Below are 57671 nucleotides of genomic sequence, written 5' to 3'. Positions count from 1 at the left end.
TAGAGAAGGCAGCTCAAAGGCGGACAATATACTACTAAACACGCAGTACGTCATTCTTGAAATCGACCGGGAGAATAAGATATTCTATAAAACGTGTATAAGAGTACAGGAAATAACTTGTACTGGCTACATAAAGAAAATCATGTATACTTATAATACCGCTTATGGCACGGCAATACTTAAAGATTTGAGGAATTGAAGGTGAAACGCTTGGAACATATACTTGGAGAAGAATGGACCATCATACCAGCAGGCGGCTCAACTGGTGAGGCCTATTATGCACAAAATAATAATAAACGTCTATTCTTAAAGCGGAATTCTTCACCTTTCCTGGCTGTGTTGTCAGCAGAAGGGATCGTTCCTAAGCTGGTATGGACGAAACGGTTAGAAAATGGGGATGTGATCACTGCTCAAGAATGGCTGGAAGGCCGTGAACTGAAGCAGGAGGAGATGAAGCATCCGCGTGTGGCTAAGTTATTAAGTAAAATACATCATTCCTCCGAATTGTTAGATATGCTGATGCGAATCAGCAAGCACCCATTACTTCCTGAGGATATATTAGAAGACATTAAAGAAAATGAGCGGCTTTTTACAAATATTGATCCGTGGAAACAAATATATATTGCCATCAACTATTTGGAATCGAAACTTGATGAAGTGAGAGCGGCTAAGCATGTTGTATGTCACTGCGATATGAATCATAATAATTGGATGTTATCAAGAGATGATCAGCTTTATCTGATTGACTGGGATAATGCCATGGTAGCTGATCCTGCAATGGACCTGGGAATGCTTTTGCATTGGTATATTCCTAAAGAGGATTGGAAACCTTGGTTAGAAAGGTATGGCGTGGAAGATACAGAGAATCTTTATACACGGATGACCTGGTATGCAGTTGCTCAATCACTTACTTTTATCCAATGGCACCGGATGAGGGGAGATGTGGAAGAAGCCGCTCAGCGAACAGAATCGCTGATGCAGCTGATGGTCAATCATGGGATCTGGAATCCTTGATTTGTTCAATGGCACTTGCCCACTGTTGCAGGTTAGCTTGATTACTATAAATATGTTCGGTTAATTGATCATCTGAATAATTTTGCTGACTATATTCACTAATGCCGGATAAATGGTGCTGAAGATTTTCAACTGATGGGTCAGCCAATTTGGTCTGCAGCGATTGTACCAGACGGGCAATCTGCTGACATTCAGCCGTTGTGCCGCAGCCATCTTCGCTTTGTTCAGTCAGTAAGTCATATAATATATTTAATTGGTCGTTGGTCGTCAATGGCATATTATTCATCCTTTTTACTATTAGCCTGCAGCCAAAAAGATGTTTCTATACAAAAAACTTGGGAATCCTGAAAGGAAACCCAAGTTTTTTCTGTATTTTATCATGATGTCAGGTTTGGTTTATTAGGCTTGTGGTGCATACTTGATTTGTTTCTTCCGCACTTCTGGATTGACAAGTTGAGTCAGTTTTTCAAATGGATATATGAAAAGTGCATATCCAGTGAAAAGTACAGAAAATACAGCGATAACGCTCATCTCAATCATACTGGTCAGTAATTTCATTAGTAAATACTCACTCCATGTCTGTAGTTTGAATCATATGATATTTATCTTATATCAGTAAGCGCTTACAGCCCAACTGTATCATTTTATGGTTTAAGAGCATCTGAACGGATGAGTAGACACGAGAAGTATATATCTATGGTATAGGTAAATATAAGGGGCTAAATGATGATATCCTCCGTTTTTCTGTATATTTGTTAAAAACTTTTCTCCTGCAAGGTTTTCATGATAAAGTTTAAACGATAGAGGAGGAATAAAATCATGCGTTTACGTAATAAACCTTGGGCTGATGATTTTTTGCAAGAAAATGAAGCAATCGTTGTGCAGGAGCCCTTTGCACACAAGAACAGTTGGCAGAACCTGTTCCTTCAACACCAGCCACTGCACCTGGAAATCGGGACAGGAAAAGGGCAGTTTATTGCCGGTATGGGAAATCAGCATCCTGAAATCAATTTTGTTGGGATTGAGCGCGTCAAAAGTGTCATCGTCGGTGCCGTAAAGAAGGTGTTGGAGGCAGAGACAGAAAATGTCCGGTTAGTTAATGAAAACGCCAGAGACCTGCGTGATATGTTTGGAGAAAATGAAGTGGACCATCTTTATCTGAACTTTTCTGATCCTTGGCCCAAAACAAAACATGAAAAGCGCCGTTTAACGTATCATACTTTTTTAGAACAGTACCAGTCGATATTGAAACCTGATGGAGAAATTACTTTGAAAACAGATAACCAAAAGCTGTTTGAATATTCTCTGGTCAGTTTTTCCCACTTTGGTATGCAAATAGAAGAGGTACAACTTGACCTTCATGAATACAGTGACCCACTAAATGTTCCGACTGAATATGAAGAAAAGTTTTCTGGAAAAGGCCAGCCTATCTATCGTTGCCGTGTTTCCTTTAAAGGGTGATAGCGTTTCCAAACCTTCTTTCTGTTATGATACACTTGATAGTGTAAGCAAAAGGAGGGGAACAGATGGAAACATTACAAGTAGGACGAGCGAAGTTGACTTGGCTGAATGGAGGAGTGACTCATTTAGACGGGGGGGCGATGTTCGGTGTCGTACCGCGCCCTTTATGGACAAAAAAGTATCCGGTGAACGACAAAAATCAAATTGAACTCCGATCGGATCCGATTCTTTTGGAAGTGGACGGGCGCAGGTTCCTGATTGATTCCGGGATAGGTAAAGATAAATTTTCTGAGAAGCAAATCAGGAACTTTGGTGTCCTGGAAGAATCAAACCTTGATGCTTCCCTGCAAGAGCTTGGTTTATCAACGAAGGATATTGATACAGTTCTGATGACACATCTTCATTTTGATCATGCAAGTGGATTGTCACGGTGGAAAGATGGAGAGTTGGTTTCCACTTTTCCTGCAGCACAGATTATCACTTCTGAAATCGAGTGGAATGAAATGCGCCACCCTAATATGCGTTCAGCTAATACGTATTGGGAAGATAACTGGAAACCGGTGGAGTCCCAGGTACATACGTTCAAAAAAGAAAAAGAATTACTGCCAGGGTTAAAAATGATTCATACAGGTGGGCACAGTGATGGTCATTCCATCATTGTGTTTGAAGATGGAGAAGAACAATTCATCCACATGGCTGATATTATGCCGACCCATGGCCATCAAAATCCATTATGGGTGCTTGCCTATGATGATTACCCCGTTACGTCGGTTCATGAGAAAGAAAAGTGGATGACATACGGATATGAACGTAAAGCGTGGTACACCTTTTATCATGATGCCTACTACCGGGCAATTAGATTTAATGAAGATGGAAAGAAAATAGATGAGGTAGAACGACACCGTTATTCCTATAAAAAATAAACAAAAGCCGTGCCTGTATGAGATCCAGGCACGGCTTTTGTTCATCCAGCTCCGACGCACAGGACGTGGCGCTTTCATCGGCCAGCGCCTACCCCCTCGAGGTCTTAAGCCAATCCTCTCTGTGACCAAGAACGTCACGCCGAGGCTTGTCTTAAGCTTGGCGGAGGCCTGCAGGATGCAGGTCAGTTCGATGTTGGCACAGGACGTGCCGTTTTTAATCGAACGTCACTACTAGCAAGGCGCTTGCGCTTTTGTTCTTTAATTTGCTTCTGCAACATCAACGATGGTACCGGTTTGGGCATCGATGAAGAATTCGTATTGGGATGTTTCCCCATCTTGACTCTTCGATACGCCTCCACGATAAACTTCATATTCCATTCCGTTTTTTGTTAGTTCTTCCGGTTTCATGTAAATCCATGATCCGCTGATCGGACCTTGTTTTTTAAATGCTTCTTTTGCGATTTTTAATGCTTTTTCAGGTGTTACTCCTTGTTTATTGAAGACTTGTTCCTTTACTACATAGCCGGCTAATGCACCAGCGCCTGCAGCAATTGCGACTTTTTTCCAATCCATCACTATTCACCTCAATAAGTAATCTTTCCCATTAGTATACTAAATGTTGCGGACAATGAAAACTAAAAGCAGTTTGAAAAGTAGAAAGTAGTCGGAAGTTTCGGTAAAATAGTAATTATATTGGAAAGGGGTTAGGTACATAATGAATCAAGAGACGCAAGCGTTATTCAAGACTTTGACGGAACTTCCTGGAGCACCCGGGAATGAGCACATGGTACGTCAGTTTATGAAATCAGAACTTGAAAAATACTCCGATGAAATCATACAGGATGGGTTAGGTGGAGTTTTTGGTGTCAAAAATGGTGAAGGACCGAAAGTGATGGTAGCCGGCCACATGGATGAAGTAGGGTTCATGGTGACACAAATCACTAAAAATGGAATGATCCGCTTCCAGACGCTTGGCGGGTGGTGGAACCAGGTGATGCTGGCACAGCGCGTACAAGTGATCACGGAAAATGGACCAGTCATTGGGGTCATCGGTTCTATCCCTCCTCACAATCTTACACCTGAACAAAGAAAGAAGCCGATGGATGTCAAGAATATGCTGATTGATATCGGAGCCGATGATGAAGAGGATGTTAAACGCATCGGTGTTAAGCCAGGCCAACAGATTGTACCTATCTGTCCATTCACACCAATGGCTAACGAGAAGAAAGTACTTGCTAAAGCCTGGGACAACCGCTATGGTTGTGGTCTGTCCGTAGAATTGTTAAAAGAATTGGCTGGTGAAAGCGTACCGAATCAGCTGTATTCAGGGGCTACGGTACAGGAAGAAGTCGGGCTCCGCGGCGCACAGACTGCAGCCAATATGATAAAGCCAGACATTTTTTACGCCCTTGATGCGTCTCCTGCCAATGATATGAGTGGAGATGAGAAAGAGTTTGGCCAGCTTGGTAAAGGGGCATTACTGCGTATTTTTGACCGAAGTATGGTCACCCACCGTGGAATCCGCGATTTCATTCTGGACACAGCCGAAAGCAACGATATCCCATATCAATATTTCATCTCTCAAGGTGGAACGGATGCTGGAAGAGTCCATATATCGAATGATGGAGTCCCTTCAGCGGTTGTTGGAATTTGTTCCCGATATATCCATACGTCATCGTCTATTATTCATGTAGATGATTATGCCGCGGCTAAGGAATTATTGGTGAAATTAGTTAAATCCACCGACCAAAATGCAGTGGAACAAATCCGAAATAACGGATAAACTAAATAATGATTCAATTTTGAAACACGCAGGCCAATCGCCTGTGTGTTTTTAGTACTTTGAAAAAGTTTAACTCTCTTAAAGGATTGAAGTATAAGAAAAGTCTATGGCTTTCTCCATAAGTTGTTGGTGACAAGCTGAGTTTTTTAATGTAAGCTGTCTGGTGGTTATTTACCATAGACCTGAACGGTTGGTATGTTGTATAGTGAAAAGAAGTAATTGTTCGATAGAAAGGTGAATAGAATGGTTCGTATATATATCGGCTCTCAAAATCCTACCAAAATTAATTCTGTTAAGGAAGTCTTTACAGAATTTGAAGTTGATGGGGTGGACGTAGAATCAAAAGTTTCTGCACAACCTTTTTCCGATGAAGAGACACAAGAAGGAGCCATTAACAGGGCAAGAGAATGTGCTAACATGAGGAAAGGCGTCATGGGACTTGGCCTGGAAGGCGGAGTCATGGAGATTGAAGATGACCTCTATTTATGTAATTGGGGCGCTCTTGTAGATGAAAAGGAAAATCTTTATCTTGCAAGTGGGGCAAGGATTCCATTGCCCGAAGAAATCAAGTTGGAATTGGAAAAGGGCAGAGAACTTGGCGATGTAATGGATGATTATGCAGATAAACGAGAAGTAAGAAGAAATGAAGGAGCCATAGGGATTTTTACAAATTCCATGGTGGAACGGAAAGATATGTTTGTTCACATTACCCAACTATTGAAAGGTCAATATGAATTTGACAGGAAGTTTCGATAACACTGCTAATAAAGAGCCTAAGACTACCATTGAAAAATTATAGCACGTTAAAAAACCCGGACAATGTAGACAAATTGTCCGGGTTTTTCGCATGGATTAAACTCATTTCGATTTATTCATAAACATATTGCAATACTTCCATAGCCTGATCGATAGTTTCTACGGTAACATCCGCTTTATTTGTTAATTCTTTCAAAGGATGGATCAACGAGTCGGGACGTACGATGATTGTCGGTTTATTAAGATGGATGGCGGCGCTTGCATCCATAGCAGTGTTCCACTGCTTATATTTTTCACCGAACAACGCGATAACCACATCAGATTTCTGCATCAGTACTTGTGTTCGAAAGTTGTTGATAGAGGAAGCGGCATCATCTTTGTAGAAATTTCCTGGCTGCTTGCCCAGAATATCTTCCCCTATATCATCAGAGCGGTCATGGTTTTCCTGGGGGCCCACAAACGTAAGGGGCAAGTCTTTTTCTTTCGCTTTTTGCTTAACTTCATTTCTCCAATCATCATGGATTTGTCCAGCTAGATAGACAGTCAGTTCCATAACTAAATTCCTCCCATTCATTTCCTGAAGTTCCTACAATTCTATTATGGACAAATCATATGGTCCTGTCCATTGAGAGGGAATGCCATGAAATGGAACTTGTCATCACTCTGAAGAATAGTATCATGAAAGTAAAAGAGAAAGTATCAGGAGGAATAAATCCATGAAAAAGAGGGGTATAGGTTTTACGCTGGCTTTCTTTACTTTGATGCTGACTGGGTGCAGTATGCTTCTATCTGAAGAAGATGCCATCGCAGATACACGTGAAACCGCTGAAACTAGTTTCAATCAAAACGAGATGGAAACAAATCATGAGGCGGATTCATTTCCATTATATCTTCCCGAAAGCATGAAAGTATCCGAAGAGTCACAGAGCAATTTGATTCTGAAAGAGGGGGAGCAGACGTTCATCTTATTTTATAATCCAAAAGAAGAAAGGACCAGTAAGCTGAACTATGAAGCAGCTTCTGAAAAAGATGAGCACTTACTATTGGAATCATTTGAAAATGAGGAGCGGTTTGGTTATGTAAGAGTTCTTCCCGCAAATGAAGAAGAAGAGTACGAGCTTCAAGTTGGAGTTGGTGGTGTGAAGGTCACTACATTCAGTAAAAAGGATTCGATAAAAAAAGATACTGAAAAAATGATGAAGATAGCCAACTCAATCGCTTATTAATAGCAAGCCCTTGGCCGTAATAATCGGCCGGGGGATTTTTTTACTATGCTGGTGTCTTTACACTTGTAATATTATTTTGTAAAATAAAATGGCTGCTATGATGGGGAGGGTTTATGATGAAAAAGTTTTTTAAGCGAAAGGGAGTCACACTAAGTGCGAGGGATTATTTTGTAACGGCCCTTAGTTTTATGGCATTAGGGCTATTTTCATCATTGATTATTGGATTGATCATTAAAACATTGGGTGAACAACTCCATTTCTGGCCTATGTTGTCTGCTTCTTTCATTGAAATGGGCGAGTTTGCGATGGATGTGAAAATATGGGGCGGGGCGATCGGTATAGCCATTGCATACGGTTTGAAAGCTCCCCCGCTTGTGATGTTTGCTGCTTTATTCAGCGGCGCATTTGGTGCAGAACTTGGCGGACCTGCTGGCAGCTACGTGACAGCATTGATTGCCACTGAGATTGGGAAATTAATCAGTAAGGAAACGCGAATAGATATTATATTAACCCCATTCTTAACGATAGCTGCAGGGTTTTTGGTTGGCTCGTTCATAGGTCCGCCTATTGGTAATTTCATGTTCTGGTTCGGAGAGGTCATCAAATGGGCGACGAACCAACAACCATTTATTATGGGGATGATTGTTGCAGTATTGTTAGGAATAGCTCTGACTGCGCCGATTTCCAGTCTTGCGATTACCTTGATGTTATCGTTAGATGGTATTGCAGCAGGTGCTGCGACTGTAGGCGGTGCTGCTCAGATGATTGGTTTCGCCGCAATTAGTTACCGTGATAACGGATTTGGCGGCGTGCTGGCTCAAGGTGTAGGAACCTCGATGCTTCAAGTAGCCAATATTATTAAAAAGCCGATTATACTAATACCTCCTACAATTGCTGGTGCAGTTCTTGCTCCATTAGCCACTGTGTGGTTAAAAATGGAAAATAACCCAATGGGTGCAGGTATGGGTACCAGTGGCTTTGTTGGTCAAATCATGACTTTTGAATCGATGGGCTTCAGCTGGGATATATTTTGGATCATACTTTTTCTCCATGTTATTGCTCCTGCAATAATAAGTTTATTGATTGCCGAATGGTTCCGAAAAAAAGGCTGGATACAGCAAGGGGATATGAAAATCAATTATGAATAAGCAATGCAGAAATCGAGCTGATTGTTTGTGAGGGGAAAGAGGAATTAAATTCATTTATTTACAATGACCTGAGCAACCAATATCTAATTATAGGCAAAGCTGTGTTAGGATGAAACCGGAGGTGTAAACATGGAACAATTGAAGTCAGAAGAACAATTTCATGAGTATCGTAACCATGATAAAGTAATCATGTTATTTTCAGCGGACTGGTGTCCTGACTGCAGGTTTATCGAACCGTTTCTTCCTGAGCTCGAAGAAAAATATAAGGATTACACGTTTCTCTATGTAGATCGTGATGAATTCCTGGATATTTGCGTGGACTATGGCGTACTAGGTATCCCAAGTTTTGTTGCATTTGATAAAGGGGTGGAAATTGGCCGTTTTGTCAGTAAGCAAAGGAAAACAAAAGAGGAGATTGAAACATTCATTGACGGATTACAAAAATAATCGGAAACTGCGCAATTGTTGAAGCGCAGTTTTTTTATGCTAAAATAGACGAAGTAATTGATTTCTCTCCATACATAAAGGAGGAAATGGTATGAAAATGACGAGTATCAAAATGAAACGGAAACTTGAGGAACGATTGCATTCGGAAGAGTGGCGAACTTCTTTTAATCGTGATAAAGATACTTTCCGGATAGAATGGAAAGAATCAGGCCAAGGAATAACTGTTACCTTGCCTAATGTTATTTCCAAGTGGGAAAACCGAGGCGAAGATGCCTTGGATGAGCTGGAAGAGCATATAAAAGAAGCATTGCGGATTATGAATGAAAAACATCATCTCGAAGGGAAGGAACGGCATATCTTCCCTGTAATAAGAGCTGGATCTTTTCCAACGGAAACTTCCTCTGGAAAGAAACTTGTCTATATGGAGCATACGGCAGAAACAAGGATTTATTACGCTTTAGACCTAGGGAAATCATATCAGTTAATTGATGAAGAGATGCTGGAAAGAGAAGGATGGTCAACAGACCGGATAAAAGAAATTGCTGGCTTCAATGTGCGTTCATTGTCTGTAGAAATGTCCAAAGATAAAGTATACGGAAACACGTTCTATTTCTTGTCCACAAAAGATGGGTATGATGCCAGCCGAGTGTTAAATGAAGCTTTATTGGAAGAGATGAAAGCAAATGCAAAAGGGGAATTAGCACTGAGTATTCCGCATCAGGATGTACTCATATTCGCCGATATTGAAAATCCTGCCGGCTATGATATTTTGGCTCAAATGGCAATGAAGTTCTTTGCGGAAGGAAGAACGCCAGTCACTTCATTATCCTTTTTATATGAAGATAAAACACTGGAACCAATCTTCATTCTAGCTCAAAATAAACCTAAAGATGAAGGAAAGGACGAGTAGACATGTTTGTATTTTATAATCCTAAAGGAATTGGAGATGTATTGGTTTTCCCTCTTAAAGATGGGGATCGCAACTTTATTAAGGAAGAGCACCATGGTGATGTAGTGAAAATTGCTGATCAACGGGATGGCAGTCTGTTAGGTTACAATATTTTCAACCTGTCTAATTATATGAATTTAGCTGAACACGGGAAAATCAGACTGACAGAAGCTATGTTGGAAGATATTAAAGCGATTTTTGAAAAAAATGACCTAGGCGATAAGTTGGATTTAGATTTGTCTCCTAAATTTGTGGTCGGCTATGTAGAAGAAAAAGGGCCTCATGAAAATGCAGATAAATTAAGTGTCTGCCAGGTAGATGTGGGAGAGGAAAAACTTCAAATCGTCTGTGGCGCCCCCAATGTCGATAGCGGCCAGAAAGTAGTAGTGGCCAAGGTAGGCGCAGTCATGCCAAGCGGTATGAAAATAAAGCCTGCTAAATTAAGAGGGATAGATTCCAGTGGAATGATATGTTCTGCAAAAGAATTAGGTATACCTGATGCCCCGAAAGAAAAAGGGATTCTTGTATTGGAAGATAAGTATGAAATTGGCCAGGAGTTTGACCTGTAAACCACCTTTAGGATGACTGTAGCCCTATTTTTGGGCTGCAGTCTTATTTTTATCTAAAAAACAACCTGTATGAATGAAAAACCTGTTAAAATAGTAAGTAAAACCTTTGTTAAGAAGAGAGTGATAATATGTGGGATCAGATGAAGAAGAAACTTAAAGATATGTTCAACAGCGAGACATCTGAACAGCCGATGCAGGTTGACGACACGTATAAACATAAAGAAAATAATGACCCCTATGTAAAAACAAAAATGGCATATAAATACCCGAAACAAGGTGAATTTCGTTTTCCGGTAATTCCGGATCATCGAACTACGAACCAGGAGCAGAGAAATCGTCGTCCTGCAAAAACTTATGGTGAAGATTACATGGAGAAGAAAACCGTGGAAAGAAGTTCTGGAAATAGATCTGAAAAGGAAAGCTATCAGGCTCAAAAAAACTATCAGACACAGAACGACTATCAATCCCAAACCAAGTATCAATCCAATACCAACTACCTAGCAAAAAATGAGTACCCATCCCATCTACATAAGAGCCAATCGAGCCGCAGTGATAGAAGCTACACAAAAGAAGCAAGTAAGGAAGAATTTAATAAAATTCCTTTTCAACCTACAGAAGTTCCTTCGCCCATTTATGGATACCATCGTAGAGGAGAAAAAAAGCAAATCATCGAGGATTTAACTACTGCCGAAGAGGATCAGCGACCACAAGCGGAAAGTCTATCGGAATTATTGGCAAGATATCGCGAAGACGCCTCCTCTCATTCTTCACCGAAGGAGATTGTCTCTTCGCTTGAAACGATTCCTGTAGAAGTTAATACAGAGGAAAAAGAGCAAGAGGTTATGGAGGAGAAAGAGGATAACCTTGCAGACGATGCAGAAAATGTCCTCACAAAAGACGAGGCGTTAAACGAAGAAGTTGTAACCTCCCAACAGCCTGAACCTTCACCGGTTGAGGATGCGCAGTCTTATATAGCCGCAACTGTAGAAGCGAGTACAGAAGTAGAAAAAGTCGAGCTGGATGAGGGAAGGGTAGGTCAGGTACCAGAAATATTGGAAGAAACAGAAGTTGAGGAATCGGAGGTAGTGGAAACAAATCCGGAATTGGGACAATCGTATGACGAAGCTGAAACGGTAGAAGCGGTGGAAGACCATGCAGAAGATGTTGAGCAAGAGGGAGAAACAGATAAACAGCCTGAAAATCTGCAGAAAACTGATAAAGAACCCGCCGAACCGATAACTGCTCCAGAAGAAAATAAAACGGCTAAGCAGAAGAGCCAGTCTGAACCTGAGAATCCCGCTGCTAATACAGTTAATACAAAAAAACAGGCACCTGGTAAAAGTCAAGATAGTAAAAATGAATCAAAGAAGAGCGGTAATAGTGTGCCATTTAATGTTATTATGACGCCTCGTGACAAAAGAAACCGGACTGCAAATCATAAGTCCGAAAGCGCTGTTAAAAAAGTAGAAGAGGCGAAAGATACTAACCAGTCTATCACTTATCATAAGCCTCCCCTCCACTTATTAGATGACGCTGTAGAAAAATCCAGTCACAACGATGAGCGGATCAGGGAGCAGATGGAGTTATTGGAGACTACACTCAATCATTTTCATGTGCGGGCAAAGGTCGTCAATGCCATGCGTGGACCTTCTGTCACAAGATTTGAAGTTCAGCCAGAACCAGGTGTGAAGGTGAGTAAAATTACCAATCTCGCTGACGACATTAAATTGAGCATGGCAGCAAAAGCGATACGTATCGAGGCACCGATACCGGGAAAACAGGCGGTAGGAATTGAAATACCTAATGAAAAATCCGATATAGTAGGGTTGCAGGAGATTTTTGAATCTGCGAGTTTTAAGGAGAGCCCGTCACCTTTGACCGTAGCTTTAGGGTTAGATATCGGGGGGACTCCAATGGTGACTAACTTGCAAAAAATGCCGCATGGCCTTATTGCAGGAGCTACGGGATCCGGTAAAAGTGTCTGTATTAACACCATTTTGGTAAGCCTGCTTTACAAGGCCCACCATGAAGATGTCAAATTTCTATTGATAGATCCTAAGATGGTGGAATTGGCGCCGTACAATGAGCTCCCACATTTGGTTTCCCCCGTGATTACGGACGTCAAAGCAGCTACTAAGGCACTTAAATGGGCAGTCAAAGAAATGGATGATCGCTATGAAAAATTCGTCAAAGAGGGCGTAAGGGACGTCGAACGTTTCAACCAAAAAATGATGAAACAAAACCGTGCTAATGAAAAAATGCCATATCTTGTAGTAGTAATTGATGAGCTGGCTGATTTAATGATGGTGTCTCCGCAGGATGTAGAGGATGCCATTTGCCGTTTAGCTCAAAAGGCACGCGCTTGTGGCATTCATTTACTGGTTGCGACACAGCGGCCTTCCGTTGATGTAATTACCGGGCTTATTAAAGCGAATATCCCGACCCGGATCGCTTTCAGTGTATCGTCTCAAGTAGACTCTCGAACGATCATCGATACAGCAGGTGCAGAAAAATTGCTTGGTAAGGGCGATATGCTGTTTGTTGAAAATGGTTCTGGACAGTCAGTAAGGATTCAGGGAGCGTTCGTTTCGGATGATGAAATTGAACGTATTACGGGTTTTGTAAAGAAATCCGCTCCTCCTAATTATTTGTTTGAACAAGAGGAACTGATGATGCAGACTGCACAGGAAGCCGGGGAGCAGGATGAACTCTTTGAGGAAGCAGTATCTTTTGTGATCGAGCATAATGGAGCCAGTGCATCGATGCTGCAAAGAAGGTTTAAAGTAGGCTATAACAGAGCGGCACGGCTGATCGATCACATGGAAGAATACGGAATCATCTCTGAACAAAAAGGAAGTAAACCAAGAGATATATTATTGACAAGAGAGCAAGTGGAAGAACTATTTCACTCTCAAGAGTCATCAGAAGTATATTGACGAGCAGAGCCATTTCCTTTGCCATTTATTTGGCTGGGGATGGCTTTATTTTATGGTTTCAGAAATGGCTTGTGTTAGTCATGCAGATTTTATATGATTAGAGATGAATGATTTTATTCGGAAAAGGATTCTTTGTTATATAAGGAGCAAAATTATGAAGGAAATCACACGTAAGTTAAATGGCGAGATTGATCGGCTGACAAATAAGACATTCAAGTTTGATGAACGAGTGAAGGAAGGCTGGTTTTCTGCCGTCTATTTTTTGAAAACAAAAGAAATAGTGAAAGAAAATCTGGAAGACAATCATGTGACGATGCAGTTTTTCCAAAAGAATGATGCGGTTTTATGTGGTACGGACGAAGTGATTGCCCTGATCCACAAGTTCGCTGACAATCCGGAAGAGTTGGAAATCTACTCTCTTAAGGATGGCGATAAAATCAGCCCATTTGAGACAGTGATGACTATCTCGGGCCCTTATCAAAATTTTGGCTACCTTGAAGGGATTATTGATGGAATTTTTGCCCGGCGGACATCTGTAGCTACGAATGTATATAATGTGGTGAAAGCTGCCCGAACCAGTGGCAAGCAGAAACCGATCATCTTTATGGGAGATCGGGATGATCATTATACCCAGCAAGCTGGGGATGGATATGCATCCTTTATTGGGGGCTCGACCGCCCAGGCTACACATGCGATGAATGAGTGGTGGGGGAAAGAAGGCATGGGAACAATGCCGCATGCGCTCATTCAAATGTTCAAGGGTGATGTTGTAGCTGCAACGAAGGCCTATCATCAACAATTTCCTGAAGATGAACTGATGGCGCTTGTTGATTATAATAATGATGTCATTTCCGACTCCCTGAAAGTGGCACGGGAATTTGGGGACGATTTGAAAGCAGTACGTGTAGATACTTCTCGCAGTATGGTGGATAAATATTTCTTGCGGAATCAGCATTTAATGGGGACATTCGACCCTCGAGGAGTAAATCCGGAGCTGATTTTCGCTTTAAGAAGAACCTTGGATAAAGAAGGTTTCGACCATGTCAAAATTGTAGTGAGCGGTGGGTTTACAGAAGATAGAATCAAGATGTTCGAAGAATTGAAAGTCCCTGTAGATATGTATGGGGTCGGCGGCAGTCTTTTAAAAATCGATATCGGCTTCACGGGAGACAATGTATTGCTGAATGGAAAGCCTGAAGCTAAAGAAGGGCGTCGTTATCATCCGAATCCAAGATTAGAAAAAGTTCCATATCATCCCCAAACTATAGAGGATTACAACGAATAGTATATGGAGAAGGCTTACATATAGTGTAAGTCTTCTTTTCTATTTTACTTCTCTTCCTAATCTGATTTTATTTTTGGAGCCGGACTAATGTGTAACATTTTAGGGATAAATTGTACGGGGGGATAGGCTATTACCAAAAGTGCCTGGCGAAAAGCCTATTATTAAAATATACTTTGTTTTTACTTCCTGTTATTCCATGCTAAAATAGGGAAGTATAAAAATAGCCGGGCTCTTAATATGGCAAATGCTATTTGTTTTACAACAGCCTGGCAACCATTTCGAAAATCGCAACTTTTAGTATGATACATATACTAAGGAAAAGTGCACTAATTTTGGAGGTACTTGTTTATGACGACTTACCATTTCATTGGTATCAAAGGGACTGGAATGAGTGCCCTGGCGCAAATTTTGCATGACTCGGGCGAACATGTGCAAGGGTCCGATGTTGACAAACGTTTTTTCACACAAGAAGTATTGGAAGCTAAAAATATAAAGATATTGCCTTTTTCGAAAGATAATATCCATGATGGCTTAACGATTATTGCCGGTAATGCTTTTGCTGACGATCATGAGGAAATTATAGCTGCTAAGGAACAAGGTCTTCCTTATTTCCGTTACCACGACTTTCTAGGTGAATGGCTTCAAAAATATACAAGCATTGCGGTGACAGGAGCCCATGGGAAAACCTCGACTACTGGGTTGTTAGCCCATGTACTTTCAGAAAATTACCCAACTTCCTATTTGATTGGTGATGGCACTGGGAAAGGGCATAGAGACAGTCTTTATTTTGCCTTTGAAGCTTGTGAATATCGGCGTCACTTTCTTTCCTACCATCCGGATTATGCCATTATGACAAATATTGATTTTGACCATCCTGACTATTTCACAAGTATCGAGGATGTATTCCAGGCGTTTCAGGATATGGCCAAACAGGTGAAAAAAGGGATTATTGCCTGTGGAGACGATGAACATTTACAGCATATCCAGGCAAATGTTCCAGTCCTATATTATGGTATTGGAGAATCGAATGATTTTCAGGCACAGAATATTCAAGAGAGCCATGAGGGCACGTCTTTTGATGTATTTGTAAGAAATACCTACTATGACACCTTTTTAATACCAGGATATGGAAATCACCATGTGCTTAATGCTTTGAGTGTTATAGCTTTATGCCATTATGAAGGCATGACCGCGGAACAAATTAAAAAAATGAGTTCGTTTGCGGGGGTTAAACGTCGATTTACAGAAAAACAATTAGGTGATCAAGTGTTGGTAGATGATTATGCGCATCACCCAATCGAAATTTCAGCCACCATCGAATCGGCGCGTAAAAAGTATCCGGAAAGAGATGTAGTAGCGATTTTTCAGCCGCATACATTCACCAGAACGAAAACCTTCCTGAAAGAATTTGCCGAAAGTTTGAAAGAAGCCGATGCCATTTATCTTTGTGATATTTTTGGCTCTGCCAGGGAGGAAAACGGTAATTTGACTATTCAGGATTTGCAGGATCTGATTCCGGAATCAAATCTACTGATGGCAGAAAATACGGATGTCCTAAAAGAATATAATCACAGTGTATTGGTTTTCATGGGTGCCGGTGACATTCAAAAGTACCAGCAGGCATATGAATTACAGTTGAATAATTAAATTAGGAGAGGCTGCATTTTCAAGAGTTTGAACACCAGCAGATGCTGGAAGGCACTCTTGAAACAGCTTCTTTTGTTTTTATCGGTACTTAAGAAAAAATTTTTTACAGATTCAGACGAAAAAAAAGGATATTCCAAGATTTAAAACGAATAATACAGTAATAGAAGATGGTTCCCTATATCCACGTTTAGCAATAATCAAGCCAGGGTACTTACTAAAACATGATAAATACATAACAAAAGGAGTGAGCAGGGGGAATGGAAATTCTATTATACATTGCTGCACTCATTGCAGCTGTAGCTTTTGCAGTATTGGTGATCTACCTCAGTATCACCTTGAAATCAGTTTCCAGGACAATGAACAACGTAGCAGATACTCTAGAAGGTGTCGAGGAACAGATGGAAGGAATCACCCTTGAAACGACAGCGCTATTGAATAAAACCAATAAATTGGCGGAGGATGTAGGAGAAAAATCACAGAAACTCAATTCATTGGTAGACGGCGTTAAAGGAATCGGGGATTCTGTTCAGGAATTCAACCAGTCTATCCGATCCGTTTCAAGAAGTTTAACATCATCAAAGATCAATGATGATGATTCCGCAGCTCAGGCGATGAGGTGGGGACAGGTAGCCATCAATCTGTATAAAAAATATAAAAAAGAAGATGGAAGAAAAAACAAGGGAGGAATTTAACGATGAGTGAAAACAAGAACCAAAACCAAACAAACGGCAGAGATTTTCTGGTAGGATCTTTAATCGGCGGAGTTGTAGGTGCTGTAGTGGCACTGTTATTCGCTCCTAAAGCTGGACGCGAATTCCGTGATGATATTAATCAAGGATCGAATTACTTGAAGGATCGTGCCGGTGAGTGGAAGGACGTTGCATCTGAAAAAAGTGGGGAATGGAAAGAGCGCGCTGTTGAATCTTCTTCCCAGCTGTCCAAAAACTTCTCAGAAAAATCGCAGGAGTTTGGCACAAAATTTAAGGACTCAACAAAAGTGATCAGCGATAAAGTCCGCAATATCCGAGGCCAGGATGATGCAGAAGCAGAAGAAGCTGCTCAGGAAGTCGCTGAAGCCATTGAAGAAGCTGCAGAAGAGCTGGAAAAACAGCAGGAAGCAACCACTTCAAGCAACGCAAAATAAATAAAATGACGAGGCTGCTAATAGTCTCGTCATTTTCATGTCTATCATTGAGGAGGAATGAACATGAGTATACAAGTATTAAAAAACGAAGAGGAATTTAATCAGTTAGTACAAGAAAATAAAGATTTCTATTTACTAAAACACAGTTTGACTTGCCCAGTCAGCACGTTTGTAAAAACACAATTTGAAAAATTTAATAATAAAACAGAAATACCATGCTACATGCTTCATGTACAGGAAGCTCGTCCATTATCCAATAAGATTGCTGAGGGCTATGGTATCCGCCATGAGTCGCCTCAGGCATTGTTATTTCACGGTAAGGAAGTAGTCTGGCATGATTCCCACGGAGCCGTAACGGAAGAGGCCCTAGAGGAAAGCACACAAAAGCTCTCTTGATTTTTCATTTAATTGACTATATAGATTATCAAATAAAGCTCCCTTTTGCTGAAGACTCAGTTTCGAGATAAGTTGTTTCCGTTACGGTAGTAACCGTTTGGAGTCCGGGAAATCAGTTGCTTTCCATGGGCGTACGGTGAGCTTATGTGTATTAGTGACTTGAAACATCTACAAAGAAAAGCGTACTTGTGGAACAGAAAGTACCAATCAATTTAGCATTGTAATAGGATACTCTTCACAAAATAGGGCTGGAACGATTTCGATTATCTTATATGGCAAGGGGCGTGGGGGAACGGGGAGACTCCTACGGGAAAAGAGTTCCAGGTGAGACCCCGCAGAGCGTTAGCTCGAGGAGGCTCAACGAACTCCCGTGGAAAGCGACTCGTTCCCCCACGCCCCGTTCTTCCAGCCAATATATCAAAATCAAGTCTTCGACTTTTCGGCTTTTTAAGTGAATAGGCCTCTTTTTTATAATCAAATATAAGAAATCGGGATATTCGCAACTGAAAGCGATTACATAATTGTTTTGTTTGAACATTTAAAAATTCTTCTGGATTTTATCGCTTTAAAGGGGTGACAAGAAGAGTTAAGTCATATATAATGTTCCGTAATTATCATTTAAAATTATTGTTTTTTTTCAGCAAGTAAAACGGAATGGAGGCTTTTATTATGAGTAATGAGCAACTAGATCAATTACGTGATGAGCTGGATCGAGTGAATTTGGAGATTTTAGATCTTATAAATAAAAGGGGAGAACTCGTCCAGGAAATCGGGCAAGTTAAAACTACCCAGGGGGTCAATCGGTTTGACCCGGTCCGTGAGCGGAAAATGCTGGATCAAATCCAGGAACATAATAAAGGACCTTTTGAAACTTCCACGATTCAACAATTGTTCAAAGAAATCTTTAAGGCCAGTCTCGAACTGCAGGAAGATGACCATAGGAAAGCACTATTGGTTTCCAGAAAGAAAAAAGCTGAAGATACGATTATCGATATCAACGGTGAAAAAATCGGTGATGGCAATCCGCACTTTATCATGGGACCTTGTGCAGTAGAAAGCTATGAGCAAGTAGCTGCTGTTGCTGAAGCTGTTAAGAAACAAGGGTTGAAAATATTACGAGGTGGAGCCTTCAAACCTAGAACTTCTCCTTATGACTTCCAAGGTCTTGGATTAGAAGGCTTAAAGATTTTGAAGCGGGTAGCTGATGAATATGATTTAGCAGTGATTAGTGAGATAGTGAACCCTGCAGACGTATATAAGGCAGTCGATTACGTTGATATTATTCAAATCGGTGCCCGGAACATGCAGAACTTTGAACTCCTGAAAGCTGCAGGTTCAGTAGATAAGCCAGTATTACTGAAACGAGGCATGTCCGCCACTATTTCAGAATTCATTAATGCGGCAGAGTACATCATTTCCCGTAGTAATGCTAATATCATGCTTTGTGAACGTGGAATCCGTACCTACGAGAAAGCAACTAGGAATACATTAGATATATCTGCAGTACCAATCCTGAAGCAAGAAACGCATTTACCGGTAATGGTGGACGTTACCCACTCCACCGGCCGACGCGACTTATTGCTGCCGGCAGCTAAAGCTGCTTTGGCCATTGGGGCAGACGGTGTAATGGCAGAAGTGCACCCTGACCCTGCTGTGGCACTTTCTGACTCAGCCCAACAGATGGATATTGACATGTTCCATTCCTTCATGGAAGAACTGACTAAATAGCTAGTGATCAAGTAGGGAGAACCGGACTGAGGCTCAGTCCGGTTCCTTTTGTTTTTGTCCCTATTCATAATTTTGCCACCTTGTGGAAAACTGAGCGAAGAATCTTGTTGAATTGGTTACTTTGTAATTTTATAAAGTTCATTTTTAGGGTATGATTTGTATAGGGATTATTCTGTACGTCTTTATTGCGGTGAGTAATATAGTATAATATGATTGTTTTATTGATACGCAAACATAGAAGAAAGAATTTGAGGAGGGAACTTTGCATGAATGTAACTATATATGATGTAGCAAGAGAAGCAAATGTATCAATGGCGACTGTGTCGAGGGTTGTGAATGGCAATCCTAATGTCAAGCCCGCCACTAGAAAAAAAGTGTTGGACGCGATTGAAAGTCTGGGTTATCGGCCGAACGCAGTAGCTAGAGGGTTAGCCAGTAAAAAAACTACAACCGTCGGAGTAATCATTCCCGATATTTCCAGCATCTTTTTTGCCGAACTGGCAAGAGGGATTGAGGATATCGCGACGATGTATAACTACAATATTATCTTAAGCAACTCAGATCAAAATAAAGAAAAAGAAATTCATCTGATCAATACCATGCTCGGAAAACAGGTAGATGGCCTCGTATTCATGGGTGGCAAAATTACGGAAGACCACATCCGTGAATTTAAGAATGCTTCTGTGCCAGTAGCATTGGCTGCCACCATTGATGAAACCAAAAGTACTCCATCGGTGAATATCAACTATGAAGAAGCAGCCTTTGAAGCGACTGAATTATTGATATCCCATGGGAACGATCGGATTGCGTTTGTGTCAGGCCCTGAAAATACAGAAATTAATACACAGAAGCTTGATGGGTACAAACGTGCATTGAAAGAAGCAGGACGGGAAGTAACAGATAATCTAATTGTAACGGGTGACTATTCTTATGATTCCGGCATTGAAGCTTTTGAACAATTGACTTCTGAAGGCCAATCTCCTACGGCTGTTTTTGTAGCTTCTGATGAAATGGCCTTAGGCATCATTCATGGAGCACAAGACAAGGGGTTGAAGGTACCAGAGGATATCGAAGTATTTGGATTTGATAACACTCGTTTAGCTACAATGGTTCGTCCGACTCTTTCTACGGTGGTACAGCCAATGTATGATATTGGAGCGGTTGCGATGCGGTTATTGACAAAATATATGAATAAAGAAGAAGTGACCGAACAAAATGTAGTACTTCCGCATCGAATTATTGAAAGAAACTCAACAAAATAAATAGAATGTCGATATTAGGAGTAGAATATATACGCGTCAGTTAGGGAGAGAGAGTATGAAAAAGCGTGATATTTTAACTCCAATAGGCATCACTTTAGGGACAATCATGATCATGTTTGGAATTTTGTCGAGTGGTGGGGCTTCTGGTGTCCAATCATTCCTGCAAGTTTCTTCGGTTGTGATTGTCCTTGGTGGTTTAATGGCAGCACTTATCATCAACTTTAATATCAGTGACCTCAAATTAACTTTTCGAGTCTTCAAGGAATCTTTTAATCAGAATGACTTGAACCTTCGCGAATTAATTACAGTGTTCATTCGTTTATCAGATAGAGCGCGCAGAGAAGGCTTACTGGCATTAGAAACAGAATTGGAAGATGTAGATGATCCTTTTATTAAAAAAGGGATATTGCTGGCGGTAGATGGTATTGAACCTGAAGTTATTCAGGAAATTATGGAAGCAGAAATAACGGCCTTGGAAGAAAGGCATCAACGAGGGCGCTCTATTATTGAAAAAGCGGGAGAATACGCTCCGGCATGGGGGATGATTGGCACATTGATCGGGCTGGTCTTGATGTTGAATAGTCTGACCGATCCAACAACGCTGGGACCTAAGATGGCTGTTGCACTCTTGACCACTTTTTATGGTACAGTCATGGCCAATCTGGTTTTTATCCCGATGGCAGGCAAGCTGGAAAATAAAACAGAGCAGGAGATCTTCATCAAACAGATTATTATTGAAGGGGTCATAGGTGTCCAATCAGGTCAGAACCCGAAAATTTTAGAAGAAAAACTAAGTGCTTTCCTTTCAGATGAAGAGAAACAAGAAACGAAAGACCAGGAAGAAGCGTTCATGGGGGAAGCGGCTAATGAAGTCTAGGAGACCCCTGAAGAAACGCGAGGAGAAGGGCGCACCGCGATGGATGGTTACATATTCTGACCTCATGACCTTGATTCTGGTTTTTTTCATCCTATTATTTTCTATGTCACAGATTGACTTAGTTAAATTTGAGGCAATTTCCGAGTCGTTTCGGAATCGAATGATCTTTGATTTTTATCCTTCCCCTGTAGAGATGGAGAATCCCACAGAAAAGACGGACCCGCTTGAAAGTGGGGAAGCATCGAATGAATTTGAGAACCCGACTAATGAAGTGAATGCCACCGCCTATGATTCAGAGGCTGAAGAGGCAAGTGATGAAAATGATTTGGACCAATTAGTTGAAGAAGTAGAAGCTTTCTTAGATAAGAATAAGCTAAATGAAGTGATTTCTGCCAATCGTACAGATCGCGGTGTGGTGCTGGTCCTTCAGGAACAATTGTTATTTGATTCCGGTGAAGCGAAAGTATTAGAGTCAGGAAAGCCTTTTTTGAGCAAGGTGGGTACGTTATTGACTAATATACCTAATGATATAACGGTGGAAGGTCACACCGACAATCGGCCGATTTCAACATTCAGGTATCCTTCGAATTGGGAATTATCCGGTGCAAGAGCAAGCAGTGTCATACGGTACATCGTAAGTGAGACTAGTCTGGACAGCGAGCGCTTTTCAGCAATCGCGTATGCAGAGACACGTCCTGCTGTTCCGAATGATACTCCTGATAATTGGAGTAAGAATCGCCGTGTGGAAATCGTAATTTTAGAGGATGCTTATAACAATAAACAGACTTCTTCATAATTCATTATTTAAGAAATACCACCTGGATCCAGGTGGTATTTTCAGTTAGGGAGATAAATGGTTATATTTTTTCTGGTTGTGGATGAATTGCAAAGCATTTGCTAAGACCTTTTTATTCTTTTCTGTGATCTCTGCTTTTCTTGGAATGGGTTTGTAAAAGCCCTCGGGGTCATGCCATGTGCTTGGAAGGTCTACAGGTGACTTTTTTTGCCATTTTTCTATCCATTTAGCAGGGAGGTTACCTGAAAATGGCTTGCCAGTAGTCATAGTTTTCCAAATTTGCGCCCATGCCCTCGGGACGACTCTCCAAATGTCATAACCTCCTCCGCCCAACGCTATCCACCGTCCTTCACAATGCTTGTGAGCTAATTCGTGTGCCAGCTTAGGTATCCGTTCATAGATTTGCATTGTTGAACATAAATGAGTCAAAGGATCAAAATAATGGGCGTCCGCTCCGTTTTGAGTCACAATGACGTCAGGATTGAAATATTCCACAATTTCTTTGAATGCGGATTCATAAAGTTCCAGAAATGACTCATCTTCTGTGAAGGCATCAATAGGCAGATTGAAGGAATATCCGTATCCTTCTTTTAATCCTCGTTCGGTAACATTCCCTGTGCCAGGAAACAGGTAGCGGCCTGTTTCGTGAATCGAAAGAGTGCACACGTTAGGATCATCATAAAATAACCATTGAACCCCATCCCCATGGTGTGCATCTGTATCTACATAGAGGACTTTGTAGCCATACTTCTTTCGAATGTATTCAATGCCGACAGCTCCATCATTATAGATACAAAATCCCGAAGCCTTTCGTTCAAAGCCATGGTGGAGACCGCCTCCAAGGTTGAGCGAGTGTTCACAATCCCCTTCAAGTACTGCATCAATAGCAGTCAAGGTACTACCGACTAAAAGAGAAGAAGCTTCATGCATGCCTTTGAACATAGGTGTATCCTCTGTTCCGATTCCAAATTCCATACCTTCTTCTTCTTTAAGGTTTCCTGCGCTTGCTTTTTTTACTGCATCGATGTAAGTAGAACTATGTACCAGCGCTAACTCTTCCTCTGTAGCCGAGCGCGGAGAGAGAAGGTGTTCTGGTTGTAAAGAATTCTCTAACTCCAACAACTCTTTTGTCATTTGCACCCGTAACTGGTTGAAGGGGTGGTCGTCACGAAATTTATATTGTGTAAAAGCATCGGAGTATACAAAAGCAGACTGGCACTTCATGATGACATCCCTGGCATGTTCGGCCATAACACTTCATATCCTGCTTCTTTTAAGTCTTCGATTGTCGGCATCGGATTCATCGTCTGGATACGGAATACCAGTATTTTGTATCTGGAATCCGGCTTATATGGGTAAATTAAAACGGAACTGATATTCACTTTTCTTTTCCCAAAAACCTGGGTAACCTTCGGAAGGATGCCGGGAATATTTCTTACTTTTATTTCTATTTGTGAGCTTTGTACGTTTGTGCCGGTCAGCTGAATCAACGTATAAAGCATATCCTTTTCGGTAATGATTCCTATCAGTCTTTCTTCCTTTGTTACTGGTACACAGGCAATTTCATGTTCATAAAAAATGCTTGCTACTTCTTCTACAAAGTCAAGCGGGTGAACTGTAATGACGGGGTGGGACATAATCGTCTGGATTTCATTTTCAAATTCTTCAGGCTCTGAATCATCAAAAATGGAGGGACTCGCATCGCGTACATCGCGATCTGAAACAATCCCGATGACATAATTATTTTCATCCACAATGGGTAAATGACGGATATGATGATCATTCAAAAGCTGTAATGCTTTACCAATCGTTTCGGTAGGCTTCATAGTAATGACGTCTGTCTTCATGATTTCTTCCACTAGCATGGTGTTTACCTCCCTTGTGTACGTTGTTTGTGCCGATTTAAAAATCTTAGACGATCAAATTTTTCAACAGATGATTGCGGAACATTCTCGCCAATGCGCACCATTAAACAGTTCGCCGGATGGGAAACGATTTCGGGATCGTCTGTGGGAGCAGGTTTCAGCCCACCTGCAGCCATCATTTTCTCCATCACTTTCCGATAGTTCCAAATGCTTAAACCAGTTCCTTTGAGGTCCCAATGCCAATAATACTCAGTAGAGATGATGATATAGTTTTCCATAAATTCATCCATCATCGCTACTCTCAGCAAATGAGATCCTACTCTTGCCCCTCGGAAATCAGGAATAACTTCAATGGCTCCCAGTTCAATTAAATCTTCCATTTGAAACTCTGACCATCTTTCTAATGGATCAGGGTGTAAATAAGTTACATAGCCTGCGATGGTATTTTCATGTCTTGCAATGATAAGACGCCCCTCTTCAAAATCCGCGATGCTTTTGATTGCTTCAAATTGCTTAGGGCCTGGCCGGAAAGCATTTAAGTCTGGATGAAATTCATAGTTGGAGAGTTCTTCTGAGGTTAGGGGACCTTCGATGGTTAATGGTCCTTTTTCCGTATCTAATACCTTGGAATGATACGTCTTTACATGCTTCATTGATACACCACCTGCTATAAAGGTTATTATCACTGTTGGTTTTCATTATACATGAAATCTATGTAAATTGAATCTATCAGCTGGAACTAACAAGTGAATTCTTTACAAAAAAATCCCCCTCTCGAAAAGAGAGGAGGATTAATAAAACCCGTTTATTATCGGTTAAAGGTTTGGGGCTTGATAGGAAAGGGCGGATTATTCTTCTTCATCTTCGGATGGTTCCTCTGATTCTTCATTTGCCTCTTCCTCAGCCGACTCATCCGTATTGTCTTCTGATTGCTGTTCATCTGTTTCTGATTCGGATGTATCTTCCGTGGATTCTTCGTCAGGTGCATTGTTGTCTTCTTCGTCAGGTTCATCGGCTGGTTCTTCTTCCGGCTCATCTGCAGGGGCATCGGCCGGTTCCTCCGGTTCACTAGGCTGGCCAGGTGAACCTACTTTTACAGCGGAAGACATGGACGATTCCATACCAAAGTAATCGACTGCCCTTACAGCATAAAAGCCATCAGAACCAGAAAAACCGTATTTGGTGTCTGTGGTGCTGCCAATGAGGCTGTAGGACCCATTTTCCGAGGAAGCGCGATACACACGATATCCCACAACATCATGGCTGGAAGAAGCTGACCAGCTAACTGCAGAACTGTTCGCTGTCACTCCTCCAGGCGCCGCAGGATTTTTACCGTCATTTTTGATTCCTTCTGATGCGTCAATGGAACTACCGTCTGGTAAAGCTACCTTGCTCCACTTATCCGAAGAAGGGATCAAATGAGGTAAAATATCCGGTTTATCCAGGCCTCTTTCTTTTAAGAAGTCTGGATTCAGTGTTACGCCTCCGCTGCTCTTATTAACGAATTCACTTGGTGTACTTGGACCTGCGACAACCAGCTTATCTTTGACTTTGACAAAGTCGCCGCCGCCACTGGTTAAGCTGTCATCTTTCTTAGTAGGTGCATAATCAGCATTGTAAATATCTCTCTCTACAAGACCGGCTTTTGAACATAAATCGGAAGGCAACAGACCTGAAGTGGCACAATAAGTGCGCTCTACGATCCCATCCGGCCGCTCGAAGCTTTTACTTGGAGCCGTCAGTTCAGGATTAACTTCCGATATAGCATTTACGACTCGCGCCCAAAGAGCCGTGTTCCGGCTGCTATAGCCATTACGATCGAGTTTGAGCTTATAGTCGTAGCCCATCCACATACTCACGGTGATATTCGGATTCGTGGCAACGAACCAGGTATCTGTATAATCGTTGGATGTACCGGTTTTACCGGCCCAATCGACGCCTGGATTAGACAACTGTCCTTTAATGCCGGAAGCTGTTCCGTAATCTAGTACATCTCTCATCATATCAACTGTCAAATAAGCTGTCTGCGGGCTGAATACCTTTTCTGCTTTATTTTCATGTTCATATACCGGTTCGCCATTTTTATCGACAATTTTTTCAATCATGTAGCCATCAGCGAATTGGCCATTATTACCCAATGCTGCGAAAGCATTGGTATTTTCTTCAATGGTTACATCCTGGGCACCAATCGAGGTAGCCTGATAGGAGAAGGCCTCATCGGCAATGGTGGTGAAGCCCAACGCTTTTCCGTACTTGGCCATGTCCACACTCTTGTTAGCTTCATTGAAAGCTTTTACCGCAGGTATGTTGTAAGATTTAGCCAAAGCATACCTGATGGAAGTGAAGCCGTGATAACCACCAGAATAGTTGTTCAATTCCTTATTGGTTCCTTCGTACTGGAACGGTACATCAGCAAAAACAGATCCAGGGTGTAATACGCCTTCCTCTATTCCAGGTGCATATGCCAGAAGCGGTTTCATGGTACTACCAGCTGAACGTCTGGCCTGTGTTGCGTGATTTAATTCTCCATGCTCAAAGAAGTCACGGCCACCAATAAAGGCGAGTATCTTACCAGTCTTGTTTTCCATGATTACACTGCCGACTTGAACAGGTAGTGTTACATCAACCATATTGCCGTCAGCATCTTCCAATTGGGTGGTTTTATTGCGGCCATAGTTGTTGTACTCATTTTTAACTTTCTGCACGACGTCATACATTTCTTTATCAATTGTTGTATGAACTTTATATCCACCAGAACGTAGTTCACGTCTGGCATTCGTTTCATATTCTTCCCGCAGTTCTTCATCAGATTGTAAATCTTCCATTGTATGTCCGTCTTGTTTTGCTAGACTCCTAGCGAGAATTTCCTGGGCACGTTCTTCTACTTCAAATGTAAGCCATGGATAATCATTAATAGAAGAAGGTTCTGGTTCAGCGAGGTTTGATTTAATATCATACTCAAGCGCTTCTTCATATTCTTCCTCGGTTATATAGCCGCCCTCCAACATTCTGGAGAGCACTTCACGCATCCGGCTGAGTCCTGGTTCGATATTTTCTTTTTGCTGTCCTCCATTAGTGAAGGGAGAATAGTAAGTAGGACTTTGTGGAAGGCCGGCGATAAAAGCAGCTTGTGGAAGTGTGAGATCTTTAGCATCGACATTAAAAATCCCTTGTGCAGCTGTCTGGATACCTGCAATATTTCTACCATTCGCATCACGTCCAAACGGGACAATGTTTAAGTATGCTTCTAAAATTTCATCTTTTTCGAAAAAGCGTTCTAAACGTAGAGCAAGCAGGATTTCTTTAGCTTTACGTTCAAAAGACACCTCATTCGTCAGAATCTGATTCTTGATGATTTGCTGTGTCAAAGTACTTCCTCCGGTTTTAATGGAGGCATTGGTTACTTCCTGTGCCACAGCTCGCATAATTGCTTTGGGTACTACTCCCTCATGTTCATTGAAGTTTGCATCTTCTGTCGCAATGATGGCATTCTTCAAATAAGGGGCAACTTCATCGAGGGTCACTTCTTCTCTATGTAAGTCTGACCGGATTTTACCTAAATATTTATTATCTGCAAAATATAATTCCGAGGTAGAAGAGTAATTATACACGTCCTGGCTCATTTCTTCTTTGCTCATCACTTTTTCGTCTTTTACGAGTGAGGCAAAATAACCAGCTCCAGCCCCTCCAGCAAAAAACAAACCAATAATACCGAGCACAATGAAAAATAAGATGATGTTCCAGGTAACATCATAAGTAATACGGCTAGACTTTTGGAGTTTTCCACTCCGCCAAAATTCCAGCAGTTTTTCTTTATTTATACCTTTTTTTGGGTGATTAGACATAATAAGACCTCCTAAAAAATCCATTCTATATTATAACACATCCTGCCAATGTCAGGAATGCACGAATGGAATTTAGGATTGCTTTTTTGGCAGGTCTATGTTAAAAATATTATTAAGTTAAATAGCAAAAGCAATGAATGATTGCAGTAACAAGAGAATCACTGTTTTCAGAGAGCCGGCGGCTGCTGCGAGCCGGTACATATTCATCTTGTGAAATACGATCTGGAGCTTTCTTCTGATTAAACAGAAGACGGTTTTAACCGAGCCGTTATCGATACAAGTGGCACTTGAATGTGCAACAAGGGTGGTACCGCGACAAATCTCGTCCCTTTTTTTACTGGGCGGGTTTTTTTATTTGTCTGGAAATATATGCATGGTGGTAATCAATTGGAGGAGTGAGGACATGGACATTCTACAAGATTTAGAACAGCGAGGATTAATCAATCAAGTGACAGATGAAGAAGGTTTGAAAAAGCATTTAGCGGAAAATCAGGTGACACTATATTGTGGATTTGATCCGACAGCGGATAGTCTGCATATCGGTCATTTGCTTCCGATATTGATGTTGAAAAGGTTCCAGCGTGCCGGGCACCGCCCGATCGCCCTTGTAGGTGGTGGAACGGGAATGATCGGGGATCCGAGCGGCCGTTCCACCGAGCGTCAATTGAATGAAGCGCACATAGTAGAAGGCTACAGTGAAAGCATTAAAAGGCAGCTTGCCAAGCTGTTGAATTTTGATGAAGGCGATAATGCAGCAGTCGCGCGTAATAACTACGAGTGGCTGTCATCCATCAATATCATTGAGTTTTTGAGAGATACGGGCAAGCACTTTGGTATCAACTACATGCTCGCTAAGGATTCAGTGGAATCCAGAATTGAGCATGGGATTTCTTATACAGAGTTCAGTTACATGATTTTACAGTCTCTGGATTTTTACAACTTGTACCAGAAAGAGAACTGTACGCTTCAAATAGGTGGGAGCGATCAGTGGGGTAACATTACTGCTGGGCTGGAATTCATTCGTCGCCGTGCAGCAGGAGAAGAAGAAGTGAAGGCATACGGCATGACGGTCCCATTAGTGACAAAGGCTGACGGCAGCAAGTTCGGAAAGACAGCAGGAGGAGCAATCTGGCTCGACAGTGAGAAAACTTCCCCTTATGAATTTTACCAATTCTGGATTAACACAGATGACAGAGATGTCATTAAGTTCTTGAAATCTTTCACATTCCTGGAGATGGATGAAATAGCAGCACTTGAAAAAGAATTGCAGGAGCAACCGGAGATGCGGGCCGCCCAGCGCAGGCTGGCAGAAGAAATGACAGAGATGGTGCATAGCAAGGAAGCGTTGCAACAGGCTCAGCGAATTACCGAAGCACTGTTCAGCGGAGATATCAAATCATTGTCTGGTGAAGAAATTCAACAAGGGTTCAAAGATGTTCCTACACATGTTGCAGACAACGGGGAACTCGGTTTGGTAGAACTGCTGGTAGAAGCGGGGATCGCTTCATCAAAACGACAGGCACGTGAAGATATCAAAAATGGAGCTATTTATATCAATGGCGAACGTAAGCAGGACCTAGGGTATAACCTCCAGGAAGAAGATCGTATCGAAGGAAAATTCACGATCATTCGCCGTGGCAAAAAGAAATACTTCATGATTCGCTTTCAATAAACCAATCAAAACCTGTGGCTTTGGCCGCAGGTTTTTCCTTTTTAATAGAGACGCACATTTATTACTGAATCACGGCTTTTGCTGCCATAATAAAAAGCCATCCGAAAACTCGGATGGCTTTTTTTGAAGCATATTAACGAGAGTAGAACTCAACGATAAGCGCTTCGTTGATTTCAGAAGGAAGTTCAGCACGTTCTGGAAGACGGCTGTAAGTACCTTCCATTTTCTCAGCATCGAAAGTAAGGTATTCAGGAACGAAGTTGTTCACTTCAACCGCTTCTTTAACGATGTCAAGGTTTTGGGACTTTTCGCGAAGGCCGATAACTTGACCAGGCTTCACGCGGTAAGATGGGATGTCAACGCGTCCACCATCGACAGTCACATGGCCGTGGTTTACCAATTGGCGAGCTTGACGGCGAGTACGAGCCAAGCCAGCACGGTAAACAAGGTTATCCAAACGGGATTCTAGTAAGATCATGAAGTTCTCACCGTGGATACCTTTCATATTACCAGCTTCTTCGAATAGGCGACGGAATTGACGTTCCGTTAGTCCAAACATAAAGCGAAGCTTCTGCTTCTCTTGTAGTTGAAGACCGTATTCTGAAAGTTTTTTACGTTGGTTTGGACCATGTTGTCCTGGAGCGTAAGGGCGCTTGTCAAGCTCCTTACCTGTTCCGCTTAAAGAAATGCCAAGGCGACGTGACTTTTTCCAAGTCGGACCTGTATAGCGTGCCATAGGTATTTCCTCCTTTTTATTTTATTTGCATAAAATAAGAACAGTGTGTCCCACACACGATGCTCATTTTGTTTTCATGCACCATCGCTCCAGCAGCAGAGAGTTACACGATGCACCTCACCTGGAGGAACAAAATGATGACAACGCAGGTTCACATAGGCTGCCATTTATTTTACACAAAGGCTATTATAGGCTTTACAGCTAAAGAAGTCAAGGAAGAATTGCAATTTGATAGACTCTATCTTTAGATGTACTGTTCCAGCATCCGGGCGAATTTTTCCAGATAGATTTGATCTGTTTCATCGAAGCGAGATTTCGATGGGCTGTCGATATCCAATAGACCAAACAATTCCCCGTTTTTAAAGAGAGGAACGACTATTTCTGATTGACTGGCAGCATCACATGCGATATGTCCAGGAAAAGCGTGTACATCTTCCACAAGCTGTGTCTGTTTTTCTGCTGCCGCTCTCCCACACACTCCTTTGCCGGACTTGATGCGTACGCATGCAGGCAGTCCCTGGAATGGTCCGAGGACAAGTTCCCCTTCTTTCCAAATATAGAAACCGACCCAGTTAACATCGCTCAAGAACTGGTTTAAAAGAGCGGAAGCATTCGAGAGGTTGGCGATCTGATCGTTTTCTCCTTCCAACAAAGCGGCAAGCTGCTTTATCAATAGCTGATAGTTTTCTTCTCGGGTACCATTATAATGCATCGTTTGGAACATAAGATTACCTCCAATATATATTCGATATTTTTCGAGCCTGCAAGTGCAGGAATTGACGAACGTTTTTTACAGGATTCTTGCTGAATAACGGCGAATTTTTAAACTAATAAGAGAGGAGCTGATGTCCTGATGAAAAAGACCACGACCAGACAAAAAGTGATGGATGTCGCTTGCCGGCAGTTTTTCCTAAAGGGATACCATGGTACCTCCGTCAGGGATATTGCTGGTGAGGCCGCTGTGAATGTTTCTTTGATCAGTTATTATTTCACTAATAAGCAGGGCCTGCTTGAAACGTTGATCATTGATTATTATGAGGATTATATCGGTCTAGTCGAGCAGCAGGCTGATGCGATGGATGAATTAGACCCAATTGATCGTCTTTGCCGTTTAATTGAGGTAATTCTACATTACAAGCAGGATCGTCATCAACTGACATGCCTTATCCAACGGGAGCTGTCTCTGGACAATCAGTTTGTACGTGAAATGCTGGTAACCTACTTGTCTAAAGAAAATCATTTGCTATATGGTTTATTCCAGCAAGTAGTAGTCCCCGTGGTGAGAGAAAAACGGGACGCCCGATTTTTATTTCTTCAATTTAAAGGCATGCTTCAGGCCCCTTATGCTATGCCGCATGATTGGAAGGATTTTGTGACATTCGACCAATCCCATAGTTATTTTGCTCAACAATATAGCCGTACGGTTCAAAAGTGGGTGCAAATGCTTTGTAATCAGCCGGTTGTCAGTGTGTGATCGATTCGGTCAAAGCCTTGGCCGATTCCTGTGCTTTTATGAGCATCAGATCCATATATAAGCTCGATTCCCGCCTGATACGCTTGTCTGGCGATCCGCTGTGGAGGATAACTCTCCAGGCAGGCGGGCTTAAAGTATCCGGCAGCGTTGTAGTCCAGCTGATAACGTCCCTGTTTCACTTTTTCCAACAACGCAGATATAGGAGCATCCCAGTCTGCGGGAGATGGAAAATGGTGATGGAATTTGCGCACGAGCGTCATATGACCAATCCTGCCAGGCTTGAATGGACCGAGGTCTGCCTGTATTGATTTTTCCAACGTTCTAAAGTAGGCTTGGTAGACTTTTTCGAGCGATCCGAAGTCATCAATGGCATGTTGAAAAGCTGCTTCACTAAAATCAATACAATGATAATGATCCGGACCTTTTAGAAAATGGACAGAAAGAATACTATCATCTAATCTGCTCCCATACCTGGTAAGGAACTCCGTTGTTTCCTGCTCGTAGCCGTCTATGTAATCGACTTCCAGGCCAATAAGAATGTCAATATCCTTTTGATATTCTTTTTTTATTTGTTCAATATCCTGGATGTATCTCTCAAGCAAACGGAGGTCCATGCCACTGTCTTTGTCGGGCACAGGATCCAGAAAAGATGGTGGCAGTGGCGCATGTTCGGTAAAAGACATCGAGCTGTATCCTTGCTTCAATGCTTCCTCTACGTAGGCTTTAAATGGATCGGATGTGCCGTGTGGACAATAAGGAGTGTGAATATGGCCGTCAATTTTCATTGAAATTCCCCTTTTGTGTAGAAAAAAATGTCATATAGTTAATTATTTTGAAATATTTTAGCCAAAATGATTGTTCTCATGGTATCATAATTACAACAATTTATCATTTTGGAGCCTTTTTTCCCCTATTGGAAGGTGTCATCTGTTAGGAGGCTGTTTATGGAGTACGTGATCGGGATTATTGTATTGATTATCGGCTTAATCATATATGGATTGATTGTCCGCAAGAAGTTGTATGATCAAGTCGATCGACTGGAAAATTGGAAACTGGATATTATGAATCGGCAAGTGACCGAGGAGCTTTCTAAAGTGAAGAATCTCAATCTATCGGGTGAAACCCAGGAGAAATTCGACGGGTGGCGAGGCCGCTGGGATCGTATTCTTACCCAGGAATTGCCGGACTTAGAAGAAGATTTGTTTGATGTTGAAGAAGCTGCTGACCGTTACCGTTTCCGGAAAGCGAAACAAAAGATTCAAGAGACGGAACAAAAACTGGAAACGATAGAAGCTGACATCAATCAGATTTTCAAAGAGCTTGAGCAGCTCCTTGAATCGGAACAGTCAAGCCGAGAGGAAGTAGAACAGGTACAACCTGTATTGAAGGAACTGAAGAAAGAATTAATGCAGAATCGCCATAAATATGGTAAAGCCTATCGTGCACTTGATAAAGAAGTAAGTGAGATTCAGCAAACTCTCGAAGAATACAAGAAGTTGACCGGGCAAGGAGATTATATGGAAGCCAATGAGCTTGTTCAAACGTTAAAGGTTAACTTGGCAGACCTTCAGGAGCGCATTAACGTATTGCCATTACTGTATAAAAAATGCCGGCAGGAAGTCCCTGTTCAGCTTGACGAAATTCTTGCAGGTATGGCAGAGATGAAAGAAGAGGGTTACCGTCTGAGCCACCTTGGTTTTGAAAAAGAAATACATACTCACCGGGAGACATTGGCTGCGTGCGTGTCCACGATGGAAGATGGAAACCTTGATGGCGTAGAAGACACTGTAAAAGAAATGGAAGCACGTATTCAGGAAATTTATCAGTTGCTTGAAAAAGAAGCGATTGCCAGGAATACTATTGACAAACAATATGAGCCATACCAGGAAGTGCTGGAAGAATCCGAACAGATTCTACTTGCCACAAAACATGAAGTGCAAGAGCTGCAGCGTACCTACCATTTTGAAGATAAGGATATGGAAAAGCAGCTGCTGCTCGAGAAGTGGATGGTTAAAATTAAAAAGCAATTCATGGATTTTCAAAAGAAAATGGAAGATGACACGACTTCCTATAGCGAGCTGCAAGAAAAACTTAAGGATTGTCAACAGCAGCTGGAAGAACTGCAGGCTGAACATAAAGCGTTCAGTGAAAGCATTAGAGCTTTGCGACAGGACGAGAATGAAGCAAAGCAGAAACTGGTTGCCATGCAGCAATCGTTACTGGATATAAACAGAAAGCTCAGCAAGAGTAATCTGCCTGGAATACCTGAGGAACTGGCGGAGGAACTGAAACAGGGACATGAAGAGCTGGAAAGGGTGTTTATGAGCCTGGAAGAGCAGCCACTTGAAATGACAAAGGTAAATAATATATTAGATGAGGCGTCTGAAAAAATCGGCAAGGTAACAGAAGCTGCAATCAGGACAATGGATCAGGCTCTGCTTGCCGAACAGGTGATTCAATACGGGAACCGTTATCGTAGTCAATATCCATTGGTTGCAGCCAGGCTTTCTGAAGCCGAACGCGAATTCCGTTCCTTCAATTATGAGACTTCATTTGCATTGGCTTCCGAAGCTATAAAAGAAGTTGATCCAGACCTGATGAACCGATTGGAATCACGTGATAACGTATTAGTGTAAGATGGAAGCGGTGGATATCCGTTTTTGGATTAGTCTTCCTTCTTGCTGAAATGAATAGTATTCCAGATAAATACAGGAACCATCAACTTTATGATGGTTCCTGTATTGTTTATTTTTAACATAAGGTATGATAATATATGAGACTGCAAAATAACGCCAAAGGGGAAATCCCGATGATTTATTTAGATAATAGTGCTACGACGAAACCGTATCCAGAAGTAGTCGATACCTTCCAAAAAGTAGCGGAACAATATTATGCCAATCCTTCCTCCATCCATCGCTTTGGCAGTGAAGCTGAACGGTTATTGCTGCAATCCAAAAAGCAGGCTGCCCAGCTGCTAAAAATAGCAGCTGAAGAAGTTATTTTCACATCAGGTGGCACGGAAGGGAACAATATAGCTATTAAGGGAATCGCATTGGAGCACCAAAATCGAGGGAAGCATATCATTACCAGTCAAATTGAACATCCTTCGGTCCTGGAAGCATGTGCTTCTTTAGAGAAGCTGGGCTTTGAAATAACCTATCTTCCTGTGACAGAAGCAGGAGAAGTGCGTTTGGAAGATGTGAAGGAGAGTATTCGTCAAGATACCATCTTGATTACAATCATGTCTGTTAATAATGAGCTGGGGACTATCCAGCCGATATATGAAATAGGACAAGTAGTGAAACAACATCCAAAGTTGTTTTTCCACGTGGATCACGTACAGGGGCTGGGTAAATTAGAACTAGATTTTTACGAGTGCGGAATCGATTTATGTACCATGTCCGGTCACAAGATTCACGGGTTGAATGGTACTGGTGCTTTATTTATAAAAAAAGGAACCAGGCTATTTCCTCTTCATCATGGAGGAGGTCAGGAAGGCGCATACCGTGCTGGTACAGAAAACCTGCCTGGTATTGTCTCTTTTGTGAAAGCTCTACGCTTAATTATGGAACAAAAGCAGACAGAACTCTCCAACTTAAAGAATTTGAATCGCCGCCTCCGGGAAAAGTTGGAACAAAATAGATTTGTGATCATCAACTCTCCTAAGGATGCTGCACCGCATATTGTTAATATTTCTGTCCCGGGTTTTAAACCGGAAGTGGTGATTCATGCACTTGGAGAAAAGAATATCTTTATCTCCACGATGTCAGCATGTTCCTCCAAACGAGCCGATCAAAGTGCCGTGCTGGCAGCATGTCGCCTAAGAGAAGACAGGACGACAAGTGCATTGAGAGTCAGTTTGTCTTATCACACGACACAAAAGGAAATTGAAATATTTGGCTCGGAGTTAGCTAATGTTTTAACCGAATTAAATAAAGTAATGGGGTAGATAAAAATGGAATTCGATCAAATAATGGTGCGGTATGGTGAAATGGCACTTAAAGGTAAAAACCGCCATAAATTCGAACAAAAACTACAAAGCAATCTCGCGCATAAACTGAAAAAGTTTCCTCTTGCCAAGGTGAAAAAAACGAGAGACCGTATGTATATCCTTTTGAATGGGGAAGATCCATATGAGGTAATGCAGACATGTCAGGAAGTCTTTGGCATTCAGAGTCTAAGTTTTGCCCTTCGTACCGAGCAGGATGAGGGGAAAATCAGGGAAGCAGCATTATTTGCTTTTCATGATGCTAAGCAAGCCAGCACCTTCAAAATCTCTGCTAAGCGAACCGATAAGACATTTCCGATCAAGTCCCAGGAAATGAATCAATTGCTAGGAGCGCATATCCTGAAAAATACGTCAAATGTCACGGTTGATGTTCACCAGCCGGATGTAGAAATAGTCGTGGAAATACGTCAGGATGCTGTCTATGTAACTTCAAAGAAATATCCGGGTGCTGGCGGTCTTCCTGTCGGAACAACCGGGAAGACCTTATTGCTTTTGTCCGGCGGAATCGACAGCCCTGTTGCTGGATATCTTGCCATGAAGCGTGGAGTAGAGGTCGAAGCGATTCACTTCCACTCTCCTCCTTATACTAGTGAACGAGCCAGACAAAAAGTAATGGATCTGGCCCAGGAAATGACCAGATTCGGTATCAAAATGAAAGTGCATATAATACCTTTTACAAAAATTCAGCAGAAAATTCATCAGGAAATGCCTGAAGGTTACAGCATGACAATCATGAGGCGTATGATGCTTCGAATAAGTGAGGCTGTAGCAAAGGAGCAGGACATTCTTTCTATGACAACCGGCGAAAGCCTCGGTCAGGTTGCCAGTCAAACAATGGAAAGTATGAGTGCCATTAACGATGTTACAAATTATCCTGTCATTCGACCGCTCGTAGCCATGGATAAATTAGATATTATATCGATATCCCAAAAAATCGGCACTTACGATATTTCCATTCGTCCATATGAAGACTGTTGCACGGTTTTTGTGCCGAAAGCTCCTAAGACGAGACCAAAGAAAGAAAAAGCTCGCGAGTACGAATCTGCAGTCGATTTCTCTGAAGACATAAAAGAAGCGGTGGAGCAAAGAGAATTGATAGAACTGAAGCTGCAAACCGAGCTGAAAAGTGAAAATGAATTCGAAGATTTGTTTTAAGCGCTGATATTACAGCTTTTAACCTACTAGCAACAAATACCAGCAAGAGGTTTGAATGAAAAAAATCCTCGTTACACATGATAGAAGTAACGAGGAGGTGAAACAACATGGCTCAAAACAACAACTCAAACCAATTGCTTGTACCTGGTGTACAACAAGCTTTGGATCAAATGAAAACTGAAATCGCTCAAGAATTCGGAGTTCAACTTGGTCCTGACTCAACTTCCCGCGCTAACGGTTCTGTTGGTGGTGAAATCACTAAGCGCTTGGTTCAACAAGCTGAACAGCAATTTGGTGGTCAACAATAACTAATTAAATATGTATGGCAAAAAGCCTTGCTGGCCAACAGCAAGGCTTTTCTTAATAATTTGCCCTGTTTAAGTTTATTTACTTTAAGTATTCAATAAAAGTGCCGAAAAGTCGAAGACTTCATTTCGAGGTATTTTGGGATACGTTACCAAATCCAGAGAAGGGCGGCTGGGAAACGGTTCGCTTTCCTGTGGGGGAGCCGCCGAGCCTCCTCGGTCGTTTCACGCCCTGCGGGGTCTCGTCTGGATCCTTCTCCCACGGGAGTCTCACCGTTTCCCCGCCACCCAGCTGTCATGAAGGTTAACGTACCCGCGAAATATCGAAGGCTCTTTGCATTGTAATTTGCATAGAACACGCTTGTTCCCATTTCATAGTAATCATTACTGAGGAATAGCGCTTCCGTTACACACATAAATGGAAGGAGATCCGGGAAATTGCGAGACTCCAATGGGAGAATAGTACATGGTGAGATCCCGCAGGGCTTTAAGCCCGAGGAAGCTCACCGTACGCCCATGGAAAGCGAGTAATTTCCCGGACCTCCCAACCGTTACTGCCGTAACGGAAACAACTTATCTCGAAACTGAGTCTTCAGTATAAGGGAGCTTTAATGGAAAAAGCAAAACTTATACTAAAAGCCAGTCATTCTGTAGTCGCAATCTTAACTATTCAACATATTAGTTGTAAATAGTTGATGTATGAGCTGAGAAAGACGAAAATAAGGTAAGGAAAAAGATGAATTTATAGTATACAATGAGTGGAAAGAAGGGAGATAGGATAATGGCCGAACTATGGTATGGAGGCAAAATTTATACGATGGCGCAAGAGAACGACTGGGTAGAAGCAGTAGTTACCGATAAGGGAAAAATTATAGCGGTAGGCGACAGCCAACAATTATACCGTACATATGGAGATCGGCTTACCAAAGAGTATAACCTGATGGGCCAGGTCATGTATCCTGGCTTCGTAGATAGCCATTTACATATTATTGGACATGGAGAGCGGCTGCAGCGGCTTGATTTGTCGTTTATGAAGTCCGCTGAAGAAGTAAAGTGGGCGTTAAAACAGCACGCAGAGCAGGTCCCTAAAGGCGAATGGATCATAGGGGAGGGATGGAACGAAAATCAATGGAGTGACCAGCGGATTATCTATAAGGATGAACTCGATGATATTACAAATGACCATCCTATGATGTTGACACGAATCTGCCGTCATGCACTGCTGGCTAATTCTAAGGCAATGGCACTTGCTGGGGTTACAGCAGCTACAAATGATCCTCAGGGCGGTCTGATTATCCGTTCGGATGCAGGTGAACCCCTTGGTTATTTCCATGACCAGGCTCAGGAGCTGATCAAGCAGGCGATGCCGGAAGTCACCCCTCAATATTTGGAACGGGCTTTGACATTAGCAGTAAATGATATGCATCGGCATGGATTGGTAGGCGGACATACGGAAGATTTAAATTATTATGGGGGCTTCCAAAAAACATTTGATGCCTTCTGTAAAGTCATTGATGGAAAAGAACTGAAATTCCGGGCACATTTACTTGTCCATCATGAGGTAGTGGAAGATATGCATGACAATGGATATCAATATAAAAGCGGTACAGATTTTGTGGAATTAGGAGCCATGAAGATCTTTTCAGACGGTGCCCTTGGTGGCAGGACGGCTTGGCTGTCGGCGGCGTATGCCGATGACCCATTGAATGAAGGAGTAGCTATACACGAAAAAGCACAGTTAGAAGCTCTTGTCCAGCAGGCAAGAAAAAAACGAATGCCAGTGGCTGTACATGCGATTGGTGATCAGGCTGTAGAAACAATAGCCGAGATTCTCCACGCCAACCCACTGGATAGCGGGGAAAGAGACCGGGTTATCCATGCGCAAATATTACGGGAAGAACTATATGATAAGCTGACAAAGCTGAATGTTATTTTAGATTTACAGCCGACCTTTGTAGCCTCTGATTTTCCATGGGTCATCGAGCGAATTGGAGAACACCGGCTGATACATGCTTATGCATGGAAAACATTGCTAGATAAAGGAATACCTTGTGCCGGTGGCTCGGATGCTCCGATTGAAGAAATAAACCCGTTATTAGGCATCCGTGCGGCAGTAGAGCGCAGAGCAAGCTTTGACCAGAAAATATATAATGCCTCCCAGCAGCTTTCCATGTATGAAGCGATTTCTCTTTATACAAGCGGGAGTGCGTATGCTATCCGTCATGAAAATGATCGAGGCAAAATAAAAGAAGGCTACACAGCAGATTTCACTGTGTTAGATAGGGACCTGTTTACGTTAGCTCCCCATGAAATAGGCGATACAAATGTAACCATGACGATTGTAGACGGGGATGTAATGTATCAACGGACATAATTAAACGAAAGCCTGACACAGGGAGATGTGTCAGGCTTTGTTTTTGTATTAAAGTACTTCACCCTGCTCCAGCACTTACGTTTTGGCTTAAAGGAATGTGCGCTGGACGCGGTCCCAGAAGGTGTTATCTTTCATTTTAACGGTTTTGATGACATGGTCACTTAATTGGATGGATAACTCCTTGATGTTCCTGATAGAGAATGCTTCGTTGTCCATCCCAATGATCGGATAGTCATTTCCATCCTGCTGTACTTTAAGTTTCAATGTGCGTTCATTGCCAAGGACAAATGGTGAGCCCAATGTGCGGTAGCGGTTATTGTTTAAAGAAGCAAGTTCGCTGACCTGGAAACATGGGAGCCTTGGATCGATGACAGCTCCTTTGGTTGATTTGTTATAACCTGTACTTCCTGTTGGTGTTGAGACTACCAGGCCATCACCTCGGAAGGTTTCAAACTGGCGTCCGTCGATGAATACATCAATCACGATCGTCTTGATTAATGTTGAACGTACACTGCATTCATTCAAGCAAAGCATGGTAGACTCATTATTGACTGTAGTTTCTATGACGGGAAATCTTCTTACTTCCAGGTCGGCATTAACCATGGAATCGACCATTTTATCAAAGTCGTCGATATTGAAATCACAATATAGGCCTGCCTCATCTTCTCTGCGAATACCTACATACAAGCAGTCCTGCCGGAAACCAGTTTTCCTGACAGCTTGCAGGAACGTTCCATCTCCACCGACGCTGACAATAATATTGGCGTGCTTTGGGTCCTCTAATATAGTAAAGCCATTCTCTTCTGCTAAACGAAATAAAGGCTTAAGTTTTTCATCGAGCTCCTCATTAGGTGGGTAATAAAAGTATAGATTCTGTCTGTCATTCGCCATTATGTATGCCTCCCTCTACATGGTAATCCTTATTTTATCATCTCTGACTGTGAAGTGGAAATGCTAAGAGAGATGGTGCCTGATTAAAAATTAAGGTAAGTTTAAGCAGGATAGAATTTAAAGATTGGCTATAATAACTTTGGGGAAAATCTGAGTTTTCTTTAAAATATTGATGATAGATGTTTATTAGGATGGTCATCTGAGGATACTAGTATGCAGGTGAGGCTCATGAAATGGATTTTGATTGGCTTGATTGTGTTAACTATCATTGTGATCGGTTTACTGTTCATGAAGATATCATTACGTTTTCATTTAAAAATATTGCCGGAAGATAAGCGTCTGACTTTAGTCGCTTATTTCGGCTTTCTTCCTGTTTTCCGCCGCCAAATTGATTTTTCACGGATAGTAGAAAATGAAGAAGAGTGGGCTAAAGTGGAAAAGAAAGCAGAAGAAATTTGGAAGGATAAAGTTTCGGAAGGGAAAGCAAAAAGGAGCCTTTCTTTCTCCCAGGTTATGGAATTGGGAAGTGTCATAACCGTACATAAAATGGATAGTATCATGCGTGTGGGCACCGGAATGGCTTCAACGACAGGATCCTTGGCAGGAGGGTTGATGGCTCTAGGGGCTCTTCTGGAACAGTTGCTCGACCAATTGTTTATCATAAAAAAACCAGCTAAATTCCGTGTGGAACCGTCGTTTCAAATGCCCTGTTTCCATGTGCTTGCCGATGGTATATTTTCATTTCGTCTGGGCAAAGCTATATATGTGTGGTTACGATACGTGAACAGAAAAGCTGAGTAAGCGAGATGACAAGCAGGAGGTAATAACATGGATGAGCATCCGATTCAAGGTCTGATGACCACAGCTATGGATAGTCTTAAAGAAATGATTGATGTTAATACAATTGTAGGTGAACCGGTGGAATCCCCTGATGGAAGCATCATCATTCCTGTGTCAAGGGTAGGCTTTGGATTTGCTGCCGGTGGCAGTGAGTTCAAACCTAAAAGCGGAAGCGACCAAGGGCAGGACAGCGGCCAGGGTCAATCAGATATGGAACTGCCATTTGGAGGTGGAAGCGGGGGCGGAGTCTCTATCACCCCGATTGCATTTCTTGTAGTCAGAAAACAAGGAGTCCAAATGATCCATTTGAACGAACAGACCCACTTATATGAACGAATGCTTGACTTGGCACCGCCAGTAATTGAAAAGATACAGGAGATACTGCAAAAAGGTAATAAAGGTGGAAGCCAGCAGGAATCAAGGTCAAGACGTTCTTCTTCCGATCTTTTATAGGTTAATATTAGACATTGAAACAAACTGCCTTCATAATAAAAGATAGGCAGTTTTTTTATGGGGTAACTAAATTTTAATTCATGCAAGGAGGACGATGAAATGGCTTCAATTACATTTAAAGAAAACCCGGTTACACTAGTTGGAGAAGAAGTAAAGGCAGGGGACAAGGCACCTGATTTTAAAGTACTGGCAAATGACCTTAGTGAAGTTACTTTGAATGATTACCAGGGCAGTGTGAAATTGATCAGTGTAGTCCCTTCTCTTGATACTGGAGTTTGTGCGGAGCAGACGCGTCGTTTCAACGAAGAAGCTACCAGCCTGGGTGATGTCAAAGTTTTGACCATCAGTATGGATTTGCCGTTCGCTCAAAAGCGCTGGTGTGGTGCGGAAGGTATCGAGAATGTTGATACGTTGTCAGATCATCGTGATGCTTCTTTCGGCAAGGCGTATGGTGTATTAATCGAAGAACTGCGTCTCTTGGCTCGTGCCGTGTTTGTTGTAGATTCTGAGAATAAAGTCACCTATGCAGAGTATGTCAGTGAAGCAACGAACCACCCTGATTATGAGTCAGCGATCGCTGCAGTCGAACAAGCTAAGTAAGTTGACTGCCATTACACGAAAATGTATGATCGGAATGTAAATAGGATATCGATTGAATCAACATGGCGCATTTCTAAAAATGAATGCGCCATTTGCTTGTTTATAAACTTTGAATCATAGGAAAGTGCAGGGGTAAAGTAAGGAGGAGACGTTTTATGGACCATAAACATGTAGAAGAACTCTTTGAATGGATTGATGAAGCGGCGACAGCTATCGAATATCAGGAAAACAGCACATATTTAGAAGCTGTTGCAGGTGCCCTGGATGTTTTATTTCATCATGCTCCCTTTGATGATATGGCTGATCTGTTAAAACAGCAACTAGAAAAGCATTTAAAAGACATTGAGCTGAACAAGTATGAAAAAGAGGAAATCCGGAAAGCGACACAGCTTGCAATATTAAAAGGGATGAAGGGAGCCACTCAACAGCAGCACCTTATCACCCCCGATACGGTGGCTATGTTTATGGGGTATTTAACCCAGCGTTTGTTTCCTGGTGAAAAGGAATTACGGATTTTCGATCCTGCCTGCGGTACTGCTAATTTGCTGACTGCAGTATTAAACCAGCTGGATAAGAAGGTTGCGGCTTATGGAAGTGATGTGGATGAAACGCTGATGAAGCTGGCCCTGGCAAATGCTAACCTTCAAAAGAGTGAAATAGAATTTTTCCATCAGGACAGCTTGCGGCCGTTTCTGTTAGAGCCAGTCGACTTTGTTTTAGCTGACCTTCCTGTTGGTTATTATCCTGATGATGTACAGGCGAAAGAGTTTACGTTGCACGCGGAGGAAGAACATTCTTACTCTCATCATTTATTCATCGAGCAAGGGCTCAGGTATACAAAACCAGGCGGATTTTTGATGTTCATCATTCCTAATTTTTTGTTTGAGAGTGATCAGGCACAGCAGCTGAATGAGTTTCTCAGAGAGCATGCCCATATTTTCGGGATGCTTCAACTGCCAGAAAGTCTATTTAAGGAAGAAAAACATGCCAAAAGTATCCTGATTCTGCAAAAAAAGGGAGAAGGGACTAAAACGCCGAAAGAGGCTTTGCTCGCGAAGCTTCCTTCCTTTAAGAATCATACCGCAATGGCTGATATACTGGGTCAAATCAATCAATGGTTTGAAAAAAATCATTCTTCCTAATTATGAGAAAATAAAGATTTTCTTGCGTAAACGTTACCATTCACCCTTGTATCTTGAAAATGTCTACGCAGGGTGATTAAATGGTAGTGGAATAAAACAAGAGAGCCTAATTTAAGGGGATGAACAACCTTGAGTAAAATCATAGCTATTAATGCCGGCAGTTCTTCATTAAAGTTTCAACTGATGGAAATGCCGGAAGAAACTGTAATCACGAAAGGCCTAGTTGAGCGAATCGGCATCAACGATTCTATCTTTACTATAGAAGTGGGCGGCGAAAAAGTAACGACCACACAAGATATTGCTGACCATGCAGAAGCTGTCAAAATGCTTTTAGAGAAATTAACTTCTACAGGTATTATCGATTCTCTGGATGAAATCGATGGCGTAGGTCATCGTGTTGTCCATGGTGGAGAGCGGTTCAGTGATTCCGTTCTGATCACGGAAGAAGTCATTAAAGAAATTGAAGAAGTTTCTGACTTGGCTCCACTTCATAATCCGGCGAACTTAACGGGCATCCGGGCATTTAAACAGGTACTCCCGGGAGTACCATCGGTGGCCGTATTCGATACAGCTTTCCATCAAACAATGCCAGAACAATCATATTTATATAGCTTGCCGTATGAGTATTATGAAAAGTATGGCATACGTAAATATGGCTTCCATGGTACTTCTCATAAGTACGTTTCCGAACGAGCGGCTGAAATGCTAGGTCTGCCGATCGAACAACTGCGTGTTATCTCCTGCCACCTAGGTAACGGAGCGAGTATAGCAGCAATCGAAGGTGGAAAATCCATCGATACTTCTATGGGATTCACCCCATTAGCTGGTGTAACGATGGGAACGCGCTCCGGTAATATCGATCCTGCCTTGATTCCTTATATCATGGATAAGACAGGCAAAACAGCTGCGGAAGTGATGAACGTATTAAATAAGGAGAGCGGGATGCTTGCGCTATCCGGTTTCTCCAGTGATTTACGTGATATTGAGGAAAAGGCTTCTGATGGAGAAGAGCGTGCGGAGTTGGCCTTAGAAGTATTTGCAGCACGCATCCACAAATATATTGGTTCTTATGCATCCCGTATGCACGGAGTCGATGCAATCATCTTTACTGCTGGAGTAGGGGAAAACAGTACAGCGATTCGTGAACGTGTCCTGAAAGGGCTGGAGTTCATGGGTGTTTACTGGGATCCTTCCCTGAATAAAGTCCGTGGAAAAGAAGCTTTCGTAAACTATCCACATTCACCAGTTAAAGTCATGATCATCCCAACAAACGAGGAAGTTATGATTGCACGTGATACGGTGCGTCTATCCAGTTAATCTATAACCAGGTATCCAGCTCTTAAAGGTTGGATACCTGGTTTTCTTATATATTAAGAAGTTTAACTTTGTTAAGGGATTAAGAAATTACTAAGGCTTTCGCTATAAGGAATAGGTTGTAGCCCGGTTTTTTTAAATTTAGCAGATTTTCTTTTTTCTCCTATTCAAGCTAGAATAAGAATAGACATGTAAGAGAGGATGGGAGGAAACAGGATGAGTGACAGAAAAGTGAGCAAAGACATCCAACTGTGGAAAAGACAATATACCGATTACCAGCCCAACGATTTTGAGCGGATGTATGATGCCTGGGTCAATCAGACGTTTGAAAATATCGATCCAAGGTGGAAAAAGCTATTTTTTAGTAATTTGGATAATTACTTATTCCATACCCATGCCTTCATCCAGGGCACCTCTTTTCAGAATGATGCAAGAGAGCGCATCATTACGGTAGGGCGGGTGTTTGATTCAAAAATTGAACAAATTTCCGACTTGGACGTTTTATCAGTCGATCGACTTACATATATCGCACAACAGCAGATCTCGCGAATCCGGCTTTATTCTTTCGCTCAGGGCGGCCTTACAGGAACAGGCGGGTTGTTATTATTCGGAATTGATTTTCCATTAATGATGGGGATGAACCTCAGGGCTGTACAGATGATTGGGTTGTCCTTTGGTCATGAAATGAACCACCCATACGAAATGATGCTATCTCTACGGGTCTTCCATGCCGCAACCTTGCCGAAACGAATGCAGAAAAAGGCGTGGGATGAACTTATCAAGGAAATAAGAAATGATAGACATCCCTATGTGTTTGAAGGTACAGACGAGCTGACTAATGAATCTTGGCTGGAGCAGCCACTTAAGCAAGTGTTTAAATCTTTGTTTATCATGATGTTCCGTAAGAAAGTGATCCAGGGCCTTCCGTTAGTCAGTGTGGGAGTCGGGGCAGTAGTCAATTATCGTTTAACTCGAAGGGTATCTGAATTCGCTCTAAGATTTTATCAATATCGTTATTTATTAGAACAAGGAGGTGGGGAAAACCATGTCCGTTGAACAACATAAAGATGAAGCAAAGCTCTCTATCAGCTGCATGGTTATTACAGTCAGTGACACAAGAACAAAAGAAACAGATAAAAGTGGGAATTTAATGATCGATCGCCTGACCTCACATGGACATCATATCGTTGATCATCGAATAGTGAAAGACGAGGGACAAGCGATAAGAGAAGCGGTTAGTGATGGTTGTGAAGACCCTGAAGTGGAGGCGATTCTGACAAATGGGGGAACAGGGATTGCCAAACGCGATGTGACAATTGAAACAGTGGCTGCCCTGTTTGATAAAGAAATCACCGGCTTTGGGGAAGTGTTCCGTATGCTTAGTTATACAGAAGATATCGGATCAGCCGCTATACTCTCCCGTGCGATCGCCGGTGTAAGCGGGGATACTGCAATTTTTTCGACACCCGGTTCGAGCGGAGCGGTGAAATTGGCGATGGATAAGCTGATCATTCCTGAACTTAGCCACATCGTACGTGAAATCCAAAAAGATATCTAAAATTAACCCTGCCTCTCTTATTTGATAGGCAGGGCTTTTTCGTTGTTTTTGGATGATGTAATGTGAGGGTTCGTCCGGTACCATATCCATAAGTCATTGATAGTAGAAGCAAACTCACTGATTTGATTGTTCAAACGACAGGATGCTTCGAAATCCTCTTCGCGGTTAAGTTTATAAAGACATTGGTCTATTTCTCTCTCCAGCTCCTTGACTCTATCCGGTATTGCTCCCCTATGATTTTCCCATTCAGCTAATATAATTGCCTGTTGCTCAATGGAATAGGAAGAGAATGATCGTGGAAGTTCCGGTACAGAAATCCCGAGCCGTGAATCATAGGTAAAAAAATGTTCCATAAAGTCTCCAATCCATTATTTTTGTTCTGGCATCCGTACAACCAGTACATCACACTTGGCATATCGGGTAATATGTTCCGATACACTTCCGATGAAGAAACGTTCCATAGCATTTAACCCGGTAGCTCCACAGATAATTAAGTCTGCTTTGTATTTAGGTGCCACATCTTTTGCGATTTTTATTTTAGGTGAGCCATATTCAACATCGATTATGACATTTTCAACTCCTGCTTCCTTCGCTTTATCCTGATATTCATCCAACAGCTCTTTCGCGTAACCTTCCGCGCGAATAGCAAGAGACCTGTCATAGGCTTCCACTGTGGCAAATGCGCGTGTATCGACTACGTGGGAAAGAATCAGCTGGGCATCATTTCGTTTGGCGATATCTATCGCTTTATTAAAAGCGTATTCAGCAGCGTTAGAACCATCAATAGCTACCACAATATGGCTGTATTCAAATGACATAGGAAACGCTCCCTTCCTTTTTATACTTCTATTATAACATGCAGAATGTTATTAATGTAAACGTTGTCAGTGATGAAAATATACACTTTTGTGAACATTATAAATGGAGGTGATATACATGAAAGAAGATCAGAAACAAATTAGACAACCAGAGGAAACCCCAGAAGAAGGAATTAATGAAAGCTTTCAGACAGGAAATATTGAATTTCCCCCACGTAATAAAAAGCAGCATAAGAGTGACAGACATCAGAACCCCGAATCGGATTGAATCAGAGGCAGCATGGCATGGTATTTTCATGCTGCCTTTTGGTTAAGAATGCGTCACATGTGAACCATTTTCCCTTTATGTAGTAAAGTAGAGGTAGAGTGTACAGTTTATCATCTCGAGAACAGCGAAATGTTGGGATATTTACATAAAAAACAGCTGATTGTCAAAGACTGAAGGGGGAATCGTTATGCGCCATGCACTGATTACGGCCGGGACAAAAGGACTGGGTAAAGTAGTGACTACACGTTTCTTAGAAAAGGGACATTCTGTAACGGTTACCTATCGTACTGACCGCATCAAAGCCGAACAGCTTTTGGAAGAATGGCCAGAGGAGCACAGCCGTATACAGATTATCCAGGCCGACGTAACAAAAAAAGAAGATCTGATCAGGCTCGTCCAGGAAGCCGTGGACCGTTTTGGGAGAATTGATTATTTGATCAATAATGCGGGGCCTTACATCTTTGAACGTAAGAAATTACTCGATTATACACAAGAAGAATGGGATGCTATGATTCGTGGCAATCTGGATGCCTCCTTTCATTTATTTCAACAGGTTGCTCCTTATATGAGAAAGCAGCAATTCGGTCGAATCATCAATTACGGGTTTCAAGGGGCTGGGGCAGCTTCAGGATGGATCTATCGTTCCGCTTTTGCAGCTGCTAAAGTCGGACTGGTTTCCCTGACGAAAACGATAGCTTTTGAAGAAGCGGAAAATGGCATAACATCCAACATGGTTTGCCCAGGAAATATTACGGGGAACATGAAGGAAGCAACAATTGCAGAAAGCCGCAAAGACCATGATGAACATACTCCTATAGGCCGGTCAGGTACAGGAGAAGATATCGCCCGTACCATCGAATTTTTATGTGATAAAGACAGCGACATGATAACCGGAGCGGTATATGAGGTGACCGGAGGACTGGATGTCATCCACCGTCATCGATGATGGTGAAAATTATGTCGATTTAAAATGTAAATAATAAAGATTTTTGTTACAATGTAAAGGCTTACATTTGTGTCATCTATCCACTCGACACAAATAATGGTATAGTGATTGTGAGAAGGTAAGGACAAGAGTCCTAGAACAATGGATTGGGAGGTTAATGAACATGAGAATCGGAGTACCCAGAGAGATAAAAAACAATGAAAATCGCGTTGCTATGACTCCGGCCGGGGTTATTTCTTTGACAAATGCCGGTCATGAAGTGTATGTGGAAACAAATGCAGGAGTAGGCTCTAATTTCACGGATGCGCAGTACATAGAAGCGGGAGCCCACATTGTCGACACAGCTAAAGAAGCCTGGAGTCAGGAGATGGTCATGAAGGTTAAAGAGCCCCTTCCTGAAGAATATGATTATTTCTATGAAGGGCTTATCTTGTTTACGTATCTTCATCTGGCTCCAGAGCCGGAATTGACAAAAGCATTGATCGACCGTAAAGTGGTCAGCATTGCTTATGAAACGGTCCAATTGGATAATGGCTCGCTGCCACTATTGACTCCGATGAGTGAAGTTGCCGGTCGTATGGCTTCCCAGATAGGCGCACAGTTTTTAGAAAAATTGCATGGTGGTAAAGGTATTTTACTTGGAGGTATTCCGGGCGTTCGCCGCGGCCGTGTGACCGTAATCGGCGGGGGAGTTGTGGGAACGAACGCTGCCAAAATAGCGATGGGACTCGGTGCCGATGTCACCATCATCGATTTAAATCCAGAACGTTTACGACAATTGGATGATATATTTGGGTCCGAAATCAATACATTAATGTCAAATCCATTGAATATCCAGGAAGCCCTTGCGGAATCGGACCTGGTAATCGGAGCTGTCTTGATTCCTGGAGCGAAAGCCCCGAAACTAGTTACTGATGAAATGGTGCAGTCTATGATGAAAGGTTCTGTTATCGTAGATGTGGCAATCGACCAGGGGGGTATTTTTGAAACGACGGATCGAATCACGACACATGACAACCCAACATATGAGAAACATGGGGTTGTCCATTATGCTGTCGCCAATATGCCTGGGGCAGTTCCAAGAACATCTACAATAGGATTGACCAATGTCACTATTCCCTACGCGCTTCAGCTGGCCAACAAAGGATATCGTCAGGCTTGTCAGGATAATAAAGCATTGCGGAAAGGAATCAATACACTGGATGGTTTTGTCACGTACCGTGCAGTTGCTGAAGCTCATCAGCTGGAATACTCAGATGTTGAGGCATTGTTAATGTATAATTAAGGGAGAACAGCGAGGAAGGTTCAAACTTTCCTCGCTGTTTTAGATAGCATAAATATAAAAATTTTAATAAAAAATGAAACGTTCTTATTATCACTCCGTATATAAAAGTGACACAGCGTTTTTTAGGAAGGAGAGGTGAACGGTCTGGGATTGTTATCACGTTTATTTTCAAATAAAAAAGCGCAAGTTCCAAAAGTGAAAGAGCGAACGCCGCTGAATATCCAAGTGGGAGATATCGTGAACTATGAGCTGGTGGATTATGAAGTGGTGGGAAAAATCACTTATAGGGAACATGCCTATGAATGGTTTGGTTATCAATTGCTTGAAGGACGCTCCACAATTTGGCTTTCAGCTGAAATGGACGATGAATTAGAGCTGGGTATTTATCGTACTATCAAACTGCCCGTCTCTCAGCCTTTCCCGAGCAAATTGGAATATGAAGGAAATGCTTTTCATAAGGATAGCGGTGGGCAGGCAAGAGTAGTAGGTGAGGGAAGAAGCAGCAACGTTAATGGGCAAATGATCCAGTATGCCGATTATATTTCAGAAGATGAAAAAGAGTATCTTAGTGTGGAGGCTTGGGGCAGCGATACAGAAGTGAGTCTGGGTCACGATATTGAGCCGTATGATATTAAAATTATAGCAGGTTCCCATTAATTTAAAGGAGGAGTTTGAAGATGTTCCAATTTTTCAAACGTATGAAGACGGTTGTTAATTCAGAGTTGAACGCGATGCTGGATAAAGCGGAAGACCCAGTGAAAATGCTGGATCAGTTTATGCGCGACATGGAAAATGATATCCGTGAAGCGGAGAGTGCTGTTGCCAAGCAGATTGCAAACGAGAAAATGTTGAAACGGAAATATGATGACGCCCAGGCACTTGTCGATAAGCGAATGAAGCAAGCGGAACAAGCGATCGAAGCAGGGAATGAAGATCTTGCACGACGGGCACTGGAAGATAAGAACAGTCAACAGGAGCAGGCGGAGCAGCTGGAGGCATCCTGGGAACAGGCAAAAACAGATGCAGACAGTCTGCGCGAAAAGCTTGACGAAATGAAAAAGGAATACCAGCAGATGAAATTGAAGAAAGATTCTCTTAAAGCTCGTTCTGAATCTGCCAAAACCCGTACGAAGATGAATCGTACGATGTCCAATATCGGCGGAGATGACTCTCGCCAGGGTTTCGACCGGATGGAGGAGAAAGTACTCCAGCAAGAAGCGGAAGCAGAAACGAGCGAGGATATGTCACAGGCCAACCGTTCGCTGGACGATGAATTTGAAGCTTTGGAGAAAAACGGAGTGGATGATGAGCTGGCGGCCTTAAAGAAAAAAATGGGCAAAGAGTAACCCACTTACTGAGCATAGCTATGACAACAGATAATGAAGCTATGGTAGAAGGGTCTGACTCGAATAGTCAGGCCCTTCTCCGTTAGTCCATGAATCTCTCTCCAGAAAGGAGGACTCGATATGAAGGATTACCTGGTATTGTTTGGCTTTGGTATTATTGTGATCGTCTTGTTCATGAATGTCTTTGGCGGTAATGACGAGAGGTCAAGAGGGATTACCGGGCCCCTATCTAACGAGGAACGTACATATGATGAGTTACCAGATGAACAGGCAAAAACAGATATTGTATCCGCGATGGAACAATCCAGCCCAGAGGATGCTGAGGAAATGGTCAGTGAACATTTTCCCCTGATTGACACTGTACGTACCGATCAGGGCATTTCCAAAGTATATGTAACCAGGAAATTCACCATACCTGAACTTGCCGAGCTGCTTTCTGAAACGCTTGAGCCGGAAGAAAAGAGTGAATTTACCGATAATAAACAAGTGATTGTATATCCGGATGATTTTGTAATTATGAAAGAAAGTGAAGAAGAGCCTGGAGTGGTGTTCATAGAACTGGCGAATGATCAATTCGTACGCAATCATTACTCCCCAGGTTTCTTTAGTGGACTCCTGACTTATGCCGTGTTGAACCGAATGCTGAACTCTAATAATTGGGCAGAGAAACAGGCTGGGCGTTGCCGAGCATCCAATGATTGTTATGGAGGGTACTCGATGTACGGTGGATACCGTTCAGGTGATACAGGTACATTTCGTGGTTCGTCGGGACGCGGTGGAGGACCTGGCACAGGAAAATAATTATCTAGGAGGTTGAATTATGGGACCATTCATTGCTACTTTTGCTTATTTTGTTATTGCCATTATTGTTGTATTGGTCGGCTTGGCAATTTTTGAAGTGATCACGTCCAAGTATAAAGATTGGGACGAAGTTAAACAGGGTAACACTGCAGTTGCGTTATCGATAGCCGGAAAGATCGTTGGAATTTGTATCATCCTCTCATTTGCCATATATCACAGTTTGACACTGTGGGATACATTGATTTGGGGTGCTTATGGTGTGGCGCTGCAAATGCTTGCCTATTACCTGTTTGAATTTTTCACCCGAAAGTTCTCTGTCGAAACCATGCTGAAAGAAAACAATATAGCAGTCGGCATCATTTCAGTAGGTGTATCGATCGGTTTAGCCTTCGTTATCGGGGCATCAATCACATAAGCCTTCGTCTCGGGCTGCCTCCGCTTAGGCGGTGCAGCTCTTTTCTTTATTTTTATTTTGGCTCTGTTAAACTTTGTTGTTGATTTTCATAATAGGCTTATTCCGCAATAGAGCCGAAAAGTCGAAGGCTTGATTTCGAGATGATTGTGAGAGTTTTGGGACGTTGGGGAAGGATTCGCTTTCCGCGGGGAAGACGGCAAGCCTCCTCGAGCTAAAGCTCTGCGGGGTCTTGCCAGTCTATCCTTTCCCGCAGGAGTCTCACCCTTCCCCCACGCCCCTTGCCATATAAGATACTCGAAATCGTGTTTGGAAAGTCCAGCCCTATTTTGTGATGAGAATCCAATTACATTGGTAAATTGACCATATATTCTGTACCAAAAAGCACTCTATTTCTGATGGAAGTTTCGAGAAACTAACGAACGTATGGTGGCTGGGAAAACGGTGAGACTCCTCGAAAATGCTACGCATTTCCTTCGTGCGGTGTCTTTTCGAGGAAGTATTTCAAAGTCCTGTGGGATGAACATGATCGGTGAGATCCTGCAAGGCGAAGCCTGAGGAAGCTCACCACATGCCCACGGAAAGCGATCTGTTTTCCCAGCCACCATAAACGCTACCTAACGTCTCGAAACTGAGTCTTCATCAATTGGGAGCTATTTTTGTGAAATCAACACGGAGCTTTAACAGAGCATTTATTTTAAGAAATTTTAACTTTGTTAAAGGATTAAAGTATAAGATAAACTAAGGCTTTCGCTATAAGTACTTGGCGACAAGCCGAGTTTTTCTAAGGGCATTCGGAGTGATTAACTATGAAACAAGAAGCTGTCAAACAGAGTCATTTCATATACTGGGCTTCTGGTATTGTCTCCATTTGCGGTATCATTTTTGAAGTTTTATTTGGCGCGTTAGGTTCCTACATACTTGGGGATGGAGTCAAACAATATACATTGACTATCAGCCTCTTCTTAACAGGCATGGGGATTGGGGCTTCCATTAGCGAAAAGGTGATGAAGCGACTAATTGTCGCTTTCATCTGGATAGAGTTCATGGTTGCTTTAATTGGGGGCTTTTCCAGCTTCATTATGTTCGGAATGACGGCTTTTGCACCAGACGGGACAGATGCTTTATTTTTATACACTGTGACTTTGACCATCGGGGCACTGACGGGGCTTGAATTGCCGATTCTCATAAGAAAAGCGAATGAGATTGGGGTAGAACTAAACCGGAGTACTGCCCGCGTATTATTTTCTGATTATGCCGGTGGATTAATTGGGGGTCTGTTATTTGTTTTCTTGTTGAGACCACAATTAGGTATGGTTAAAAGTGCATTCTTTGTAGGGCTTATCAACTTGACAGTAGCTATGGCTGTGCTTTATTTATTCCGTAAAGAAATCTTAAAGCTGAAAATTCACCTGATTTCCGGGTTGGGAATAGCTATACTCCTGATTGCAGGATTGTTTTTTGGAGAAGAAATGGCTTTTTCTTTTGAACAGAAGTTATACAAGGACCCTATTATCTATTCGGAAAACAGCGCCTACCAAAAAATTATCCTTACCAAAGAACAAGGGGACACCCGTCTTTATCTCAATGGATCGCTGCAGTTCAGTTCTTTTGATGAATATCGTTACCATGAGACCCTTGTTCACGTACCGATGGCTGCAGCTGAAGATGCTAAGCGTGTGTTAGTGCTGGGTGGGGGGGATGGCCTTGCGGTCAGGGAGCTATTAAAATATGGCGAATTAGAATCAATCAACCTGATAGATTTAGACCCTGCCATAACCGAGCTGGCTAATAATAATTTTCATTTGCTGCAGCTGAACCAGGGGGCATTAAAGGATAACCGAGTAACTGTGCGTAACGAAGATGCCTTTGAATATTTGGAGAAAGACGGGACATTTTATGATGTCATTCTCATTGATCTTCCTGACCCGAATAATGAGAGTCTTAACAAATTATACACACGTGAATTTTACTCTTTAGTAAGAAATCATCTGCGTCCGGGGGGAGCAGCAATGGTACAAGCTACAAGTCCTTTGTTTGCGACAGAAGTCTATTGGACGATAGATGAAACAATCCGTTCAGCCGGGTTAGAAACGGAAAATTTTCATGTGGATATTCCGAGCTTTGGGAATTGGGGGTTTGTCATGGCATCCCGGGATCCGATTAATTTATCTGGACTAGACTTTACTGTGGAAACCGAGTTTCTGACCGAAGAGCTGCTTTCTGCATTTACGGTGTTTGGAAAAGATGAGGACAGGGAAATATTCAATCGGAAAGGGGAAAAGGTTTCCCTGAAACCGAATACATTGATCGACCCTCATTTAATTGAAAAATACGAGCAGGCTTGGGATAATTACTAAGTGAGGTTTTAGTAAATTCTACGAACGAAGGAGAGGATAGTGTGAAAGCAACATATCATGGTCATTCAGTCGTGAAAGTGGAAGCGAATGGAAAAACAATTTTATTCGATCCGTTCATTTCTGAGAATGGAAATACGGACCTTAATGCCGATGAAGTTAAAGCAGATGTGATCCTGTTAACGCATGGTCATAACGATCATGTTGGGGACACGGTAGATATAGCTAAGCGTAATGACGCCTTGGTAGTAGCGCCTTTCGAACTGGCTACTTACCTTGGTAATAAAGGTGTGAATGCGCATCCGATGTATATCGGCGGATCTCATGAGTTCGATTTTGGGAAAGTGAAGTTTACTCAGGCATTTCACGGGTCTTCTTACGCGGAAGAAGATGGAACGATCGTTTACACTGGTATGCCAACTGGTATTTTATTGACGGTTGAGGGGAAGACCATCTTCCATGCGGGTGATACTGGATTGTTCAGTGATATGAAAATGATTGGTGAAATGAATGATATCGAGTTGGCGTTCCTGCCAATCGGAGATAATTTCACTATGGGACCTGACGATGCACTAGTAGCAGCGAAGTGGCTCGATGCTAAACAGGTTGTGCCTATCCACTATAACACCTTCGATTTAATCAACCAGGACGGAAAAGCATTCGCAGAAAAAGTTAGCCCGGGTACAGGGAAAGCATTGGAAGTAGGCGAATCTATTGAACTATAAGTAAGACATTGAACCGTCACTCTACACGAGTGGCGGTTTTATTATGGGATAATAAGCATGGCGGATTTACCAATGAATATGCGGAGCTTGGATTTTCTGTAAAAAATTGCAGGAAGCCTGTATCATCTGTATAATAACAATTAGCTACATAAACACTAGTACAGTTAGAAAGAATGGTGAATGACAATGGCTACGAAACATGAACAGATCCTGCAATTTATTGAATCACTTTCTGTGGGCAATAAAATATCCGTACGCCAAATCGCGAAAGAATTGAATGTAAGTGAAGGAACCGCCTACCGAGCGATTAAAGAAGCGGAAAATCAAAGCCTGGTAAGTACAATTGAGCGGGTGGGGACAATCCGTATCGAAAAGAAGAAAAAGGAAAACATTGAACGCCTCACCTTTGCGGAAATTATCAATATAGTTGATGGTCAGGTCCTTGGGGGAAGAGAAGGGCTTTATAAAACGTTGAATAAGTTTGTCATCGGCGCCATGAAACTGGAAGCGATGATGCGTTATACTGAAGCAGGGTCGTTATTGATTGTCGGTAACCGTACGAATGCCCATGAATTAGCGCTAAAAGAAGGAGCGGCTGTGTTAATTACAGGTGGTTTTGACACCGAGGAACGCGTCAAGAAGCTTGCGGATGAGAAAAAACTCCCGATCATTTCAACAAGCTATGATACGTTTACCGTAGCTGCAATGATCAACCGCGCTATTTATGACCAGCTGATTAAAAAAGAAATCGTCCTTGTCGAAGATATCTACACTTCATATGAGCAATCTCATTACCTTAAAACAACAGATTCCGTTCAAAACTGGCATGAATTAAATGAGGCAACCTCTCACAGCAGATATCCAGTAGTCGACGCCGGTAACCGGGTAGTAGGGATGGTCACGTCTAAAGATGTAATCGGAAAAGACAGAATTCTGGGTATTGATAAAGTGATGACAAAGAACCCTATGACCGTTCAGACAAAAACTTCCTTAGCAAATGCCGCTCACATGATGGTTTGGGAAGGTATTGAAATAATGCCTGTAGTTGATCAGCATCATAAGTTGCAGGGCCTGATTTCAAGACAGGATGTATTAAAAGCTCTCCAGCATATCCAGCGCCAGCCTCAGGTGGGTGAAACCATAGACGATCTGGTTAGCAAACAAGTAGAAGTTCTCGCCGAAGAGGGTAATGATATGCTGTTCCAGGTAGCTGTTACACCGCAAATGACCAATCAGCTTGGCAGCCTTTCTTACGGAGTATTTACTTCTCTAGTTACAGAAGCAAGCAGCAGATTGCTTCGCAAGTATAAAAAAGGTGATTTGGTAGTGGAAAATTTATCCGTTTATTTCATTAAACCGGTACAAATAGAAAGTGTTATTGAAATCAAACCACATATCATGGAAGTTGGTCGTAAATTCGCGAAGGTGGATGTGGAGCTTTACCATGAAAAAACATTGGTTGGAAAAGCTTTATTGATGGCTCAGCTAATCGATCGATAATAATAGAAATCTTTGTTATATTTTGAGGGATGGATGTAAATTAGACATAACATTAAAAAAAGGCAGTGCGAATATGCGCTGCCTTTTCGATCGATATCAGTTCGATACTGCTGCCTCTTGTTTTTGATATTCTTTTTTATAATGGCGTGAACTTTTAAAACCGGTATACATTTGCATCCCGCCTAGAATGAGAAATATGATCCCGATATATAGGGAAAGTTTTGTACCATAAAAAAGGTATTGGTTGATCCCGAAAAAGAATACGAAGCTGCCCAGACAGATACGTGCTTTTCCATTGAAATATAATTGTGTCAATCTGTCCCTGGTCCGGGTAATGTTCACTTTATAATAAATATATAGAACGAGTGATACCAGAATCAAGGTAGAAAATATCAACATGAAATCTACTCCCTAAAAATGTCTTAAATCAATACCATTGTAGCTTGTTTTAAAGATTTATGCTACCTGTTATTAAGTTTCTATGATTAAATAAGAAGTAACCATGCAAGGTAAGGAGAAATCATATGTGCAAAAAAGAAATCTTCCAGAAAATTAAAGAATACGAGAAAATCATTATCCACAGACATGTACGTCCTGACCCGGATGCTCTGGGGTCGACAGGTGGACTGAAAG

The 57671-nt window shown here is 42.1% G+C and carries 61 protein-coding genes and 1 other annotated feature (2 of these 62 only partly in view); of the genes, 46 read left to right on the top strand and 15 right to left on the bottom strand.

The annotated features are described in order from the left end of the window. Both FHS45_RS15170 and FHS45_RS15165 read left to right on the top strand, forming a co-directional pair. On the top strand, positions 1-38 hold the end of the coding sequence (locus FHS45_RS15170) for a diacylglycerol/lipid kinase family protein (RefSeq protein ID WP_062447448.1). The gene continues 886 nt to the left of window position 1, outside the view; 38 of the gene's 924 nt are visible here — the last part of the coding sequence; its start codon lies beyond the left edge, outside the window; it ends in the stop codon at positions 36-38. A 172-nt stretch (positions 39-210) separates the two neighbouring features. Then, complete coding sequence (locus FHS45_RS15165) at positions 211-1014, top strand: phosphotransferase family protein (RefSeq protein WP_062447445.1); 804 nt, start codon at positions 211-213, stop codon at positions 1012-1014. Here FHS45_RS15165 and FHS45_RS15160 read toward each other — a convergent pair. Together FHS45_RS15160 and FHS45_RS15155 are read right to left on the bottom strand one after the other, a co-directional pair. Next, complete coding sequence (locus tag FHS45_RS15160; protein WP_062447442.1) at positions 989-1291, bottom strand: YtzH-like family protein; 303 nt, start codon at positions 1289-1291, stop codon at positions 989-991. The two genes, FHS45_RS15165 and FHS45_RS15160, sit on opposite strands and share 26 nt — an antisense overlap. A 122-nt stretch (positions 1292-1413) precedes the next feature. Continuing rightward, entirely contained in the window at positions 1414-1572 is a 159-nt protein-coding gene (locus tag FHS45_RS15155; RefSeq protein ID WP_166761426.1) for a hypothetical protein, read from the bottom strand. Positions 1573-1833: 261 nt separating this feature from the next. Here FHS45_RS15155 and trmB point away from each other — a divergent pair, with 261 nt between their 5' ends. Beyond that, a complete protein-coding gene (gene trmB, locus FHS45_RS15150; protein ID WP_062447439.1) occupies positions 1834-2475 on the top strand; it encodes a tRNA (guanosine(46)-N7)-methyltransferase TrmB in 642 nt (213 codons plus the stop codon). 65 nt (positions 2476-2540) lie between these two features. Next, on the top strand, positions 2541-3398 hold the full coding sequence (locus tag FHS45_RS15145) for a YtnP family quorum-quenching lactonase (protein ID WP_062447436.1): 858 nt from the start codon (positions 2541-2543) through the stop codon (positions 3396-3398). 258 nt (positions 3399-3656) lie between these two features. Here FHS45_RS15145 and FHS45_RS15140 read toward each other — a convergent pair whose 3' ends face one another. Beyond that, positions 3657-3971, bottom strand: a complete 315-nt coding sequence (locus tag FHS45_RS15140; protein WP_062447434.1) for a PepSY domain-containing protein — start codon at positions 3969-3971, stop codon at positions 3657-3659. Between the two features lie 142 nt (positions 3972-4113). On the opposite strand from FHS45_RS15140, the gene FHS45_RS15135 reads away from it, so the two are divergent. Both FHS45_RS15135 and FHS45_RS15130 read left to right on the top strand, forming a co-directional pair. After that, positions 4114-5181, top strand: coding sequence for a M42 family metallopeptidase (locus tag FHS45_RS15135; RefSeq protein ID WP_062447431.1), 1068 nt, complete (start codon positions 4114-4116; stop codon positions 5179-5181). A gap of 243 nt (positions 5182-5424) precedes the next feature. Continuing rightward, on the top strand, positions 5425-5937 hold the full coding sequence (locus FHS45_RS15130; RefSeq protein WP_062447428.1) for a DUF84 family protein: 513 nt from the start codon (positions 5425-5427) through the stop codon (positions 5935-5937). Positions 5938-6049: 112 nt separating this feature from the next. Here the strand turns inward: FHS45_RS15130 and FHS45_RS15125 are convergent, their stop codons facing one another. Then, positions 6050-6490 (bottom strand): YtoQ family protein, encoded by a 441-nt coding sequence (locus FHS45_RS15125; protein WP_062447425.1) that lies wholly within the window; start codon positions 6488-6490, stop codon positions 6050-6052. 163 nt (positions 6491-6653) lie between these two features. Here FHS45_RS15125 and FHS45_RS15120 point away from each other — a divergent pair, with 163 nt between their 5' ends. The 15 genes from FHS45_RS15120 (at position 6654) to motS (ending at position 22347) form a co-directional block, all read left to right on the top strand. Then, on the top strand, positions 6654-7163 hold the full coding sequence (locus tag FHS45_RS15120) for a hypothetical protein (RefSeq protein WP_062447422.1): 510 nt from the start codon (positions 6654-6656) through the stop codon (positions 7161-7163). Positions 7164-7279: 116 nt separating this feature from the next. Further along, positions 7280-8311 (top strand): PTS sugar transporter subunit IIC, encoded by a 1032-nt coding sequence (locus FHS45_RS15115; RefSeq protein ID WP_062447419.1) that lies wholly within the window; start codon positions 7280-7282, stop codon positions 8309-8311. Positions 8312-8440: 129 nt separating this feature from the next. Then, entirely contained in the window at positions 8441-8758 is a 318-nt protein-coding gene (locus FHS45_RS15110; protein WP_062447416.1) for a thioredoxin family protein, read from the top strand. Positions 8759-8849: 91 nt separating this feature from the next. Continuing rightward, positions 8850-9668 (top strand): DUF1444 domain-containing protein, encoded by an 819-nt coding sequence (locus tag FHS45_RS15105; protein WP_062447413.1) that lies wholly within the window; start codon positions 8850-8852, stop codon positions 9666-9668. A gap of 2 nt (positions 9669-9670) precedes the next feature. Beyond that, positions 9671-10276 carry a YtpR family tRNA-binding protein gene (gene ytpR / locus FHS45_RS15100; protein ID WP_062447411.1) on the top strand — a complete coding sequence of 202 codons (606 nt, stop codon included), beginning with the start codon at positions 9671-9673 and terminating at the stop codon, positions 10274-10276. A gap of 140 nt (positions 10277-10416) precedes the next feature. Beyond that, a complete protein-coding gene (locus FHS45_RS15095) occupies positions 10417-13212 on the top strand; it encodes a DNA translocase FtsK (protein ID WP_229717894.1) in 2796 nt (931 codons plus the stop codon). Between the two features lie 154 nt (positions 13213-13366). Next, positions 13367-14497: a nicotinate phosphoribosyltransferase gene (locus tag FHS45_RS15090; protein ID WP_062447405.1), complete on the top strand. Its 1131-nt coding sequence runs from the start codon at positions 13367-13369 to the stop codon at positions 14495-14497. Between the two features lie 348 nt (positions 14498-14845). Next, a complete protein-coding gene (murC, locus tag FHS45_RS15085) occupies positions 14846-16144 on the top strand; it encodes a UDP-N-acetylmuramate--L-alanine ligase (protein WP_062447402.1) in 1299 nt (432 codons plus the stop codon). Between the two features lie 257 nt (positions 16145-16401). After that, on the top strand, positions 16402-16836 hold the full coding sequence (locus tag FHS45_RS15080) for a DUF948 domain-containing protein (RefSeq protein ID WP_062447399.1): 435 nt from the start codon (positions 16402-16404) through the stop codon (positions 16834-16836). A 2-nt stretch (positions 16837-16838) separates the two neighbouring features. Continuing rightward, entirely contained in the window at positions 16839-17288 is a 450-nt protein-coding gene (locus tag FHS45_RS15075; protein WP_062447396.1) for a YtxH domain-containing protein, read from the top strand. Positions 17289-17351: 63 nt separating this feature from the next. Next, positions 17352-17684 (top strand): bacillithiol system redox-active protein YtxJ, encoded by a 333-nt coding sequence (gene ytxJ / locus FHS45_RS15070; RefSeq protein WP_062447394.1) that lies wholly within the window; start codon positions 17352-17354, stop codon positions 17682-17684. A 669-nt stretch (positions 17685-18353) separates the two neighbouring features. Then, positions 18354-19412, top strand: coding sequence for a bifunctional 3-deoxy-7-phosphoheptulonate synthase/chorismate mutase (locus FHS45_RS15065; protein ID WP_062447388.1), 1059 nt, complete (start codon positions 18354-18356; stop codon positions 19410-19412). A 266-nt stretch (positions 19413-19678) separates the two neighbouring features. After that, complete coding sequence (gene ccpA, locus FHS45_RS15060; RefSeq protein WP_062447385.1) at positions 19679-20674, top strand: catabolite control protein A; 996 nt, start codon at positions 19679-19681, stop codon at positions 20672-20674. A gap of 55 nt (positions 20675-20729) precedes the next feature. Then, positions 20730-21551 carry a flagellar motor protein MotP gene (gene motP, locus FHS45_RS15055; protein WP_062447384.1) on the top strand — a complete coding sequence of 274 codons (822 nt, stop codon included), beginning with the start codon at positions 20730-20732 and terminating at the stop codon, positions 21549-21551. Continuing rightward, positions 21541-22347 carry a flagellar motor protein MotS gene (gene motS, locus FHS45_RS15050; RefSeq protein WP_062447381.1) on the top strand — a complete coding sequence of 269 codons (807 nt, stop codon included), beginning with the start codon at positions 21541-21543 and terminating at the stop codon, positions 22345-22347. The genes motP and motS overlap by 11 nt, the downstream gene beginning before the upstream one ends. Positions 22348-22392: 45 nt before the next feature. Here the strand turns inward: motS and FHS45_RS15045 are convergent, their stop codons facing one another. From FHS45_RS15045 to FHS45_RS15030, 4 genes are all read right to left on the bottom strand, one after another. Continuing rightward, entirely contained in the window at positions 22393-23571 is a 1179-nt protein-coding gene (locus FHS45_RS15045; protein ID WP_062448088.1) for an acetoin utilization protein AcuC, read from the bottom strand. After that, on the bottom strand, positions 23568-24212 hold the full coding sequence (locus FHS45_RS15040; RefSeq protein ID WP_062447379.1) for an acetoin utilization AcuB family protein: 645 nt from the start codon (positions 24210-24212) through the stop codon (positions 23568-23570). Before FHS45_RS15040 ends, FHS45_RS15045 begins: the two co-directional genes overlap by 4 nt. Before the next feature lie 5 nt (positions 24213-24217). Beyond that, on the bottom strand, positions 24218-24865 hold the full coding sequence (locus FHS45_RS15035; protein ID WP_062447377.1) for a GNAT family N-acetyltransferase: 648 nt from the start codon (positions 24863-24865) through the stop codon (positions 24218-24220). A gap of 195 nt (positions 24866-25060) precedes the next feature. Then, entirely contained in the window at positions 25061-28057 is a 2997-nt protein-coding gene (locus tag FHS45_RS15030) for a transglycosylase domain-containing protein (protein WP_062447375.1), read from the bottom strand. 124 nt (positions 28058-28181) lie between these two features. Then, positions 28182-28390: a binding site (T-box leader), on the top strand. 70 nt (positions 28391-28460) lie between these two features. Here FHS45_RS15030 and tyrS point away from each other — a divergent pair. Further along, the gene (tyrS, locus tag FHS45_RS15025; RefSeq protein ID WP_062447372.1) at positions 28461-29729 is read left to right on the top strand and encodes a tyrosine--tRNA ligase; all 1269 of its coding nucleotides are present in this window, start codon (positions 28461-28463) and stop codon (positions 29727-29729) included. Positions 29730-29862: 133 nt separating this feature from the next. On the opposite strand, the gene rpsD is transcribed toward tyrS, so the two are convergent. Together rpsD and FHS45_RS15015 are read right to left on the bottom strand one after the other, a co-directional pair. Further along, complete coding sequence (gene rpsD / locus FHS45_RS15020; protein ID WP_062447371.1) at positions 29863-30465, bottom strand: 30S ribosomal protein S4; 603 nt, start codon at positions 30463-30465, stop codon at positions 29863-29865. Between the two features lie 244 nt (positions 30466-30709). Next, positions 30710-31189 carry a GAF domain-containing protein gene (locus tag FHS45_RS15015; protein WP_062447368.1) on the bottom strand — a complete coding sequence of 160 codons (480 nt, stop codon included), beginning with the start codon at positions 31187-31189 and terminating at the stop codon, positions 30710-30712. A 129-nt stretch (positions 31190-31318) separates the two neighbouring features. Between FHS45_RS15015 and refZ the strand changes: the two genes are divergently transcribed. Then, the gene (refZ, locus tag FHS45_RS15010; protein WP_062447366.1) at positions 31319-31939 is read left to right on the top strand and encodes a forespore capture DNA-binding protein RefZ; all 621 of its coding nucleotides are present in this window, start codon (positions 31319-31321) and stop codon (positions 31937-31939) included. Here refZ and hisJ read toward each other — a convergent pair. Then, positions 31918-32724, bottom strand: a complete 807-nt coding sequence (gene hisJ, locus FHS45_RS15005; RefSeq protein WP_062447364.1) for a histidinol-phosphatase HisJ — start codon at positions 32722-32724, stop codon at positions 31918-31920. The two genes, refZ and hisJ, sit on opposite strands and share 22 nt — an antisense overlap. Positions 32725-32883: 159 nt before the next feature. On the opposite strand from hisJ, the gene ezrA reads away from it, so the two are divergent. The 5 genes from ezrA (at position 32884) to FHS45_RS14980 (ending at position 39782) form a co-directional block, all read left to right on the top strand. Continuing rightward, the gene (ezrA, locus tag FHS45_RS15000) at positions 32884-34575 is read left to right on the top strand and encodes a septation ring formation regulator EzrA (protein ID WP_062447361.1); all 1692 of its coding nucleotides are present in this window, start codon (positions 32884-32886) and stop codon (positions 34573-34575) included. Positions 34576-34748: 173 nt separating this feature from the next. Continuing rightward, positions 34749-35888, top strand: a complete 1140-nt coding sequence (locus FHS45_RS14995) for a cysteine desulfurase family protein (RefSeq protein ID WP_062447358.1) — start codon at positions 34749-34751, stop codon at positions 35886-35888. Positions 35889-35894: 6 nt separating this feature from the next. Continuing rightward, entirely contained in the window at positions 35895-37103 is a 1209-nt protein-coding gene (thiI, locus tag FHS45_RS14990) for a tRNA uracil 4-sulfurtransferase ThiI (protein WP_062447355.1), read from the top strand. A 107-nt stretch (positions 37104-37210) separates the two neighbouring features. Continuing rightward, the gene (locus tag FHS45_RS14985) at positions 37211-37411 is read left to right on the top strand and encodes an alpha/beta-type small acid-soluble spore protein (RefSeq protein WP_062447352.1); all 201 of its coding nucleotides are present in this window, start codon (positions 37211-37213) and stop codon (positions 37409-37411) included. Between the two features lie 778 nt (positions 37412-38189). After that, complete coding sequence (locus FHS45_RS14980; protein WP_062447346.1) at positions 38190-39782, top strand: amidohydrolase; 1593 nt, start codon at positions 38190-38192, stop codon at positions 39780-39782. Positions 39783-39869: 87 nt separating this feature from the next. On the opposite strand, the gene FHS45_RS14975 is transcribed toward FHS45_RS14980, so the two are convergent. Continuing rightward, positions 39870-40673: an NAD kinase gene (locus FHS45_RS14975; protein WP_062447342.1), complete on the bottom strand. Its 804-nt coding sequence runs from the start codon at positions 40671-40673 to the stop codon at positions 39870-39872. Positions 40674-40901: 228 nt separating this feature from the next. Here FHS45_RS14975 and FHS45_RS14970 point away from each other — a divergent pair, with 228 nt between their 5' ends. From FHS45_RS14970 to FHS45_RS14940, 7 genes are all read left to right on the top strand, one after another. After that, the gene (locus tag FHS45_RS14970; RefSeq protein WP_062447339.1) at positions 40902-41474 is read left to right on the top strand and encodes a DUF2953 domain-containing protein; all 573 of its coding nucleotides are present in this window, start codon (positions 40902-40904) and stop codon (positions 41472-41474) included. A 27-nt stretch (positions 41475-41501) separates the two neighbouring features. Beyond that, positions 41502-41966 carry a GerW family sporulation protein gene (gene ytfJ, locus FHS45_RS14965; protein WP_062447336.1) on the top strand — a complete coding sequence of 155 codons (465 nt, stop codon included), beginning with the start codon at positions 41502-41504 and terminating at the stop codon, positions 41964-41966. A 99-nt stretch (positions 41967-42065) separates the two neighbouring features. Continuing rightward, complete coding sequence (gene tpx, locus FHS45_RS14960) at positions 42066-42566, top strand: thiol peroxidase (protein ID WP_062447333.1); 501 nt, start codon at positions 42066-42068, stop codon at positions 42564-42566. A 155-nt stretch (positions 42567-42721) separates the two neighbouring features. Continuing rightward, complete coding sequence (locus tag FHS45_RS14955) at positions 42722-43708, top strand: class I SAM-dependent methyltransferase (protein ID WP_062447328.1); 987 nt, start codon at positions 42722-42724, stop codon at positions 43706-43708. A gap of 129 nt (positions 43709-43837) precedes the next feature. Continuing rightward, a complete protein-coding gene (locus FHS45_RS14950; RefSeq protein WP_062447325.1) occupies positions 43838-45025 on the top strand; it encodes an acetate kinase in 1188 nt (395 codons plus the stop codon). 213 nt (positions 45026-45238) lie between these two features. After that, entirely contained in the window at positions 45239-46078 is an 840-nt protein-coding gene (locus tag FHS45_RS14945) for an EcsC family protein (protein ID WP_082412096.1), read from the top strand. Continuing rightward, on the top strand, positions 46068-46580 hold the full coding sequence (locus FHS45_RS14940; RefSeq protein ID WP_062447320.1) for a MogA/MoaB family molybdenum cofactor biosynthesis protein: 513 nt from the start codon (positions 46068-46070) through the stop codon (positions 46578-46580). The genes FHS45_RS14945 and FHS45_RS14940 overlap by 11 nt, the downstream gene beginning before the upstream one ends. A gap of 17 nt (positions 46581-46597) precedes the next feature. On the opposite strand, the gene FHS45_RS14935 is transcribed toward FHS45_RS14940, so the two are convergent. Further along, complete coding sequence (locus FHS45_RS14935; RefSeq protein WP_062447317.1) at positions 46598-46933, bottom strand: hypothetical protein; 336 nt, start codon at positions 46931-46933, stop codon at positions 46598-46600. A 15-nt stretch (positions 46934-46948) separates the two neighbouring features. Continuing rightward, positions 46949-47398 (bottom strand): universal stress protein, encoded by a 450-nt coding sequence (locus FHS45_RS14930; protein WP_062447311.1) that lies wholly within the window; start codon positions 47396-47398, stop codon positions 46949-46951. A gap of 118 nt (positions 47399-47516) precedes the next feature. Between FHS45_RS14930 and FHS45_RS14925 the strand changes: the two genes are divergently transcribed. The 10 genes from FHS45_RS14925 to FHS45_RS14880 all read left to right on the top strand — a co-directional run bounded on the left by FHS45_RS14925 (position 47517) and on the right by FHS45_RS14880 (position 57038). Next, positions 47517-47666 (top strand): hypothetical protein, encoded by a 150-nt coding sequence (locus tag FHS45_RS14925; RefSeq protein ID WP_157620212.1) that lies wholly within the window; start codon positions 47517-47519, stop codon positions 47664-47666. Positions 47667-47853: 187 nt separating this feature from the next. After that, positions 47854-48612 carry an SDR family oxidoreductase gene (locus tag FHS45_RS14920; protein ID WP_062447309.1) on the top strand — a complete coding sequence of 253 codons (759 nt, stop codon included), beginning with the start codon at positions 47854-47856 and terminating at the stop codon, positions 48610-48612. Between the two features lie 163 nt (positions 48613-48775). Next, on the top strand, positions 48776-49897 hold the full coding sequence (ald, locus tag FHS45_RS14915; RefSeq protein WP_062447306.1) for an alanine dehydrogenase: 1122 nt from the start codon (positions 48776-48778) through the stop codon (positions 49895-49897). 144 nt (positions 49898-50041) lie between these two features. After that, positions 50042-50554: a DUF4178 domain-containing protein gene (locus FHS45_RS14910; RefSeq protein ID WP_062448085.1), complete on the top strand. Its 513-nt coding sequence runs from the start codon at positions 50042-50044 to the stop codon at positions 50552-50554. A gap of 20 nt (positions 50555-50574) precedes the next feature. Further along, positions 50575-51243, top strand: coding sequence for a PspA/IM30 family protein (locus tag FHS45_RS14905; RefSeq protein WP_062447304.1), 669 nt, complete (start codon positions 50575-50577; stop codon positions 51241-51243). Positions 51244-51363: 120 nt separating this feature from the next. Further along, positions 51364-52044, top strand: coding sequence for a DUF4247 domain-containing protein (locus FHS45_RS14900; RefSeq protein WP_062447302.1), 681 nt, complete (start codon positions 51364-51366; stop codon positions 52042-52044). A 19-nt stretch (positions 52045-52063) separates the two neighbouring features. Next, entirely contained in the window at positions 52064-52459 is a 396-nt protein-coding gene (locus FHS45_RS14895) for a DUF350 domain-containing protein (protein WP_062447299.1), read from the top strand. A gap of 806 nt (positions 52460-53265) precedes the next feature. Then, complete coding sequence (locus FHS45_RS14890) at positions 53266-54816, top strand: polyamine aminopropyltransferase (protein WP_062447296.1); 1551 nt, start codon at positions 53266-53268, stop codon at positions 54814-54816. Positions 54817-54857: 41 nt separating this feature from the next. Further along, a complete protein-coding gene (locus tag FHS45_RS14885; RefSeq protein WP_062447293.1) occupies positions 54858-55538 on the top strand; it encodes a metal-dependent hydrolase in 681 nt (226 codons plus the stop codon). 186 nt (positions 55539-55724) lie between these two features. Further along, positions 55725-57038, top strand: a complete 1314-nt coding sequence (locus FHS45_RS14880) for a CBS domain-containing protein (RefSeq protein WP_181949542.1) — start codon at positions 55725-55727, stop codon at positions 57036-57038. Positions 57039-57134: 96 nt separating this feature from the next. On the opposite strand, the gene FHS45_RS14875 is transcribed toward FHS45_RS14880, so the two are convergent. Beyond that, the gene (locus FHS45_RS14875; protein ID WP_062447287.1) at positions 57135-57437 is read right to left on the bottom strand and encodes a YtpI family protein; all 303 of its coding nucleotides are present in this window, start codon (positions 57435-57437) and stop codon (positions 57135-57137) included. Positions 57438-57562: 125 nt separating this feature from the next. Between FHS45_RS14875 and FHS45_RS14870 the strand changes: the two genes are divergently transcribed. Further along, positions 57563-57671, top strand: partial view of a DHH family phosphoesterase gene (locus FHS45_RS14870; RefSeq protein WP_062447284.1) — the beginning only. Its footprint extends 848 nt past the window's final position; only the first 109 of its 957 coding nucleotides appear in the window; it begins with the start codon at positions 57563-57565; its stop codon lies off the right edge, out of view.

Origin of the sequence: Thalassobacillus devorans, assembly GCF_011761345.1 — a bacterium.
Taxonomy (GTDB): domain Bacteria; phylum Bacillota; class Bacilli; order Bacillales; family Halobacillaceae; genus Thalassobacillus; species Thalassobacillus devorans.
This window is presented reverse-complemented; position numbering and strand designations above follow the sequence as displayed.

Bases quoted from the DNA above. Each gene is read 5' to 3' on its own strand.
- FHS45_RS14975 (WP_062447342.1), bottom strand. From the start codon at position 40,673: ATGGCGAATGACAGACAGAATCTATACTTTTATTACCCACCTAATGAG.
- ytfJ (WP_062447336.1), top strand. From the start codon at position 41,502: ATGGATGAGCATCCGATTCAAGGTCTGATGACCACAGCTATGGATAGT.
- FHS45_RS14985 (WP_062447352.1), top strand. From the start codon at position 37,211: ATGGCTCAAAACAACAACTCAAACCAATTGCTTGTACCTGGTGTACAA.
- FHS45_RS14980 (WP_062447346.1), top strand. From the start codon at position 38,190: ATGGCCGAACTATGGTATGGAGGCAAAATTTATACGATGGCGCAAGAG.
- trmB (WP_062447439.1), top strand. From the start codon at position 1,834: ATGCGTTTACGTAATAAACCTTGGGCTGATGATTTTTTGCAAGAAAAT.
- FHS45_RS14900 (WP_062447302.1), top strand. From the start codon at position 51,364: ATGAAGGATTACCTGGTATTGTTTGGCTTTGGTATTATTGTGATCGTC.
- FHS45_RS15110 (WP_062447416.1), top strand. From the start codon at position 8,441: ATGGAACAATTGAAGTCAGAAGAACAATTTCATGAGTATCGTAACCAT.
- FHS45_RS14920 (WP_062447309.1), top strand. From the start codon at position 47,854: ATGCGCCATGCACTGATTACGGCCGGGACAAAAGGACTGGGTAAAGTA.
- FHS45_RS14945 (WP_082412096.1), top strand. From the start codon at position 45,239: ATGAGTGACAGAAAAGTGAGCAAAGACATCCAACTGTGGAAAAGACAA.
- ytxJ (WP_062447394.1), top strand. From the start codon at position 17,352: ATGAGTATACAAGTATTAAAAAACGAAGAGGAATTTAATCAGTTAGTA.
- FHS45_RS14930 (WP_062447311.1), bottom strand. From the start codon at position 47,398: ATGTCATTTGAATACAGCCATATTGTGGTAGCTATTGATGGTTCTAAC.
- thiI (WP_062447355.1), top strand. From the start codon at position 35,895: ATGGAATTCGATCAAATAATGGTGCGGTATGGTGAAATGGCACTTAAA.
- rpsD (WP_062447371.1), bottom strand. From the start codon at position 30,465: ATGGCACGCTATACAGGTCCGACTTGGAAAAAGTCACGTCGCCTTGGC.
- FHS45_RS14935 (WP_062447317.1), bottom strand. From the start codon at position 46,933: ATGGAACATTTTTTTACCTATGATTCACGGCTCGGGATTTCTGTACCG.
- FHS45_RS14940 (WP_062447320.1), top strand. From the start codon at position 46,068: ATGTCCGTTGAACAACATAAAGATGAAGCAAAGCTCTCTATCAGCTGC.
- FHS45_RS15135 (WP_062447431.1), top strand. From the start codon at position 4,114: ATGAATCAAGAGACGCAAGCGTTATTCAAGACTTTGACGGAACTTCCT.
- motP (WP_062447384.1), top strand. From the start codon at position 20,730: ATGAAAAAGCGTGATATTTTAACTCCAATAGGCATCACTTTAGGGACA.
- ytpR (WP_062447411.1), top strand. From the start codon at position 9,671: ATGTTTGTATTTTATAATCCTAAAGGAATTGGAGATGTATTGGTTTTC.
- FHS45_RS15090 (WP_062447405.1), top strand. From the start codon at position 13,367: ATGAAGGAAATCACACGTAAGTTAAATGGCGAGATTGATCGGCTGACA.
- FHS45_RS14955 (WP_062447328.1), top strand. From the start codon at position 42,722: ATGGACCATAAACATGTAGAAGAACTCTTTGAATGGATTGATGAAGCG.
- FHS45_RS15125 (WP_062447425.1), bottom strand. From the start codon at position 6,490: ATGGAACTGACTGTCTATCTAGCTGGACAAATCCATGATGATTGGAGA.
- refZ (WP_062447366.1), top strand. From the start codon at position 31,319: ATGAAAAAGACCACGACCAGACAAAAAGTGATGGATGTCGCTTGCCGG.
- FHS45_RS15155 (WP_166761426.1), bottom strand. From the start codon at position 1,572: ATGAAATTACTGACCAGTATGATTGAGATGAGCGTTATCGCTGTATTT.
- FHS45_RS15130 (WP_062447428.1), top strand. From the start codon at position 5,425: ATGGTTCGTATATATATCGGCTCTCAAAATCCTACCAAAATTAATTCT.
- FHS45_RS15015 (WP_062447368.1), bottom strand. From the start codon at position 31,189: ATGTTCCAAACGATGCATTATAATGGTACCCGAGAAGAAAACTATCAG.
- FHS45_RS15080 (WP_062447399.1), top strand. From the start codon at position 16,402: ATGGAAATTCTATTATACATTGCTGCACTCATTGCAGCTGTAGCTTTT.
- murC (WP_062447402.1), top strand. From the start codon at position 14,846: ATGACGACTTACCATTTCATTGGTATCAAAGGGACTGGAATGAGTGCC.
- ald (WP_062447306.1), top strand. From the start codon at position 48,776: ATGAGAATCGGAGTACCCAGAGAGATAAAAAACAATGAAAATCGCGTT.
- FHS45_RS15140 (WP_062447434.1), bottom strand. From the start codon at position 3,971: ATGGATTGGAAAAAAGTCGCAATTGCTGCAGGCGCTGGTGCATTAGCC.
- FHS45_RS14970 (WP_062447339.1), top strand. From the start codon at position 40,902: ATGAAATGGATTTTGATTGGCTTGATTGTGTTAACTATCATTGTGATC.
- FHS45_RS15065 (WP_062447388.1), top strand. From the start codon at position 18,354: ATGAGTAATGAGCAACTAGATCAATTACGTGATGAGCTGGATCGAGTG.
- FHS45_RS15045 (WP_062448088.1), bottom strand. From the start codon at position 23,571: ATGAAGTGCCAGTCTGCTTTTGTATACTCCGATGCTTTTACACAATAT.
- hisJ (WP_062447364.1), bottom strand. From the start codon at position 32,724: ATGAAAATTGACGGCCATATTCACACTCCTTATTGTCCACACGGCACA.
- FHS45_RS14890 (WP_062447296.1), top strand. From the start codon at position 53,266: ATGAAACAAGAAGCTGTCAAACAGAGTCATTTCATATACTGGGCTTCT.
- ezrA (WP_062447361.1), top strand. From the start codon at position 32,884: ATGGAGTACGTGATCGGGATTATTGTATTGATTATCGGCTTAATCATA.
- FHS45_RS15095 (WP_229717894.1), top strand. From the start codon at position 10,417: ATGAAGAAGAAACTTAAAGATATGTTCAACAGCGAGACATCTGAACAG.
- FHS45_RS15115 (WP_062447419.1), top strand. From the start codon at position 7,280: ATGAAAAAGTTTTTTAAGCGAAAGGGAGTCACACTAAGTGCGAGGGAT.
- FHS45_RS15075 (WP_062447396.1), top strand. From the start codon at position 16,839: ATGAGTGAAAACAAGAACCAAAACCAAACAAACGGCAGAGATTTTCTG.
- FHS45_RS14925 (WP_157620212.1), top strand. From the start codon at position 47,517: ATGAAAGAAGATCAGAAACAAATTAGACAACCAGAGGAAACCCCAGAA.
- FHS45_RS14880 (WP_181949542.1), top strand. From the start codon at position 55,725: ATGGCTACGAAACATGAACAGATCCTGCAATTTATTGAATCACTTTCT.
- FHS45_RS15145 (WP_062447436.1), top strand. From the start codon at position 2,541: ATGGAAACATTACAAGTAGGACGAGCGAAGTTGACTTGGCTGAATGGA.
- FHS45_RS15035 (WP_062447377.1), bottom strand. From the start codon at position 24,865: ATGAAGCATGTAAAGACGTATCATTCCAAGGTATTAGATACGGAAAAA.
- FHS45_RS15120 (WP_062447422.1), top strand. From the start codon at position 6,654: ATGAAAAAGAGGGGTATAGGTTTTACGCTGGCTTTCTTTACTTTGATG.
- motS (WP_062447381.1), top strand. From the start codon at position 21,541: ATGAAGTCTAGGAGACCCCTGAAGAAACGCGAGGAGAAGGGCGCACCG.
- FHS45_RS15160 (WP_062447442.1), bottom strand. From the start codon at position 1,291: ATGCCATTGACGACCAACGACCAATTAAATATATTATATGACTTACTG.
- FHS45_RS14995 (WP_062447358.1), top strand. From the start codon at position 34,749: ATGATTTATTTAGATAATAGTGCTACGACGAAACCGTATCCAGAAGTA.
- ccpA (WP_062447385.1), top strand. From the start codon at position 19,679: ATGAATGTAACTATATATGATGTAGCAAGAGAAGCAAATGTATCAATG.
- tpx (WP_062447333.1), top strand. From the start codon at position 42,066: ATGGCTTCAATTACATTTAAAGAAAACCCGGTTACACTAGTTGGAGAA.
- tyrS (WP_062447372.1), top strand. From the start codon at position 28,461: ATGGACATTCTACAAGATTTAGAACAGCGAGGATTAATCAATCAAGTG.
- FHS45_RS14905 (WP_062447304.1), top strand. From the start codon at position 50,575: ATGTTCCAATTTTTCAAACGTATGAAGACGGTTGTTAATTCAGAGTTG.
- FHS45_RS14895 (WP_062447299.1), top strand. From the start codon at position 52,064: ATGGGACCATTCATTGCTACTTTTGCTTATTTTGTTATTGCCATTATT.
- FHS45_RS14875 (WP_062447287.1), bottom strand. From the start codon at position 57,437: ATGTTGATATTTTCTACCTTGATTCTGGTATCACTCGTTCTATATATT.
- FHS45_RS15105 (WP_062447413.1), top strand. From the start codon at position 8,850: ATGAAAATGACGAGTATCAAAATGAAACGGAAACTTGAGGAACGATTG.
- FHS45_RS15030 (WP_062447375.1), bottom strand. From the start codon at position 28,057: ATGTCTAATCACCCAAAAAAAGGTATAAATAAAGAAAAACTGCTGGAA.
- FHS45_RS15040 (WP_062447379.1), bottom strand. From the start codon at position 24,212: ATGCTAGTGGAAGAAATCATGAAGACAGACGTCATTACTATGAAGCCT.